Consider the following 47,296-nt stretch of genomic DNA (forward strand, 5'->3'; position numbering starts at 1 on the left):
TGTGACCTCACGCATACGGTCCTGGCGCAGCGGACGGCCGAGCACTGAACGCATCGCCGTGTGCTCGGGCGGATCGCTGCACAGGGTGATGCCTTCGAGCTGGGCGTTCATCGCCGGATCCACGAACACCCCGCGCGCCGAGGAGAATATCTGCCAGTCCATCAGGGCCGCGCGTACCTCAGCGTAACGGGGCAGCGCGTAGAGGTCGTACCGGGACAGGTACACCACCGGCCCGAGAGCCCGGAGTTCGGAGTAGATCGCGTAGGGATCGATGCGCGCCTGCTCCGTGTAGAGGTCGACGTCGCTGACCGGAATGGTGTGCATGGGTTCTCCATAGGGCGATCGAGTGTCTGGGTTGCCCTCTCACCGGGGCAGACCCAGAGCGGAACACAGGTGGAACGGTCGGCTTGGCGGCGGGGCTGCCGACGGATGATGGCCATAACCCGAAGATCAGCCGATGGCTGTTCGTCTATGCGGACCTCACCTCGCGAGCCGTCGGTGCTGGCCGAACTGCCGACCCAGATGGTTTCGTCCGTCTCGTTCTGCACCGTGATGGTGTGCCCGGCATCGCCGGCGGAAGCGACCGGTACCTCGCCCTTGCGCTCGCCGTAGCCGCTGGATACATACCGGATCGCCGGGGTTGTGGCTGTCACACCAGCAATGACCAGTAAGAGAGTTGGGAGAAGTGGTCGTCTGCGCATAGAGGACTCTCAAGTCGGGCTCGTGTGGATCGACGATCGGGGAGTGTGTCGGATCGACGATCAGGCTTCGCCTGCGCCCGCACGACGTATGCGCGCCGCGGACGGTTCACTGGGAGGCTGGTCCTCGGTTCCGGCCCTTCCGTCCTTCAGCCCTCCCGCGCTGCGATCGATGTGCGCAGCGGCCGTGAGCGGGCTGGGTCAGGGGCACGTCGCCGAGGTGCCCCCGAGGACGACATCGGTAGGGGCCGAAGGGCGGCGACCGCCGTCGAGAAGGGCGCATTCCGTACGAGTGCGACGCCGTAGTCCTGGGCGGCCGGGGGCTGGGAGGCGCGGAGCCTGACGTCGGTGCCCGGTAGGCCGGTCATCGACAAAAGACATGCACGTCGCCCGCCGGCCCGTGGCCAGATGCTGCCGTGGCGGTCGTGGTGAATGCCGGCGGTTCTGCTGCTCGAGCTCCCCGCGTACGGATGCGGGGTGGAAGCCCGCGACTTTCGGCTTCGGCGTCGGCTGCGTCGGGCCGCATGCACCGGGCCGGAAACGTTCTGCCGCGACGCGGCATTGAACCCTTTGTCCCGGCAGCCCGTTGTGTCCCGCGTCGACATCGTGGCCTTGAGAAGAGGACAACCCGTGCGAGCGCAGGTTCGCCGCCCGCGCATCGAAACGAAGGCACCGACTCGATTCCGTCAATTCGCCAGTTCCGTCAGCTCTATCAGTTCTGCAGTTCCGTCCATTTACGTCACTTCCATCCGTTTCGCCACTACGCCGCTACGCGAGTTCGCCCATTCGTCCATGTGCCCATTGCTTATGAAGGTTGCTCCTCTCCATGCGCACGAAGCTTGATGCCGTCTCCATCGTCGCCGTACTGGTGACGGTCGGTGCGTTCTCCGCGACCGCGCCGTTGACCGCGTATGCCACCGGCCCCGTGCTCGCGCTGGCCCTGGGGCGCAACGCGCTGGGACTCCTCACGCTGGGACCGGTTTTCCTGCTGATCCGGCGGCGCGAGGTGCGGAGGACTTTCAGCGGAGAGCGTTCCTTGTTCAGGAAAGAGCAGCGACGTGCTGTCTTCTTCGGCGTTCTCGCCGGCACGGCGTTGGCCGCTCACTTCGCCACGTTCATGTCCAGCACACGGCTGACGAGTGTCGCCATGGCAACCGCGCTGGTCGCCACTCAGCCTGTGTGGCAGGCCGTCATCGCGTCCCTGCAGAAAAACCCGCTCCCGCGTGTGACGTGGGTGGGTCTGGCCGTTTCGGTGGTGGGCGCGGTGGTCGCGAGCGGCGTGGACATGCGCGCGGGCACGGAGGCTGTGGTCGGTGACCTTCTCGCCCTCGCGGGCGCGGTCGCGCTCGCCGGCTACACGGCGCTCAGCGAACAGGCCCGTCCTGACGTGAGTACTCCGATGTACTCGGTGCTGTGCTTCGCGGTGTGCACCGTGGAGCTGCTGATCCTCTGCCTGGTCACCGGAACTCCGCTCTTCTCGTTCACCGGTGACACCTGGCTCGCGCTGCTGGGCCTGCTTATCTTCCCTCAGCTGCTGGGCCTGTTCTCGCTCAACTTCGCCCTGGGCCGGGCGCCGGCCACAGCGGTGAGTGTGATGCTGCTGCTGGAGGCACCCGTGGCGGCCGTCATCGCCTGGTTGTGGCTCGATGAGCTTCCCGCCGGGAGTGCGTGGCCGGGACTGCTGCTGATCATGCTGGGCGTGGCCGTGGTCGTGGTGGCGGATGCGCGGCGCGCGGATCCGACGGCGGACGGCCTCGGTGGCCCCATCGGCCCCGGCGGGACGATCGGTTCCCTCATGCTTCCGCAGCATCCTCTGCTCACCCTGGACTCCGCACCCGGTGACGACGCCCACGCCTTTCTGTGGCGCTTGGCGCATGCGGGACGGTTCGAGGAAGTCGAAGCCGCCATACGGAAGTCGGAGAACCACGCCGTCCGCGTCCACGGCCCCAAGTCCACCGAGGCCATGCACTGGATCGAGGTACGAGCCGTCGTCGCCCGTATCGCCGGAGACCCGGGGCTCGCCGCCCGGCTGTGGTTGGCCGCCGCCCGATTCTACTCCTCTTTGCCACGGCCGGACCTCCACGAGAGGCGGGCGTGCCTCGACCGCGCCTTCCACGAGTGGAGCAACGTCAAGGACAACCACGCCATCGGTCAACTGGCCTCGGCGCTCCGCGAGATGTACGAGAACGACCCGGACCATCGCCCTGAAGTCCCGGACGCCATAGACCGACGCCTGCGGCGCAGGGGCATCCATTCCGTCCCGGGTGCAGCCCAGGGTCTGGTGACACGTACCGCAACGACGCGCTCCGTGACGGAACCATGAATGCCACTCAACAGAATGTGAACCAATGACGGAAAACGAGCCCTCCGGTCGCGAGACTAACGACGGCCGCCACACCGACGAGGACAAGGGACGGAACACAACGGATCGCCTTCGTGTCGTGGTCCTTTTCGGGGGACGCAGCGCCGAGCACGACGTCTCCTGCGCCTCCGCGGCGCGGACAGTCAGCGCGTTGGACCGGACCCGCTACCAGGCCCAGCCGGTGCGCATCAGCACCGCCGGCGAGTGGGCGGCCGGTCCCGAGGACCTCATGGCGCAGGCGCTGGGAGTGGCCGAGCTCGAGCAGCTGACGCCGATGACCGGGGCCGGCATGGCGGCGAGCCTCGCCCGGGTCCTGCCGGTGCTGGACGCGGCCGACGTGGTGATACCCGTGCTGCACGGCCCGTACGGCGAGGACGGCACCGTGCAGGGAATGCTGGAGCTGCTGGACGTGCCGTACGTCGGCAATGGGGTGATCGCCGGCGCCGCCGGGATGGACAAGGAGATCACCAAGCAGCTGCTCGCCGCGCGCGGCATACCCCTGGTGCCGGGCATTGTGCTCGGGGCCGGCGAGAAGATGGCGCAGGCGGACCGCGAGGCTCTGGGGCTCCCCCTGTTCGTGAAGCCCGCCCGCGGCGGCTCCAGCATCGGGGCGGGACCGGTGCGCGAGTGGGAGGAACTCGACGCCGCCCTGGCCGTGGCGCGCGCGGTCGACGACAAAGTGCTCGTCGAGCGGTCGGTGACCGCGCGCGAGGTGGAGGTCGGCGTGCTGCAGTTCCCCGACGGCCAGGTGCGGACCGGGCCCCCGCTGGAGATCCGTTTCAACGCCGGTCATGGTTTCTTCGGATACGACGCTAAATACCGTGACAGGGCCACCGTCCTGGAATGCCCCGCGAACCTTCCCCTCGAAGTCGCGGACACAATGCGGGACATAGCCGTCGACGTCTTCCACACGCTCGGCTGCTCGGGCCTCCTGCGGGTGGACTTCTTCCTGTGCGAGGGCGACGAGCTGTTCGTCAACGAGGTGAACACGTTCCCCGGCTTCACCCCCGCCTCGCAGTACCCGGCCATCTGGGAAGCGGCCGGGATGTCCGTGGGCGACCTCATGGACCGGCTCATCCAGACCACTCTGGTCACCCGCCCCCGCGACCGCGCCGGTGAGAGGGAACAGCGATGATCCCGACGTCCGCGCGGCAGATCGCCGAGGTGGTGGGCGGAACCTTGCACGACGCTCCCGACCCGGAGATCGTGGTGGACCGCCCCACGGTGATCGACTCGCGGCTGGCGGAGCCCGGCAGTCTCTTCGCCGCCCTGCCCGGGGAGCACACCGACGGCCACCTGCACGCCGAGGCCGCGGTGGCCCGGGGCGCGGTGGCCGTGCTGGCCGCGCGGCCCGTCGGCGTACCGGCCGTCGTCGTCCCGGACGTACAGCGGGCGCTGGGAGACCTGGCCTTGGCCGTGGTGAACGAACTGAAGGACACCACGGTGATCGGTGTGACGGGCTCGGCCGGCAAGACCGGCACCAAGGACCTGCTGGCGCAGGTCCTGGCCTCCCGAGCCGAGACCGTCGCGAACCCGCTGTCCTTCAACAACGAGATCGGCCTGCCGCTCACCGTGCTGACCGCGGACGAACGGACCAGGTTCCTGGTCACGGAGATGGGCGCCCGAGGGCTCGGTCAGATCGCCTACCTGGCCGGTATCGCACGGCCGTCGGTCGGCGTGGTGACCAATGTGGGCAGCGCCCACCTCGGCGAGTTCGGCAGCCGGGAGGCGACCTGCGTCGGCAAGGGCGAACTCGTCGAGGCCCTGCCCGACGACGGGACGGCCGTGCTCAACGCGGACGATCCGGCCGTGATGACCATGGCGCGGCGCACGGCGGCCACGGTGCTGACATTCGGGCACGGCCGCGGTGACGTCCAGGTGCACGGCATGGAGCTGGACGCCGGGGCCCGGCCGTCGTTCGAGCTGTCCTACGCCGGCGAGCGGGAGCGCGTGAGCCTCGCCCTGCACGGAGCCCACCAGGCGACCAACGCCGCTGCCGCCGCCGCGGCGGCCCTCGCGGCCGGCCTGGAGCTTCAGGACGTCGCGCGTGCCCTGGAGGAGGCACGGCGCCTGACCCCCAGCCGTATGCAGATCACCCGCACCCCCGGCGGCGTGACCATCGTCAACGACGCCTTCAACGCCAACCCCGAGGCGATGGGCGTGGCCCTGGACGCGCTGATGGCCCTCACCGGGCCGGGGCAGCGGTCCATCGCCGTACTGGGGGAGATGCGCGAACTCGGGCCGGACTCCGAGCGGTTCCACCGCCGGCTCGGGGAGCGGGTGGCGGCCGCCGGCGTCACCAACCTCATCGCGGTCGGCGGCAAGGACGCGGCCGCGCTCTACGAGGCAGCGGTCACGGCAGGGATCAACGCGAGCCTCGTACCCGACCGGAACGCGGCCCTCGACCTGTTCCGCGGCTACCTCCTCCCCGGCGACGTCGTCCTGATCAAGGGATCGCACGCCACGCAGGTGGAGCGCATCGCCACGGCACTGCTGGAACTCGGTGACGCGGGGCGGGGAGCACCATGACTGAGATATCGCCCCCTGCCGAGCGGGCTGAACCGACCGCGCCCGCCGACTTCGTCGCGCTCGCCGACATCGACCCCACGATCCGCCAGGAGATGCGCTACGCCACGGCCCACAACTTCGTCGGCACACAGCTCGACGGCTACGACGACCCGTGCTGCGTCCTGACCCGGCCGGCCGCCGGGGCCCTGAGCCGGGCCCAGCAGATCCTCCTGCGCGACGGCTTCGCGCTTAAGGTCTACGACGGATACCGGCCCCAGGCGGCCGTCGACCACATGGTGCACTGGTCCCGGGATCCCGAGGCGCAGCACATGAAGTCCGTCTTCTACCCGTACGTCGACAAAGAGCTGCTGTTCGCGGACGGCTATGTGGCGGCACGGTCGGGGCACAGCCGGGGCAGCACGGTCGATGTCACGCTGACCACGAGCGACGGTGAAGTGCTGGACATGGGGACCGAGTTCGACTTCTTCGACCCCCGCTCCCACACCCTCCACCCGGACACCGAACCCGTGCCACGCGAGAACCGCCGCATGCTCACCGAGGCCATGGCGAGCGCGGGTTTCGTGAACCTTCCCGAGGAGTGGTGGCACTTCACCCTCGCCGAAGAGCCCTTCCCCGACTCCTACTTCGGCTTTCCGGTCCGCCGGAGCGCACTGCACGCTCCGGGACGGCCGTATCAGCTCTCACACCCTATCCGGCGACCGTGGTGAGCCATGTGCTCGTCATGAAGGCCGCGAAGTGCAGAGCGAGCGCCGTAGCCGCGAGAAAGCCGAAGCCCAGGGGTGTCCACTGCTCGCGGCGAAGGAGACGACGCTCACCGCGGGCCACACGTACCACTTCACGGCGGCGCAGAAGCAGCAGGAAGCGGCCCAGGGCGGCAAAGCCCAGGGCGTTTCGCCAGAAAGCCATGGCGAGAGGTGAGGCCGAGGCGGCGGTAAGCGGCGCAGTGGCCGAGGCGGAGACCACGGTGACCACGGTGACCGCCATGGTCAGGGGATCGGACCGCCGCGGGTCTGAACCATCAAGGCCCCACAGCCGTTGTGCCATCACGACCGGCGTCGACGGCCGGTCATCGAGTCTGGGAGGTTCGTCCATGCCCGCGCCACTGTTCACGTCACCGAAGCCGTCCGGCTCGTACATCCCCTCCGGTCCCTCCGTTCCGTCCCGCCCCTCCTGCCGTGCCCGGCTCGGCCCGCACGGGCTGCTGAGCCGGCGCAGGGTCGTGCCGGACGCGAACGGGGCCTCGTCCTGGCCGGCACGGCAGGCACGATCCGGCGGCCGTGCCCCGGAGCTTCCCGGCACCCAACTGCCGTCCGCCCTGCTGCCGTTGCCGCCGGGGTTCGAGCTGAACCGCGCCCCGGTCGCATCCGTCGTGTCTGCGTAGGCGACACCTGTTCTCCCGATCCGGCGCGGGCGCGATCCGAGAGGTGTGTTTCATGTGTTTCATGCGCAGACGCTCACTGCTGCTCGTTCTGTTACTGATCATCGTCGGTGCGACGACCACGACCACCGTGATCCTCAGCCGGCACAGCGACGCCGCAGGCATCAACGGTGCGTTGGCTGCCGACGTGGGCAACGCGGAGCACACCGTCACCCTGCAGAACAGGACCGACAGCCGTATCTGAGTCGGCAACAACGTCAACGCGGCTGGCTCAGCCGCGCTGACCGGGCTTCCGGCCCTCGACCCGGGCCAGTCCGCCACCATCAGCGTCCCCGAGCACGCAGGCGGCGGGCACTGGCGCGGCACGTTCTTCGCGCGGCAGGGCTGCTCCGGCGACGATGACAGCAACTTCCACTGTGCGGTCGGCGACTGCGGACCCTACGCCGACCACTGCTCCACCGGCCAACAACCCACCAGCCTCGCCGAGTTCAACTTCGACTCCGGCGACTCGCTCGAGCCCTGGTACGACGTCTGCTACGTCGACGCCGTATCGACCGCCGTCCCACCCAACGACATGACGCCGCCCGCGTCGGGCGAGTGCGCGGCGGCGGGCTGTGCCCTCGACCACTTTCCGGCACTGTGGCGGCGCCGGAGACCTCCAGGAGATGGAACGCACGCACGAGGACGTGGACCGCCAGCCGTCGCATCTCGCCCCGCATGCGGGCTGCGAGATCCTGCACGTCCGGGACAGGAGCTGCACATTCCCCTGGAGCTGCTGCGTCATGGTGTCCAGTTCCTCGCCGGGTCTCCTGGGATCCGCGCCCCGAGTCGCCGCCAACCCCACCGGGCGGCGCATGGCCCCGCTCCGCCCCGTCAGCACAGGCTTCCCACCGGAGCGGAGCGGGCTCACCATCCCGCTGGACCGGGCCTGGTTCACCATTCCGATGCGGGCAAGTCAATACACGTCTTTCGCGTTCACCGCCCACCTCCTCGGCGCCGGCATCGACGCCTCGATCGGCACCGTCGGCGACGCCCTGGACAACGCGCTCATGGAATCCCAGATCGGCCTCTACAGGACCGAATTGATCAAGCCGCGCAGCCCTGGCACGGACTCGCCGACGTCGAACTCGCCACTGCGGAATGGGTCGGCTGGTTCAACAACCACCGCCTCCACACGGCGATCGGAGACATCCCGCCCCACGAGCACGAGACCAACTACTACGCTCGACACCAGCCCCAACCGGCGGCTGAAGCGAACGCATAGAGCCTCCACCGATCCCGGAGCGCTTCAGGGCGCAGGGCGGACAGGATTCGGAACACCGCTGGGACGGCCTCGGGTTTGGCCGATGTTCCGAAACCATCCTGCAGGTTCAGCGTGCCGCTGTCCCGGAGAGCCGGGACAGCGGCAGCCTCACGTGCGCCGAAGCCGTTCGGCTACTGGAAGTCGCAGCCAGGGTTGGGGGCATCCTCCGACAGCGGTGCACCATGAGGGAGGACATACAGCACGTCCAGGACGACTGGCGTGGTGCCGAGGTTGCGCCCGATGTGAACCTGCTGGGGGCCGGAAGGCTCAGTCACCGAACTGCCTGACTTGTAGACACCGTCGGACTTGCAAGTGGAATCGAAGTGGCTGAGCGTTCCCTTCTCGACGTAGGCGTACAGAGTGCCGTCATGGAAGTGCCAGCCGGTGCTCTGACCGGCAGGGATGGTGATCTGACGCAATATGTAGTCCTTACCGCCCACCGTTGTCTGCGAAATGGTCTCGCCCTTCACACCGGGACCAGCCGGTGTCGCCTCGGCCGTGGCGACGCCCGCCAGTGTTGCCGTGGCGGCTAGAGCCGCGATCATTCCAGCCTGCATGCGCTTGTTCACGTCAATGTCCTTCTTGCCGACGATCCTTGCCAACCGCAGAAGATGCGGCGTCGGCGTACTGTCCGTACGGTGCAGCCCCGGGCATGGCATGCCCAGAGCCCGCCTATCGGCAACACGACGTCAGCGCATGGCTCAGGGTTCAATAGACAACCAGTCAGATGTCAAAACTCAAGCTCACTGCCGGGCTCTGGGTGACCGATCCGGCAGGAACGTGTCGGGCGGGAGTCGGCCGTGCCCGAAGTGGACCTGAACGGGGTGCTGGTGATCGCCCATTCCGAGAAGCAGGATACGGCCGCGGCCTGTCGCCCCAACAGCGGCGGTAGTGCTGCCCTCGGCGCTCGATCGGGTATCAGCGGCGGGTGTCGATCTTCAGGTCGCCCGCAGTCACCTTGCGGATGTGGTCACTGGCGAGCATGTCGTGCGGGAAGCCGAGTCCGATCGCGCTGGCCTCGTGGAGGCGGGCCAGTTGGGCGGCGGTGAAGCCGACTTCCAGGGCACCCAGATTGTCCTCCAGTTGCGCGGGGGTGCGGGCGCCGATGATCGGTGCCGTCACGCCCGGGTTCTGCAGGGTCCAGGCCAGCCCGACCTGGGCGGGTGTGCGGCCCAGGTCCCTGGCGACCTCCTTCACGACATCGGCGATGGCGAGGTTGCGTTCGGTCAGCGTGCCCAAGGCGAGGTTGAAGCTCTTGCGGGTGCCGTCGTCGGATGAGCCGTTCGTCGCGGTCAGGTCGTCGCGTGTGTACTTGCCGGTGAGCACTCCGCCGGCCAGCGGTGAAAACGGGATGACACCCAGCCCCATCTCACGTGCCATGGGGATGAGGTCACGTTCCCCGGAACGTTCGATCAGGTTGTATTCGATCTGCAGCGCGACCAGCGGCGACCAGCCGCGGAGGTCAGCGATCGCCTGCATGCGCGACACCTGCCAGGCCGGGGTATTGGAGATCGCCACGTACAGGACCTTGCCCTGCCGGACCAGATCGTCCATGCCGCGCAGGATCTCCTCGACCGGTGTCGTGAAATCCCAGACGTGCAGGTAGAGCAGATCGATGTAGTCCGTGTTCAGCTGTCGCAGACTGGCTTCCACCGACGCGAACAGGCTCTTGCGGTGAGGGCCCCCGGAGTTCGGGTCGCCGGGCCGGCGCAGTGTTGTGTATTTCGTTGCCAGCACCAGGCTTTCGCGGTTGTCGCGGGTGAATTCGCCCAGCAGGCGCTCGGAGCTGCCGTTGGTGTAAGTGTTGGCGGTGTCGATGAAGTTGCCGCCGCGCTCGACGTAGAGGTCGAAGAGCTTGCGGGCCTCGTCCTGCTCGGCGCCCCAGCCCCATTCGGTGCCGAAGGTCGCCGCGCCCAGCGCCAGCGGTGAGACCCGCAGCCCGGAGCGGCCCAGCAGCCGATAGGTGTCGAGGGTGAGCGACATAAGGGTCCTCCTGCGCTTGTGATCCGTCGTCGAGAGCAAGCCTGTGACCGCCGCGAGCCGGGGGTAAGGGAAAGAGGTTCCTGGGAACACCGATCCCACCCTGACTGTTGTGCAGGCATGACGACCCGCACCGTGGACACGACGCAGGAGCTGGCCGCGTTCCTGAGGACCCGCCGCGAGCGCCTGGCCCCGCACGATGTCGGTCTGCCGCCGCGTCGTCAGGCCCGGCGGACCCCGGGATTGCGCCGCGAAGAGGTCGCCGAACTGGCCGGGGTCAGCGTCGACTACATCGTGCGGCTGGAACAGGCCCGCGGGCTGCGGCCCTCAGCGGCCGTGGTGGAGGCGCTGGCCCGGGCGCTGCGCCTGGCCCCCGACGAACGCGCCTACCTCTTCGGCCTGGCCCAGCAGCGCCCCCGCCACGCCGGCAAGCCCGCCACCATGGCAGCACCGCCACTGGCCCGGCTGGTCACCGATCTGTCTCCACTGCCGGCCATGCTGATGAACCACCGCTACGACATCCTGGCCTGGAACAGCGAAATGGCGAGGCTGCTACTGGACTTCGACGCGCTGCCGCCGTCGCAGCGCAATGCGATGTGGCTGTGCCTGATGCATCCGGAGATGCGTGAGTTCTATGTCGACCGCGAGCACGCCGTGCGGGAGGGGATCGCCCACCTGCGCGCTGCGTGGGCCGCGCATCCGGAAGACCAGGCGTTGACCGACCTCATCACCGAATTCACCACTCATGACGAGGAATTCGCTCGCCTGTGGGCCGAGCGAGACGTCAAGGTCAACGGCCGGGGACGCAAGGTGCTGCGGCATCCTGAAGTCGGTGCGATCGCAGTGCATTTCGAAGTGCTCATGCCACTTCAAGATCCGGACCAGCGGTTGATGATCTACCGCCCCGCGGACGATGAGAGCCAGGCAGCACTGGACCGGTTGTGCACACGGTGATGTCGAACCGTCTCTTCACGTGCTGAGCCGAACCGTCATCCCGGCGTGTTTTCGGAATCCATCGGCGAGATCCGGGCCGACAGCATCCCGGGATGACAGACCGGCCGCGCCGGACAGCGAACACCGTGAGGATTTCCCATGCTCACGCGGTCGGCAGGACTCAATGGCCGGCCCGGGCCTCAGTGGTCCTCGATGATGCTCACGGCCGTGCCGTCCTTGACTCCACCGTCGCGGAGGCGCCCTTCACCAGCGCCCTGGATGTCCATGGTCGTCGAGGTGAAGAACGCCTGCCCCATGCCCTTCATGTCACTGACCACGCACGCGCCCGGAGCCATGTACGAGACCGTACCGGCCCAAGTGCCAGTGACAGCCTTGCCGCTGGTGCCACCCGCCTCGTTGCCGGTCTGCGCCTTCACGTCGCCACCGCTGTCCTGGCCCTCGCTGCCACCGGACGTCTCCTTCAGATCCGCCGAGGACGGTCTTGCGGCTGCGCGTGCGAAGCATGGTGCCCGGTCCCCTGGTCGTATGGGTAGTGCAGTCGGCCGACTCCACCCTGCCGTGCTTGCTTGGTCGATCATCAGCCTGGCCGACGCCACGATCTTGAGGGAAGGACAGTTACGGGGTGATGACACAGCCGTAGTCGGGAGGGACACAGTCAGACGTCATCCCCCTGTACAGGGAGCCGTATGCGGGCGCGCAAACCCACCAACGTCGCGCGCCTCGTACGCGCTCACGCCGGGGTCTCGGGAGTCTTTGGGTGAGCCGAACAGCGTGGCGTGGGCCCACCGCAGCTGTCCCCCTCGTGAGCTACGCGCAAGTGTCCACCGCAGGCTGACGATTCCGGACCGCCGCGTCAATAGCGTGGTGATCAGTCGCAGCGGCCGACGCACCGGCATGTCCACCACGGAGGCCGCGGAAACGCCGGTCCAGCCGCACCGCAGCGCACACAGCGCCCCGTCACCACACCCACCCCACAACCGCATGTAACAGCCTTGTATGAGAGGCCGGGTGAACGGAACGTCCCCCGGCCCGAGCGGATCTTAGTGATCAGAAACGCTCACTCGTGCCCAGCAGACGGCACCGACCGCAAGGGAAAGCAACCATGCGCGCCAGGAATACCGCCATCGCCACCCTCGCCCTCGTCTCGGGTCTCTCACTCACCGCCTGCCAGGGCAACGACGACTCCTCCGCGAGCGGAAACGACTTCGACTCCGCAGCCGGGTCGTCGCCCGCCTCGTCGTCCTCGTCCGCCTCGCCCTCCTCCTCGTCGTCCTCCGAGAACTCCGGCGGCAGCAGCACCTCCGACGGGAACGCCACGACCGCCGGCGGCGGCAGCGGCTCCTCGAACGCCGGTGACTCCACCGACGGCAGCGGCGGCGGCCAGATCAACACCGGCCCCTGCGAGACCGCGAACCTCACCTTCAGCGCCGCCCACGGCATGGCCGAGGGCGACGTCCTGGTCAGCCTCAGCAACACCGCCGACGCCTGCTCCCTCAAGGGCTTCCCGGGCGTCGACCTCAAGACCGACAGCGGCCCCGGTGGCATCAGCGCCGAGCGCACCGAGCTCGCCACCCCGACCGTCGTCCTCCAGAACGGCGAGACGACCCGCTTCACCCTGCACACCCCGCGCAACGACACCGGCGGCTCCGGGCTCAAAATCACCCAGATCGTCGTCACCCCGCCCAACGAGACCCACTCCAAGACCCTGCCGATCACCCTCAACCTCCCTGACGTCACCGAGCCCGGCTACGTGGCGGGCGTCACGGTCGACCCTGTCGGCACCGGCAAGCAGTGACGGAACGACACCCCCGCTTCACAGGCAGGCCGACGCACGGTGGACAACTTCGCCGCTCATTCGACAGGCGTCACGCGTCACTCGGACCCTCCCCACGAGCCCCAACTCCCGCCCTGCGTCCCCCACACGGCCACTCCGTCCACGAGTTCACGCACCGACCCGTTCAGGAGCACACCGAGGTGCTCATCGGAGTCTGCGAAATCCTCGACGTTCCACTGCCCGAGAAACTGACCGTCGAGGTCATCTCACCGGACACCACAGAGCACATACCGCTGCAGCGGCACCTCGACAGCGTGCTGCATCTGGTGAGGAGCAGACGCAGAAGACTTCACGCTCCTCGTCATCTGCACCAACCGCGAGGCCGCCTGCTGAGCGAAGGACCCTTCCACCTGCGGTCGAATACCTCGTCAAGGACAACGAGGGACACAGCTTGGTGAACACGGAGAGCCGGCTCGACTCGTACCACACCGTCAAGCGCTTCCTCGCCCGGCACCTGGGCGGGCGCCGCGACGAGTCGTGGGTCTGCTCGCCGTGGCGCGGATGACGACCCCGGTGACGAGGGCCGCCCCCTACGAAACCCGACAATCCTTGTCCACGATCGCCCTCGACCCCCAACAGGATCACACCCGACGGGCAATCCCCCCTCTCACCGGGGACAAGCACCCCGCCTAACGAGGGACAAAACCTCTTTACTCTACATTTGCCAATGCAATGCGTGTGCGGCCACACTGCCGCATGTATCCGAGTACCAGGAGCCTGGACCATATGGATATATCAGACCGAGCAACCGCTCCACTGCGTTTCGCGGTGCTGGGACGCGTCAGAGCATGGCGCGGCGCCATGGAGCTGAACCTGGGCTCGCCGCAGCAGAGAGTGGTGCTGGCCGCACTGCTGCTGCGGCGCGGGCGTCCGGTCACGGTGGCCGAACTGGTCGACGCCATATGGGGCGACGAGCCGCCGACCGCCGCCGTGTCTGTGCTGCGCACCTATGTGTCGCGGCTGCGCAAGGTGCTGAACCCCGGGCCCGACGCTGCCAGATCCCCTGAGGCCCATGAGTCCCCGCAGCCGGTGGTCTCGGTCACGGACGGATATCTGGTCCGTCTCCCGGACGGCTCCCTGGACCTGGACGTGTTCGAGCAGCGGGTCGCCCGGGCGCAGAAGCTGCGCGCCGAGGGCGAACTCCCGGCGGCTACGAAGCTGCTGCACACCGCGCTAGACGAGTGGGAGGGGGCGCCGCTGGCCGGACTTCCCGGCCCGCTGGCCGAGGTCGAGCGCTCCCGGCTGGCCGAGGAGCGGCTGAGCACGCTGGAGACCTGCCTGGAGATCGACGTCGAACTCGGCCGCCTGAGCGAGGTCATCCCCACACTGATCACGCTGACCAGCGAGCACCCGCTGCGGGAACAGCTGAGCCGGCTCCTGATGCTCGCGCTGTACCGGTCCGGACGGCAGGCCGAGGCGCTGGCGGCGTACCGCAGGACGCGCAGCACCCTGGTGGCCGAGCTGGGCGTCGAACCGGGCAGGTCACTGCGGGAGCTGCACCACCGCATCCTCGCGGCCGACGCCTCGCTGGAACCCCTGGCCCCGGAGCGGGAGGCCGCACCGCAGGAGCCCGAGGCCGTCAGCCACATGGCCACGCCCGCGCAGCTCCCCGCCGACCTCCCGGTCTTCACCGGGCGCCAGGACGAACTCCGGCAGGTCCTCTCCCTCGCGCCGGACAGCGTGACGCCCCCGTCCCTCACGGTGATCAGCGGCATGGCGGGCATCGGCAAGACCACGCTGGCCGTGCACTGGGCCCACCGGGTCGCCCACCACTACCCCGACGGACAGCTTTACATCAATCTGCGCGGATTCGACCCGACCGGTGCGGTCGTCTCGTCGGCGAAGGCCGTCCGGATCTTCCTCAACGCACTCGGCGTCCCCCCGGAGGCCATTCCGGCCTCACTGGACGCCCAGGCCGCCCTGTACCGCAGCCTGCTCGCCGGTCGCCGGATGTTGGTGCTCCTCGACAACGCCCGCGACGCCGAGCAGATCCGGCCCCTGCTGCCCGGCTCACCCGGCTGCCTGACCATCGTGACCAGCCGCAGTCAGCTCACCGGCCTGATCGCGGGCGAGGGGGCGCAACCGCTGACGCTCAGCCCGCTGACTACTGCCGAGTCACACGGCTTCCTGGCACGCCGCGTCGGTGCCGCATGGCTGGCCGCGGAACCCGAGGTCGCCAACGAGATCGTCGAGTTCTGCGGCCGACTGCCCCTGGCCCTCGCCATCGTCGCGGCCCGTGCCGCAACCAACCCCGACTTCGCGCTCGGCACCGTCGCCAGGGAACTGCGCGAGAGCCAGGGCAACCTCGACGCACTCACGGGCGGCGACCGCACCTCGGACGTACGCACCGTCTTCTCCTGGTCCTACGACGCGCTGTCCGCGCCTGCCGCGCGGCTGTTCCGGCTGCTGGGCCTGCACTCCGGACCCGACATCTCCGCGCCCGCGGCGGCAGCTCTCGCCGGGCTGCCCCGACGCGAGACCCGCGGTCTGCTCGCCGAGATCACCAGGCTCAGCCTCCTCAACGAGCACGCACCCGGCCGCTACGCCCTGCACGACCTGCTGCGGGTCTACGCCACGGAACGCGCCGCCGCGGAAGAGCAACAGGAGCGGGACCGGGCCGTGGAGCGGCTCCTGTGCTGGTACCTGCACGCGACGGACGCCGTCTACGCCCAGCTCGCGCCGCGCCGCCGCCCGCTCCCCCTCGAACCCCTTCCCCCGCAGGTCGAGCCCATGACGTTCGCCTCGCACGACCAGGCCCTGCAGTGGTGCGAGCGCGAGCGCTCCAACTTCGTCGCCACAGTGCACCAGGCCGCCGCATCGCACCGGCCCGACCTCGCGTGGCGGCTGACCGTAGCGCTCTGGGGGTTTTACAGCCTGCACGGCACTCTGCAGGACTGGCTCAACACCGCACGGACCTGTCTCGAGTGCGCCCGCGAGTCCGGCAACCGGAGGGGCGAGGCCTGGAGCCTCAATGAAGTGGCCGTCGCACTCATCACATTGCGCCGATCCGACGAGGCCATCGAGTACTTGCGGGAGGCGCAGGAGCTGTACCGGCAGCTCGGCGACACGTACGGCAGCTCCCGGGTCGAGAACAGCCTGGGCGTCGCCCATCTGCACTCGGGTCAGCTCGACGAGGCCGTCGACCACCTCGATCGCGCGCTGGCTCTCTCCCGGGCCTGCGGCGACGAATGGGCCGAGGGCATTGCTCTGTCCCAGCTGGGAGACGCCTTTCGGCAACTGGGCCGGTTCGACGAGGCCATCCACTACCTGCGCAACGGGCTGACGATCGTGCACGCCACCGGCTACCGCTGGATCGAAGCGGTCACGCTCGACAGCCTCGGCGTCGCCCTGCACCGGCGGCAGCGCCATGACGAGGCCATCGAGTGCTACCACGAGGCGCTGGACATACTGCGGGAGGTCGGCAACCGCTGGGGCGAGGGCGACACCCTCGGCCACCTCGGCGACGTCCTCCTGGACGCGGGCCGGCCGGACGCGGCTCGCGCCCGGTGGCGGGAGGCCATGTCGGCCATGGAGGAGTCCGGCCATCCGGACGCCGGGGCGATCCGGGAAAGGCTTCGCCGCCTGGACGCACACGAGCCGGCCCCGGGTCCGGATTCGGGAGCGAGCCGCCTGGACGGCATATCCCGATTGAACCGTCTCGTGCGGTGAGCCGTTGTCACCAGCACGGGAAGGGAAGGTACTGCCGATGTCCGGTCAGCAGGAAGATTCCGGCACGACGCAACAGTTGAGGGCCCTCGAAGCAATGAGAGACGTCAATCGCGCTGCTCGCCCGAACAGGCTGCCGCATGCGCCGAACGAGCGCTATATGCGCAGCCTGTCGGAGGCCGCACGGAAGTATCACATTGACGCCGACCGTGCGTATCTCCAGGCCGTGACGAACGAGGACGGCAGCGTCGCGAGCCGCCGACGGATGGAGGAAGCCGCGCACGACAAGGAGTACGCCGCGGAGCAACGGCTGCTCCACGGATGGGCGTACGAGAGCATGGTGGCCGACTGGCTGTGCGCGGAGTCGCCGCACCACCGCGACCGGATCGCAGCCCGGCTCTCCACGGTGTCCATACATCTCGCACGGCCGATGCGAGAGCTCCACTGAGCCACGCCACCGAGGCGCGGGAGCCGGGCGGGGTCCATGGCGTCACGCCGCGGACGGGTACCGCACCCTGGGCTCCTCGCCAGCCCCGTCGTCAGCGTTCTCAACGACACCCATGACCATGCGCAGCACACGTATGGCGTGGTGCACCCGCGACTTGACGGTGCCCGACGGGACACCGAGCACCTGCCCGGCCTCGCGCATCGACCTGCCGGAGAAGAACGTCTCGTACAGCGCTTCCCGGTGGTTGGTCGACAGGTGGTGGAACGCTTCCTTGAGCACCATCGAGGAGAGCAGCCAGCCCACCTCGTCCGGGCTCGTCAGCCGGCCCTCCAGCCAGGCGCTGCCGTCGACCTCCTGAGGGCGGGCCTTGCGCAGCCGGTAGTCGTCCACGACCAGGTTGCGAGCCACCTGAACAGCCACGGCCCCAGCGGCTGACCAGACGTCAGGTCCTGGGTGCGCCAGCAGCGCAGCAGCGCCTCCTGCACCAGGTCCTCGGCTCTGTAGTGGTCGCCTCCCAGCAGCCGGAGCGTGTAGGTGTACAAAGAGCCCGCCTGCTCTTCGTAGAGCGTGCGCAGCGCGCGTTCCCGGTCATTCATCGCCCCCGAGGAACCCATCACGGTCCAGCTCACGATTCCCTCGTTCCATCTGGCGCGATGATGACGAACCCCGACATGGTCTTCTCGGCGGATCCCCGACATGGGTTGGTGGCGCGGAGCGGCTGGGAACGGGCAGAAGCTCGAACGGTGCTCCGCGATCTCGGCTGGGAGTGGGAAGAGGACGTGCATGCCTTGGTACCGCCGGACGACATGGACCCGGCCGATGCCGGAGTTCAAGCCGTCCTGGAACTCCACCGGCACGGCCACCGAGCCGGCCACCTCTCAGGGCCATACGGGACCTTGCGGCTGCGTCTCGCTGAGGTGGAGCAGGTCTTCAGCCGCATTACGGCGGGGCAGCCGACGTATCCGAATGGGCAGAAGGCGCCCTCCCCCGAATCGACTCGAAGAGCTGTGGAAGCGCCTCCTCGGTCGTACGCGGACAGCTACGGCAGGGAGAGCTTCGCGCACGAGAGAGTGGACCACACCCAACCCGATCATGGTGAGCCAGCCGATCCCACCGACCAGGGAAGCCTCAATGATGTTGAAGGCCAGGCCCACAGATCTGCACTGCGACATGTCCCTGACCGCGGTCGACGAACTGCGGCAGCACGGCGGCGAAGAACACGATGGTCCTGGGATTGGTCACACCGACTGCGACCCCCTCCCAAAACGTCCGCAGACCGCCCTGCGCGGCCCCTGCTCCGGTGATCGCAGCGTGCAACGACCCACGCTCACGCCATGCCTTGATGCCGAGAAACACCAAGCAGGCGGCACCCGCCAGCTTGAGCAGCGTGAAAATGAGAACCGAGCGTTCCACCACCGCCCCGACCCTGAACGCCACGGCCACGATCAGCACATAGGCGCCGACCGCGTTGCCCACAACCGTGGTCAACGCGGCGCGGCGCCCCTGCGCCAGCGCCCGCCCGATCACGAAGTCCTTCCGTCAACGCGTTCCGTGGGCGACCGGCCGACCCTGGGAGTGTGATCAACAGGGTTATCATGTGGTCATGGCTGACAGGTCCCGGAGCAGCACTTCCACGGACGGCGGTCGCCCCCTGAGGCGAGATGCCGCCCTCAACCGGGAACGAATTCTGCACGCCGCTCGTGAGATCTTCGGCCGGCGCGGACTGGGAGTCACGCTCGATGACGTGGCTCGCCATGCCGGAGTCGGCGTCGGTACCGTGTATCGCCGTTTCCCCACCAAAGAGGCTCTCGTACGTGCCCTGTTCGCGCAGGATCTCGAGATGCGGCAGGAGGTGGCCGAGAAGGCCCTTGCCCACCCCGATCCCTGGCAGGGCTTCGTCGACTTCGTCATGGAAATGACGGGCGACCTCGCCGAGAACCGCGGCCTGCACGAAGTGATCATGCTCGGCAGCCACAGCTCAGGGCCCATCGAGACGGCGCGCGGCGGCATGCTCCCCTTCCTCGAAGCCCTGATCCGTCGCGCTCAGGAGAGCGGGCAGCTCCGCGCGGAGGTAACCCCTTCCGACATCCCCGTCATCCAGCACATGCTGAGCGCCGCCACCCAGTTCACGCAGGGCAAGCAGCCGGAGATCTGGCGTCGCTACATCGAGATCGTCCTGAACGGGCTCAGGCAGCGCCCCGACAACCCTCCTCTGACGACCCCAAGTCTGAGCAATGAGACGGTGGAGCAGGTCATGGGACTCGTCAGGCCTGAGCCGGCCGCGGAGTAGCGAGCGGCTCAGCAGTGCCATCTCGCGGCCCGCGGCCGGCATCAGGGAACTCGGCTACGGCAGGTTGACCGGGTTGCCGGCCTTTCCGTCCCCGAGCCAGATCTTCTGCTCCGGCTCGTCGTAGTAGACGATCTCCGCGCAGGGGCCTTCCGGCTCCTTGTCCGCGGTCTGGAAGTGACCTGCCGACCACTCGGTGAGGTCGTGTTCGGCGAGGAGCTTGCTGATCACGTTCCGGAACTCGGTGTAGCCGACGCAGTTCCGGTCGGCGAAACGCTCCCTGATCTCGGTGCGGAAGTGGGCGAGGTTCAGCTGCTCGCGGGTGGGTCCGCGGTAGGGATCCGAGCGGTGGCGCGCACACTCGTCCCGACCGCCCGGATAGACCTCGATCGAGCCCTGCTCGGAGCTGTCGACGCAGGCGGTGAGCGTCTCGGGCGCCGGCTCGCCGAAGGCCTCCTGCCACAGCTGCCGGCACACCTTGATCGGGTCGTCGGCGACGGGATTGAAGTTGATACTGGCGTCGGACTGATCGGATCCCACGCAGTTGAGACCGCTCGAGTCGAGGGTGTGACCCTCACCGTCGCCCGCGACCCACGCATAGGTCGCGGCAGTGCCGCCGGCCAGGGCCACGGCCACCACCGGGACCACGACCATCGTGCGCCTGCGTCGCCGGAGGGTGCGCTGACGCACCTGGGCGAGGATCCGGTCGGCGGCCGGGGAGTTCGGATCGAGGTCCGACGGGTCAGGGTGTGGATCGCCGGTCCGGAGCATCCGGACGAGTTCGTCATCGCTCAGCATGATCCTTCTCCTTGGTCGCAGGCACTTCGGAACTCGATGCGGCGAGCCGTTCCCTCAACCGCTGCTTGGCCCGGTGAAGGCGTGTGTCGACGGCACCGACGGAGATGCCGAGGACCGTCGCGATCTCGTGCCGGGACAGGTCGTCCCAGTAGGCCAGGCGCAGCAGTTCCCGGTCGGCGGCCGACGCCTGCGCCAGCGCGGCCTCAAGTTCGTCGCCGGCGTCATCCCGATGTTGGCGTGGTTGCGGGGGATCCGGCTGCTCCGCCACTCTCAGCAGCAGCCGGGACCAACGTCGTTGACTGCGGGCCTGGTTGGCCAGCACACGTCGGGCGATCCCCAGCAGCCACAGCACCGCCTCCTCGCCGTCGTCGGGCAGATGACGTCGTCGGCGCCAGGCCACCACATAGACCTCGGCCACGGCGTCGTGTGCCGCCGTCTCGCCGGTCCGGCGCAGGCAGTACGCCATCACCCGGCGGAACGTCTGCCGGAACAGCTGCTCCAGCCGCTCATTGCGTTCATCCGCATCCATAGCCCAGCAATGTCCACCACCGCCCGATCGCTTACCAGCCGACAGCGACACTCTTTCGCGCGCAACTCACCGCTGCGACAGGGCGATCAGCCGGGAGCCGTGCGGAGGAACCGCCTTTGCGGTCCAGGAGTTGTCGGACTTGCCGATGTCCCGTTGGCTCACCAGGTCGCGGACCTGGTGCTTGCCGTTGATGCCGAGTCGGTCCCAGGTCGTGGTGATGTCGGCGGGCGCGTCGCCGAGGTTGTACACGGCGACGGCGAGGCGGCCGTCGGGCAGGCGCTTCTTCCACACCTGAAGTGATCCGTCGGTGACCTGGGTGGGGAGGACACCCGCCTGGTCGACGGCGATCACCTCACGGTTGGTGAGGATCGAGGTGGCCTTGGCGTCGAGCTTGGCGAGGTCTCCGCCGACGTACAGCGGGGACGAGGCCATGGACCAGAACGTCATGACGCTCTGGCGTTCGGTGTCGTTGATGCCGTCCTGGATGCCGTTGCCCGTGTTGTTGGAGATGGGCATGGAGTCAAGGTCCGGCCAGTAGTTCGGCTCGACGACGTCGAGCCACTTCGGCAGGTCCTCCCACCTGTTGTCGACCGATGCCTGCCAGCTGGAGACGGTGTTGCAGTAGCACTCGACGTCGGTGTCGACGCGGACGCTGTTCGCCCACGGGCGCAGACCCTCGCCCGCCTCGCGGGGGATGGGCCAGGCGCTGGCGGTCAGCCACATCTTGCGGCCGCTCTGGTCGATCGCCTGCGACCACGCCTTGATGTCCGGGACGTTGTCGGTCGTGACGCCGTCGATCTTCACGAAGTCGACGCCCCAGGAGGCGAATTGGTCGGCGATGGAGTCGATGTACGCCTGAGCGCAGGGTTCGGTGTAGTCGATCTTCCAGTCGCCGCCCCACATGTTCGTCGGCGTCAGCGGCTGCACCGCGATGTCCTGGGTCGTGCAGTCCGTGCCGCGGATCGGGGCGTTCTGGTCGTACACGGCACGGGGAAGACCGGCGGCTCCGTAGAGGCCCATTCTGAGCCCCTTGCCGTGGACGTAGTCGGCCAGGTTCGCGATGCCGTTCGGGAAGCGCTCGGGGTCGGCCTCGGGAATGCCGTTGGCGTCGAAGCGGAACTGCCAGTCCCAGTTGGCGTTCCAGCCGGCGTCCAGGTTGATGTTGGTGTAGCCGGAACGCTTCAGCTTCGACGCCATGGCGTCGGTGGTCTGCTTGATGTGTTCCTCGGTGAGCCACTTCGTCCCGTAGTCCGGATGGCTGGAGGACTGGACGCTCCAGCTGCTCCAGCCCATGAACGGCTTGACGCTGAAGTCGCTCTTGGCCTGGGCGGGGACGGTGGTGCACATCAGGGTCGTGGTGATCACGGCCGCCACGGAGAGTCCGCGGCGGAGGCGACGAGCTGTGGGCATGACGGGGTCACCTTTCATAGTGAGGTTTGCCGATTTCGCCGATGCGAAGCGAGGTCCGGCTGGCGTGCGCGCGCCGCTACCAGCGGAGCGTGACGGACTCGCCGCGTGCGAGCCGAACGGTGCGTGCCTTGCCGCCGGCGACGACGTCGGTGCTGCGACCGCCGACGCTGCGGATCACCGCCTTCTCCACCACGCCGTCGCGCCAGGACAGGTCCACCGTGAAACCGCCCCGGGCGCCGACTCCGGTGATCCGGCCCCGCTCCGACCAGGCCGTGGGGAGCGCGGGCAGCAGTTCGATGCGGCCGGGGCGTGAGTGGACGAGCATCTCGACCATCGCCGACGGTGTGCCGAAGTTCGCGTCGATCTGGCAGATGCTGCTGGTGGCGTCGAGGGGCCAGGTGTCGAAGAGGTTGACGGCGGCGCCTCCGGTCTCCCCGTTGAACGGCACCAGATTCTTCATGATCTTCTCGTAGGCGGTGTCGCCTTCCCCGAACCTGGCCCAGCACAGGGCGCGCCAGGCATTGGCCCAGCCGTACATGTTGGTGCCCCGGGCTTTCAGGAGCTTGCGCACTCCGGCGACGAGGGCCGCCGGTGAGGTGTCGGGGTCGATGCGGTCGCCGGGGAACAAGCCCATCAGCGGCGAGAGGTGACGGTGCTCGACTTCCCCGAGGTTGTCCGGGGTCATCCACTCCTCCAGCCAGCCGGTGGTGGGGCTGACCTGCGGGAGGTACAGGCGTTGGCGCAGACCGTCGATGGTCTTGCGGTAGCGGGAGTCCCGGCCGAGTACCTGGGTCGCCGTGCGGTAGTTCGTGAAGAGCGTCCACACGAGCTCTTGGGCGTAGGTGATGCCGAGGGCGTCCTGGGGACCGTGTTCGGGTGACCAGTCCTTGTCCGCGACCAGCGCTTCGCGCGTCTCACCGGTCACGTGGTCGGTGACCTGGTACGGAATCAGCCGTGCTTCCCAGAATTCGCAGGCACCCTTGATCAGGGGGTAGATGCGTGCGAGCAATTCGGGGTCGTTACGGTATTCGTAGTGCTCGAAAAGGGTGTTGGCGAGCCAGGCACTTCCGGCCGGGTGCCATTGCCAGCCGGAGCCGCCGTCGATGTTCGTGGAGATTCCGACGGTCCAGCCGGCCACCTTTTCCGAGGAATTACGGAATCGATTGCGTGGGTCGTTGAAGAGGCGCCGGGTGTTCTCCGTCCAGGACGGGAGTTGGGCAAGGCAGTAGTCGGTGAGGGCGTCGAAGCAGCCCGGCAGGCCGGTGCGGTCGGCCATCCAGTAGTTCATCTGGATGTTGATGTCGGTGTGGTAGTCGCCCATCCAGCCGGGCTCGTTGGTGTCGATCCAGGAGCCCTGCAGCCCCATGGGGAGTCCGCCGCGGGAGCCGCAGATCATCAGATAGCGGCCGTACTGAAGGTAGGACGCCTCGAGTTCGGGGTCGGGGGCGGCTCCGGGCAGGGCGCGGGTGTGCAGCCGGGTCCAGGTGTCGGGCTGCCGCTGGGCCTCGGTCGAGGTTCCCAGCGAGATCTCCATCGTGGAGAAGAGCTCGCGGTAGTCGGCGACGTGGGTGTTGCGCAGGACGCCGGGGGCGACGGCGCCCGCGGCGACGGCCTTGGACCGGGCGAGGGGCTGTGGATCGATCGAGGGGTCGCGGTAGTTCCGTGCGAAGTCGGGTGCGTAGTCGGTGCCGCCGCTGAAGGTGACGGTCAGGTCGGCGCAGTCGGTGAACTCCAGGGACCCTTCGCTGATCCGGACCGTCCCGGTGCGGCTGACGGCGGTGACGGCGGCGCCGTAACGTCGGCCGTTGGCCAGGGCGGCACCGAAGGAAGCGATCGCTTCGCCGGTGTCCGTCGTGACGGTCTCGCCGTGCGTACCCGCGAGGAGAATCCGCCCGGTGTACGCGCCGCCGCCGCTCTGCGTGAAGGAGACGATCACGGCGTCGTCCGGCCGGCTCGCGTAGATCTCGCGTCGGTAAGCGACGTCCTCGTACACGTAAGTGGTCGTCTGTAGACCGTTGCTGAGGTCGAGAGCGCGCCGGTAGCCGGTGACGGCTGCAAGCCCGTGGTCGGGTAGGTCGACGGTGAGGTGGGCGAGTTGGGTCAGGGAGCCGAAACTCGTGCGGTCGTAGGGGAACTGACCGTCGTCGCTGAGGCTGGTGTTGGGGCCGCCCGACCACATGGAGGCGTCGGTGATGTAGAGCGTCTCCCTGGCGGGATCGCCGCCGACCAGGGCGCCGAGCCGGCCGTTCCCCACGGGCAGGGCCTGCTGGATCATCGACCGCTCGGAGGCGGGGGACGCGTACCAGAGCCGTACCGCCTCGTCGGTGGGCACCCGGGGGTCGGCGACGGGCCGCTTCGGCTCCGCCGCGGCTGCGCGGAACGGCGGAATTCCGCCGAGGGCGGCGAGAGTTCCGGCGACCGCGCCGCCGGTCAGCGTGAGAAAGTTCCGACGGCTCGGCGACGCGGAATCGGTGGAGCTGGGTGCCTGCATGGTGTGTTGTCTCCTGGATTTCCCGGCGGGCGGCATACGACACAACTAGGAAACGCAGGAGGAACCTAAGTCCGGGAAACTAAAGGCTCAAGAGCCCGGACATCCGGAAAGGGAATGTCGCGCATTCGAAATTCGCCGGGACGTCCCCGGGCAGACAGACGGGGTGCGGCACATATGCGCACCACACCCCGCAGGCCCCGCAACGGGCTTGCCCTACAGGCCCGGCAGCCGGTAGCACCGCTGTGCGTTGCGGCCGAAGACCTGCTCGGTCTCCGTGGTGCTCAGGTCGCTGACGACGGTGGCGAGAGCGTCGGCGACGTCGCCGTAGCGGTCGGCAGCGAGCAGACAGACGGGCCAGTCCGAGCCGAACATCACGCGCTGGACGGTGAAGACACCGAGGACGTGGTCGACGAACGGCCGCAGCGTTTCCGACGACCAGTCCTTCCAGTCGGCCTCGGTGACCATGCCGGAGAGCTTGGCGTCGACGTTGGGCAGGTCCGCGAAACGGGCCAGGGCCGTCGCCCACGGGCCGTCCCAGCCATCGGCGATGCGCGGTTTGGCGATGTGGTCGAGGACGAAACGCAGGTCGGGAAGGGCGGCCACGGTGGAGATGGCCGCCGGCAGTTCGCGGGTGCGCACGAGCAGGTCGTAGACGAGGTTGCGGGCCGCGATCTCGCCGAGTCCGCGCCGCACGTCCGGCCGCTCCAGCCAGTGCGCGTCGTCCTCGTCGTGGACCTGGTGGCGGATGCCGACGAGCAGCGGGCCGTATTCGTCGCGCAGTTCGTCGAGTACGTCGCCGACGTCCGGGGCGGTGAGGTCGACCCAGCCCACGACGCCGTGGACGAACGGGGTCTCGTAGGCGATGTCCAGGAACATCCGGGTCTCGGCGAGGTCGGACACGGTCTGCACGAGGACCGTGCCGTCGATGCCGTTGGCGGCGAGCTCCGGAGCGAGGTCGTCGGGCGCGAAGGGACGGCGCACCGGGTCGAGTGCCGTGCTGTCCATCCAGGGGTAGTGGAACCGCCGGGGGTCCCAGAAGTGCTGGTGCGCGTCGATGCGCACGGCGTGCCGGGCGGTCACCGGACACTCCTCTCCAGGCCCGTGATCACCGGGCCGGACGGGACGGGAACGTCGTCGGGCAGCAACCCACTCGTCCGCAGGTCGTGCCAGAGCGCGTCCGGGACGACGACTTCCAGCAGGTCGAGGTCCATGTCCAGCTCGGCGACGGACCTGGCGCCGACCAGGACGGCGGCGATCTGCGGATGGGCGAGCGGGAACTGGAGGGCTGCGGCCGCGAGCGGGACGTCGTACCGGTCGCAGACCGTCCGGATCCGCTGTGCCTTCTCCACGACCTCGGCGGCGGCGGGGGCGTAGTCGTACCGGGCGCGTGGCGACGGATCCAGCAGGATGCCGCTGTTGAACACGCCGCCGACGACGACCTTGGTGCCACGCTCACGGCACGCGGGGAGAAGGTCCGTCAGGGAGCTCTGGTCGAGCAGGGTGTACCGGCCGGCGAGCAGGACGACATCGAGGTCGCAGTTCTCCACCAGCCTGGTCAGCACGGGTGTGCGGTTCATGCCGGCGCCGATCGCCTTGACCGTTCCCTCGGCGCGGAGGTCGCGCAGCGCCGCGTAGGCGGTCGAGGCGGCCTGCTCGTAGTGGTCGTCGGGGTCGTGCAGATGCAGGATGTCGAGGCTGTCCAGGCCGAGCCGGTCGAGGCTCTCCGTCAGGGAGGTGCGCACCCCGTCGTAGGAGAAGTCCCAGACGGGGCCGGTGGCGGGTACGTCGGTGTAGAAGGGCTCTCCGTCGACGTACTGGCTCTCGTCCCGGGGCGCGTCGGCCCGCAGCAGCCGGCCGGCCTTGGAGGAGATGACGAGGTCCCCGCGGGGCTTGCCCCTCAGGGCGCTGCCCACGCGCTGTTCGGCCAGGCCGTGCCCGTACAGCGGCGCCGTGTCGACGTAGCGGACGCCGGCGTCGTACGCGCGGCGGATCGTGTCGACGGCCTGTTCGTCGGTGATGGCACCGAGGAAGTTCCCGAGGGACGCGGTCCCCAGTCCGATGCGCGGCAGCCGCAGGCCGCGGTCGCCGATCTCGACACACGGAGTGCCGTTCGCAGGGACCTCGCGGGGTGTGTTCGGCACGCTGTCTCCCGAACTTCAGTGGGCGGACGGTACGGACAGGATTCAGCCACTCCCGGCCGTTCCCGACAACACCGAAATTCGGATGGACGACATTCGCGAAAGGAATCGACGCGCGGGTTCAATGATCCGGCCTCACCTCGCAGAATCGCTCCGGGAGGAGGTACAGGTCGAGGCTGTCTTCGCGATAGCGGACCCGGACCTGTCGCGGCAAGGCGGTGCGGAGGCCGGCCCGCCGCAACCGGCCGCCGGACCAGGCGATGTCGACCTCGACGCCGCCCCGGGCACGCAGCCCGCGCACCTGCCCGTCGGGCCAGTCGGCCGGCAGGGCCGGGAGCAGCTCGATCTCCTCGCCGTCGGACTGGAGCAGCATCTCGGCGATGCCCGCGGTGCCGCCCGCATTGCCGTCGAAGGAGTAGATGTTCTGGACCGCGCCCGCCACTCCCCCGCGCGAGAAGGACATCAGGTTGGCCTCGCTCGCGTCCGCGATGAGGTTGCGGACGTGACGGAGTGCCACGTCGCCGTCCAGGAGCCGCGCGTAGTAGGCGATGAAGTTCGCCTCGGCCCACTCGGTCTGCTCCCAGCCGGGTGCGGACTCGCGCCGGTCGATGGTCACGCGTGCCGCTTCGGCCAGCTCCGGGGTGGCGCGCGGGGAGATCTGCCGCTCGGGGTAGAGCGCCATGAGGTGCGAGGTATGGCGGTGACTCGGTACGGCTTCCTCGAAGTCGTCGAGCCATTCCCGCAGTTGCCCGTGGCGTCCGATCCGGAACGGGACGAGTTCGCGGCGGGCGTCGGCTACGCGGTCACGGAACTCGGCGTCGACGTCCAGCCGCTCGGCCGCCTCCTCGCACATCCGGAAGACCGCCTCGACGAAGACGCGGTCGGCGGTCGGCCCCATGGAGACGGAGCATTCGGCGCCGGACGGCGCGATGTACCAGTTCTCCGGTGAGTCGGACGGTCCGGTGACCAGCCGGCCGTGCTCGGGCTCGGGCTCGGGAACGAGGTAGTCGAGGAAGAACTCGGCGGCCTCCTTGAGGACGGGGTAGGCCCGCTCCCGGAGGAAGTCCTCGTCCTGCCCGTACTCCCACCGCTCCCAGTGCTGCCGGGCGATCCAGGCGCCGCCGGTCACGTTGAGGCCCCAGCCCATGCCCCAGCCGGGGGCGGTGTAGCCCCAGGCGTTGGTGACCGTGTGGGCGACCCAGCCGCGAGCGCCGTAGAGCCGCGACGCCGTTGCCCGACCCGAAGGGCGCAGGTTCTCCACGAGACGCAGCAGCGGCTCCTGGCATTCGGGGAGTGCGGTCGGCTCGGCCGCCCAGTAGTTCTGCTGGGTGTTCATGTCGAGGTGGAAGTCGTTGGTCCACGATGCGCTGCTGGCCAGGCCGTCGTTCCACAGCCCCTGGAGCGCGAGCGGCAGCGGCGAGTCGTGCCGGGAACCGGCGACGGTGAGATACCGGCCGTACTGGAAGTACAGCGCGACCAGTTCGGGGTCCTCGCCGCCGCGGGCCAGCAGGTCACGGCGTACGTCGGTGGGCAGTGCGCGGACGGCGGGGTCCGTGCGGCCCAAGTCGATGGCCACGCGTCCCATCAGCGCGGACACGTCGGCGACGTGTCCGGCGCACAGCTCCGGCCATCCCTGTCGCTCCGCGGCGTCCAGCGCCGCGGCCGCGTCGGCCTCCGGGTCGCCGCCTCGCCAGCCGGTCCCTACGGCGACGAGGACGGTCGCGGCGTCCGCACCGACGATGCGCACCGTGTCGCCGTCGGCGTGCCGGCTTCCTGCGTCGGGCAGTAGGCGGATCCGGACGGTGAGGTCGACTCCGTCCCGGCCGTTGCTGTGCAGCGTCTCGACGGCCCGGCCCGAGAGCACCAGATCACCGTCGTCGATCCGCCGGGCGAGCGGGAAGACGGCTTCGCCCACACCGACTTGGAGAGTGACGGCTCCCGGTGCGGAGGCCGTGATCCGGTAGGCGATGACGCGGGCGGGATGCGAGGAGAGCACCGCGGTGGCGTATTCGACGCCGGAGCGGGTGAACGCGGACCGGACGATGCCGTCGCCGAGGTCGAGGCTGCGCCGGTAGTCCTGGACGGGGCCGGTGGCGCGGTGCTCGATCAGTACCTCGGGGAGCGGCAGGTTGGTGCCGAAGGATGCCGGGCGGCCCAGCAGGTGTTCCTCGGCCAGTTCCTGCGCCTTGGCGTGGTCGCCGGCGAACAGCAGAGCGCGGATGTGGGCGAGTTGCTCACGGCCGCTCTCGCTGACGTCCGTCTCGGAGGGTGCGCCGGACCAGGCGGTGGATTCCGACAGCTGAATGCGGTCGACGTCGGTGCCGCCGTAGACCATGCCACCGAGCCTGCCGTTGCCGATGGGAAGGGCCTCGAACCACCTGGTGGCCGGCGCGCTGAACCGGAGTGAGCCGACTGGTACGGACGCGGTGGTGGCGTTCTGGTCGGTGCTGTGGAGAGGCATGTGCCTGCCTTCGGTGCGGGCCGGTCAGACGGCGTCGAGCTGGAGGAGCAGCGCTTGCTGGGGCTGGAGGGTCGGCATGGGCAGTCCGAGCCCGGACAGGGTTCGGCCGCCGAGGCTCAGCGAGCCCTCCTCTGCCGCGGCCAGCCAGCCGGGCGGGTGTTCGTTCAGCTCGGGCCGGCCGATCTCGGCACGCAGGCGGAGCCGGTAGCGGCGGTCCGGGTCGAGGCCGGGCAGCGGGACCCGGCCGGAGGTGATCGCCGGGGAGGTGCCGAGCCGCGCCCAGGAGAAGAGCGCGGATGTCCGGTCGGCGGCGACGATGCCGTGCAGCAGGGTCTGCTCGTCCGTGAGGTCGGCCCGGACGACCCGCCCGCTGTGCAGGAGCGGTCGCAGCTCCTTGTAGAGCCCGGCCCAGGCACGGATCGTGCTCAGCTCGTCGCTGTCGCAGGCGTTCAGGTTCAACTCGATTCCGGCGTGCCCGAACAGCGCGGTGGCGAGCCGGAACGGCAGTGAGGTGACACGGCGCGTCGAGTGCGCCTCGGCCGCGCCGACGTGGGTGCCCACCAGCTCGGGCGGGAGGAGCTGACCGGTCCACCGCTGGATCTGCTGGCGCTCGACGGGGTCGTTGCAGTCGGAGGCCCACACCCGGTCGGTGCGCTGGAGGATCCCCAGATCGATGCGGCCGCCGCCACTCGCGCAGGATTCGATCTCCAGCCCGCGGTGCCTGCTGCGGAGGGCGTCGAGCAGCCGGTAGATCGCCTCGGTCTGGGCCCGGACGCCGGCCCGGCCGCCGTCGTCGCGGCGGCTCGCCTCGTGGAGCTCACGGTTGTGGTCCCACTTGATGTAGTCGATCCGGTACTCCGACACGAGGGCGTCGATGCGGTCGTACACGAACTTCCAGGCGTCCTCGTGGGCGATGTTGAGCACGTGCTGATGACGGACCGAAGGTCCCTCGCCGGTCGCGGGGGCCAGGATCCAGTCGGGGTGGTCCTCGGCCAGCCGGGAGCTGAGGTTGATCATCTCGGGTTCGAACCAGAGGCCGAACTCCATGCCGTGCGAGCGGACCCGCTCGACCAGCGGGGACAGGCCGTCCGGCCAGACGTCGGGGTCGACAAGCCAGTCGCCGAGGCCGGTGCGGGCGCTGCGGCGGCCGAGGAACCAGCCGTCGTCGAGGACGACACGTTCCACACCGACCGAGGCCGCCCGGTCGACGAGTTCCGACAGGGTCTCCAGGTCGTGGTCGAAGTAGACCGCTTCCCAGGTGTTGAGCACCAGCGGCCGGGGGCTCGCGGGGTGGTGCGGCCGGGACCGGAGCAGCTCGTGGAATCGGTCGGCGACGCCGTCCATGCCGTCGTCGGACCAGGCGAAGCAGAGCGTCGGACTGTCGTACGTGTCGCCGTCACCGAGGGCGACTTCGCCCGGCAGCAGAAGCTCTCCCCCGCCGACGACCGAGCGGTGTACGCCGGCTCCCTCGGGGAGCTGCTCGACGAAGTAGCGCTGGTTGCCGCTCCAGGCGACGTGCAGGGCCCAGACCTCGCCGGTGCGGAAACCGAACCCTCCGGTGCCCGCCATGAGCAGGTACGGGGAGTCGAGCGACGGCCGACCGCGCCGGATCTCGCGCAGGTGGGTGCCGAACGGGACGGGGACACGCTGCGGGCTGCGTTCGCGCGACCACTTTCCGGTGAAGTCGACTATCTCCGTGGCGCGTTCGGGCAGGGGCAGCATGAGGGTGAGGGCGCTGAGGTCGAAGACGTCGCCCCCGTCAGGAGTGCCGCCGGTGCGCTCGTCAGAAGTGCCGCCGGTGCGGCGGAGCCGGCCGTCGACGGCGAGGATGCCGTGCTCGTCGAGTCGGTAGCGCAGCGACAGCTCCAGGCCGAGATCGCAGTGGAGCCGGAGGGTGAGCGTCGATTCCGGCTCGTCATGCGTGTGGCCGTTGAGGCGGAAGCGCGGGTACGGCATTCCGGTCGAGCGCATCCGGCCCTCGATGCCGGGCGTGCCCGACCAGGCGTCCGCCTCGGTGGGCAGCACCGTCAACAGGCGGGGGGTGTCTGTGGAGTTGTGGGTCACGCTCGGTTTCGCGGTGATGCGGATGGTGTCGAGCTCGGCCGCCGAAAGCTCGCCGAGGTCGGCGCCCCAGTGCAGGACACGCGGCAGCGGGGCGCCGAGCTCGACGATGAAGCTGGTGGATCCTCCCCGCAGTTGGATCACGGGTGCGGAGTGGTCGGTGTCGAACAAGGTTCCTCGCGTTGGTCGTGAAGTGACGCCGGCCGGACGGGAGCGGTGCCCGCCGGCCGGCCGTCGGGACGGTGCCGGAATCACTCGGCGATGATCGTCTTCGTCTGCTTCTGTAGCGTCGGCCAGAGGCTGTCGTTCTTCTGGTGCAGGAAGAACGCCTCGAACTGCGGCCTGATCTCGGCCTCCATCGCGGAGCCGTTGTTGTAGGCCGGGGCCGGGAAGAGTTCGCCGTCGGTCTGGTATTTGCCGAAGACGGACAGGTCGGGGCCGTCCTTGGCAGTTGAGTCGACGAGCTTCTTCATCGATGCGCCGATGGACGGGAAGAAGGAGCCGTTGGAGACCGCGGCCGTCGTCTGGCACTCCTCCGAGCCCATGTAGGAGACCCACTTCCAGGTCTGCTCGGGGTTGTCGGTGCCGGCCCAGATGTTGTTGCCGTTCATGTTGCTGAGCAGGGAGCGCGTGCCGTCGGGCGAGGACACCACGGGGGCGGTGCCGACCTTCACACCGGGCAGCTTCGCCAGTGGGGGCGAGTCCCAGGATCCGCCCATGACCATGGCCACCGAGCCGGAGCCGATCTGGTCCGCGTTGCCGGTGGTGAACTGGTCGAGCTTGGGGGCGTAGCCGTCGTCGACCAGGCCGCGCATGAAGTCCATCGTGTCGACGAACCGCTGGTCGCCGTAGTTGAACTGGGTGGGCCAGTTGGGCTTGTCGGTGAGTTTGAGGCCCGTGCTGGCGGCGAAGGGGCCCCAGGTCGTCTGGCCGAGGTTGTCGTCCGAGGCCACGGAACCGATGCCGTAGACCTTGACCTTCGTCTTGTCGAAGCCCGGCTCGTCGCCGCGTACACCGTTACTGTCGACGGTGAGCCGCTTGACGACTTTCAGGAAGGTGCCGCCGTCCTCCGGGTCCCAGGTGAGGTTCTGGAGGTCCTCTTCCTTCAGCCCGGCCGCCTTCAGCATGTCCTGGTTGTAGTAGAAGGCGCTGGCGGCCCAGTCCAGCGGCAGTGCGTACTGCTTGCCGTCGGTGAACTTCCACAGGTCGACTCCGTCGGCGAAGACGCCGAGGTCGTAGTCGCTCTCCTTGATCAGGTCGTCCAGGGCGAGGATCTGGCCCTGGCTCGCATAGGACTGGAAGTACGTCACGCTGTTCTGGAAGGCGTCGGGCGCGTCCTTGGCGACGAAGCCGGCGGTCAGTTTCGTGAAGTAGTCGTTCACGTTGTAGTTCGTGATCTTGACCTTGACGCCGGGGTTCGCCTTCTCGAAGCCCGGTATGCACTTGCTGTACGCGGCGGCCTGGTCGGGGGACCAGGTCCACCAGTCGACAGTGGCCCCCGCACCCTCGGTGCTGCCGTTTCCTCCGCCGCAGGCGGTGAGGGTGAGCAGGGCGGCGACGCCGACGGCGGTGGCGGCGATCTTCCTGGTTTGCATGGGTTGCCCCTTGTGGGTGTCGGACGGGGTCACTTGATCCCGCTGAAGCCGATGGAGTTGACGATCCGCTTTCCGAAGGCGACGAAGAGCAGCAGCATGGGCACCGCCGCGACGAGCGTCGCGGCCATCAGGCCGGCGAAGTCGGGATGCTCCTCCGGGTTCGCCTGCTGGAAGACACCGAGCGCCAGCGTGAGGGGCCTGACCTGCGGGTCGTTGGCGACGAGCAGGGGCCAGAAGTAGTCGTTCCAGGCCCCGATGAACGTCAGGATGGACAGCGTGACGAGCGGGCCCGACGTCATCGGGAAGGTGATCCGGAACATGATCTTCAGCGGACCGGCGCCGTCGATGAGTGCGGCCTCCTCCACCTCGGTGCTCAGCCCGAGCATGAACTGGCGGAGGAAGAAGATGTTGAAGGCGGAGAACAGCGCGCCGGGCAGGACGAGTCCGGCGAAGGTGTTGATCAGACCGAGGTCGTTGATCAGTACGAAGTTGGGCAGCAGCATCAGAATGCCCGGCACCATCAGCCCGGAGAGCAGGAGGGAGAACACGACGTTGCGGCCACGCCACTGAAGTCGCGCGAAGGCGTAGGCGGCAAACGCCGAGCAGGTGACGACGGTGACCGTGAGCAGTCCCGCGTAGATCACCGAGTTGCGCAGGAAGAGCGGGATGTCGAGGGAGGCACCCGATCCGCCCTGGGCGATCGCCTCGGTCTGACTGGTCAGGCCGAAGACGCGCTCGAAGGCGTTGAACGAGAAGCCGGGCGGCAGCATGGACGTCGGATCGGTACTCAGCGCGTAGTTGTCCGACAGTGCGGTGCGCAGGATCCAGTAGAACGGAAAGATCGTGACCAGCAGGAATCCGATGATGTAGGCCCAGGCGACGGCCCGGCCCACCGGCAGGCGCCGACTGCGTCGGGGCACGACGGCGCCCTTCGAGGTCCGGCCTTCCGGAGCGATGACGGCAGTGGTGGTCATGGCCGGCCTCACTTCGTGTCGGATTCGTTGGCGCGCAGCAGGCGCATCTGGAGGAAGGTGATGGTGATGAGCATCGCGAAGAGGGCGAGCGACATCGTGGCCGCGTAGCCGAAGTCGAACTGGCTGAACGCCTTGTCGTAGATGTACATCTGAAGCACGTTCGTCGCGTCCGCCGGTCCGCCCTTGGTGGTGACCTGGACGATGTCGAACACCTGGAACGAGCTGATGACGCTGAGGACGACGACCATCGCCATGATCGGTCGCAGCAGTGGCAGGGTCAGCCGCCAGAACATCTGGATCTCACTGGCGCCGTCGAGGCGGCCCGCTTCGTAGACGTCGTCCGGGATGGTCTGGAGGCCCGCGACGATGAGGATGGTGCTGTAGCCCATCGACTTCCAGACGCTGATCAGCGCGAGCGACGGGATCGCCCACCCCGGCGAGCCGAGGAACTGGATCGGTTCGCCCCCGAACTTCTCGATGAGGACGTTGACGATCCCGAGCTGCGGGTCGAGCATCCACTGCCACACCAGCCCCGCGACCACTCCGGAGATGAGGAACGGCAGGATGACCAGGCCGCGGATCACCGTCGACCTGGTCAGCCGGTGCAGCACGACCGCGGTGACCAGCGAGACCGAGAGGCCGATCCCGACGGAGAGGACGACGAAGTACAGGGTCACTCGCAGCGAGTGCCAGAACTTCTCGTCGTCGATCAGCGTCCTGATGTTGTCAAGGCCGGTCCAGACCGGCGGGGTCAGGATCTTGAAGTCCGTGAAGCTGAGGTAGACGCCCCGCAGCGTCGGATAGACCGCGAACACCGCGAAGCCCAGTACGGCCGGCGCTATCAGCAGCAGGGCCAGCCGCCAGTCGTTGCGGTGCGTCGGGTTGCGCAACTGTCCCCGACGGACGGCACGTTCACGCCCTCCCGGCCGGGTTCTCAGCGTCGTCGCCATGAACTCTCCCTTGAGCAGCCGCCCTTCGGCAGCACGTCGGCGGCTCACCGACGTGTGGCGACCATAGGGTCAATACATTCCTCTGTCCAGTAATTGTGTCGCTCGATGCTGTAAGTAATCCGTTGTATTACTTGGCAAGCAAAACTAAGGTGTTCGGGCAGAACGTTGCCGTAGCGGACACCGGGGATGAACCATGAGCGATGTGCCAACAGCCCGCGACAACGACTCGACGACCGGCGACGACGCCACCGTCCCAGCGGCCCCCAAGTGGGGCCGGCTGCCCACGGCACCCGCCGTGACGACGGTCCTGACCGAGATCCTCAAGCACGGCCCGATCCCGCGCATCGAGGTCGCCCGGCGCACCGGACTGTCCCAGACCGCCGTGACCAAGGCGGTCGCCCGCCTCGCCGAGCATGGCCTCATCTCCGCCCACGACCACCGCCGTTCGTCGGCACCCGGCCGTCCGGTGCAGCCGCTCAGCGTGCACGCAGAGGCGGCCCTGGCGATCGGGATCACGGTCCGCGTCGACGCGATCTTCGGCGTGGTCACCACACTCCGCGCCGACGTACGGCACTCGATCCACCGTCCGCTCGCCAGCACGGTGCCGGCGGCCGTCGCCGACAGCGTCGCCACCGTGATCGACCTGCTCCTCGCCGACCTCGGCCCCGACGCCGAGCGGGTGCTCGGCGCCGGTGTCGCGGTCTCCGGCGAGGTCGACAGCGACCTGGGGATCGTCCGCAACTCACCGAGGCTCAACTGGACGGACGTACCTCTGCGCGACCTCGTCCGCGAACGCCGGGAGCTGCCCGTTCTGGTCGACAACGACGTCCGGGCGCTGTCCGTCGCCGAGGAGTGGTTCGGCATCGGCGTCGACGCGAACTCGTTCGCCATCCTGACCATCGGCGCCGGAATCGGCTGCGGACTGTATGTCAACGGCGACATCGTCACGGGTGATCACGGGGTGGCCGGCGAGATCGGCCATCTGCCCCTCGGCCCGAGTGAGCTGCTGTGCACCTGCGGACGGTACGGCTGCGTCGAGACGGTCGCCTCAACGAGCGCCATCGTCCACGCCATCCGCACCACCAGGCAGGATCCACTGCTCACCATGCGGGAGGCCGTCGCACTGGCGCGCGGCGGCGACGCTGTGGCCCGTGGCGCATTCGAGCGCGCCGGATCCGTGCTGGGACTCGCACTGGCCACCGTGGCGAACCTGGTCGGGCCGAGCAGCATCCTGGTGGCCGGCGAATCCGTCGCCAACTACGACCTCTTCGACCTCCGGCTGCGCGAGGCCTTCGAGGCGCACGTCTTCGGCTCGGCCGGCGCCTGCACCATCGTCGCGAAATCCCACACCTTCGAGGACTGGGCGCGCGGCTCCGCGGCCTCGGCGATCCAGGCGTTGGTGAAGGGGAAGCTGGCCGCACAGTCCTGATTCGGAGATCACCATGGGGATAGAGCTGGTCTGGCTGAAGACCTGGCTCGACGTAGTCGACACCGGCAGCTTCGCCAGAGCGGCCGAAGCCATACCCCTCTCGCAGCCGCGTGTCTCCGCGCATGTGGCCAACCTGGAGCGGGCGCTCGGCTGCACACTGATCGAGCGCCGGGTCCGGCCGCTCGCCCTCACCGAGGACGGACGCGCCCTGCTGCCCAAGGCGCGGGCGGTGCTGGCCGCGGTGGACGACCTCACCGGCCACCGTCACGGTCAGGACCGGCTGACCGGTCTGCTCAAGGTCGCCAGCTTCGCCAGCGCGAGCGACGCCTTCCTGCCGGCCGTCGTGCGGCGACTGCGAACGGACCATCCCGGGTTGGAGGTCGGCATCTTCGACGGTGACGTCCAGTCCATCGAGACCGCGCTGAGCGACCGCCGCGTCACCGTCGCGCTGCGGCCGCTGCGCCCCGAACCGGTCGACCGCGCCCTCACCCATCTCCCGCTGTGGCGCGAGCCGTTCGTCGTCCTCCTCCCCACCGGCCATCCCCTGCTGGCCGAGAAGACGGTCGCGCTGGAACAGCTCACCGGCTCCCGGGTCATCACCATCGGAAACCCTCTGCTCGACTCCTATCTCGGTTACGAGGCCGAGGCCGCACTGCACGCCAGCTACGTGGAGGTGCCGATGGGGCAGGTCTCCCAACAGCCCACCACGCTCGCGGCCATGGTCCGCGCCGGACTCGGTGTCGGCGTCGTCAACCTGCTCGCCGCGTCGATGGTCCGACAGGACGGGCTCGAACACCGTCCCATCCGCGACCTGCACCGTTACCGCGACGTCGGTGTCTGGTGGCACAGCGAACGACCGCTTCCCCGCGCCTCCAAGGCCTTCATCGACCTGGTCGCGGCGGCACCCCTGCCGGCGGGCACGACGTCGGTCCCGCCGAGCGCATAGCCGGCGTCCCTCGGATCACGGATGGCCACCATCCGCGATCCACTATTGCCCGGCGACACGGGTGCTGGCTGCAATGAACTCGCCGCCGGCCGGTTCCGCCCACGTAGCGAAGGAGAAGAACAGCCCATGCCCGACGATGCTCCGCAGATACTCGGTGTGCTGTCGCCCGGTCTCAGCGACCTGATCCACGGCGACGCAGGCGCCGACATCGTCTCGGTGGAGACGTACGCGCTCGCCGTGCCACTCGCCCGAACCATCGCGGATGCCACCGTGGCCATGGATCACTGGACGGTGCCCGTCGTCGAGATCCGCACCCGTGACGGCCGGGTCGGCACCGGCATCTCCGGTGTCCACACCGGTTCGGAGCTGCTGTGTTCCGTCATCGACGACTACTACGCCCCCACCCTGCTCGACGCCTCCTCCGAGGACATCCTCGGCACCTGGAACCGCCTGTACTGGCTGCCCACCCACTGGATAGGCCGGGCCGGCCCGGTGCACATGGCGCTCGGCATGGTCGACATCGCGCTCTGGGACCTCGCCGCGCAGCGCGCCGGCGTCCCCCTGTGGCGGCTCCTCGGCGGCACCGCCGACCCCATCGAGGCGTACAACACCGACGGCGGGTGGCTGAACGCCCCCGTCGACGAGCTCATCCGCGGTCTGACCGGTCTCCTCGACCAGGGCTGGCGCCGAGTGAAGGTCAAGGTCGGCAAGCCGGACTGGCGGGAGGACGCCGCCCGGCTCCGGGCGGTGCGCTCGGCACTCGGCGACGACGTGACCCTGATGTGCGACGCCAACCAGCGCTGGGACCTGTCGACCGCGAACCGGATCATGCCCGTGCTCGAGGAGACGGGGATGGACTGGGTCGAGGAACCGCTGCACGCCGACGATCTCGACGGCCATGCCGCCCTCCAGCGGTCGACCGGCCTCGACATCGCCGCCGGTGAAAGCATCTACAGCTACCAGCAGTTCAACGGTTTCATCACGCACGACGCCATCCGTGTCGTCCAGCCCGACGCCACCCGGCTCGGCGGCGTGACCGAATGGCTCCAGGTGACCGGGCTCGCCACCGCCCGTGGCCTGCGCGTCGCACCGCATGCCGGCGACATGATGCAGCTCCACCAGCACCTCGTCGGCGTCGGCCTGTCGGCGGCGCCGCCCCTCGTCGAGTTCATCCCGTGGACCCAGGACGCCTACACCGAACGCAGCGTCGTCCGCGAGGGATACCTCCAGCGCCCACAGGCCCCGGGCGCCGCCACCGCCGTAGACCCCAAGGCCCGTCACAACTGGCAACTCCGCGGCGTCGGCGCCCTGCGCACCGCATAGCAGGATCGGAACCGATCCATTTGAATGCAGCTCGGAGCAGGCCCGCTCGCGTACGGCAGGCAGGCGCGTCGGTTCAGGTGAGGAGTTTCGCGAGCTGGGCCACCTCGGTGGGCGGGTCGATCACCGGCTGGATGAGGAGTTCGTCGACGCCGGCCTGTTCCAGGGTGCTGATGCGGGCGAGGAGGTCGTCGCGGGTGCCGACCAGGGCCAGGGTGTTCATCAGCGAGGGCAGAACCAGGTCGCGGTCCTGCGGTGCGATGCGTCCGAGGTAGTTGGGGTAGAGCTTGGTGTGCCGGTCCGGCGCGGTGGCGGTGGTGCCGCGCCGGTCGAGGAGCCGCCGCACCGCCTCGCGTTCCTCGGGGCCGAGTTGCTCGGCGAGGGCGGGTGTGTCGGCGGCCGTGTCGGCGGCGAAGGCCAGCAGCGACAGGACGAGGTGGCCTGTGGCGTCCCGGGCCGCAGCGCCGTGGGGGTCCTCGTCCTCGTCGAGCAGGTGGAGCGAGGTGACCACGTAGGAGTCCGTGTGGGAGTCGGGGTCGCCGGGTGTGCCCGGGGCGGCGTGGCGGCGGGTGTCGTGCAGCGCCTGCCAGGCGGTGGGGTCCAGCAGGCCGAAGGAGATGAGGCCGGTGCCGCGGCGGCCGGCGACGGCGGCGGCCTTCGGTCCGAGCAGCGCGGCCACGACGAACTCGATCGGGTCGGCGGTGTTCACGTGCGCCCCGGCGTGCAGGAACCGGATGTCGCGGACCCGGTCACCGTCGCGGTACTCGGTCGAACGTCCGGCGCACAGGTCCTGGAGTGCGACGGTGAAGTTCTCCAGCCTGGCCGCCGTGGTCGGCCGCATGCCCAGGGTGCGCCGGGCGGTGTTCCCGGTGCCGACTCCGCAGATGATCCGGCCCGGTGCCAGGGCGTTGAGGCTGGCGAGCCCGCTCGCGGCGGCCGGGGCCGAGCGCAGCGCCGGTGAGGTCACGCCGATGCCGAGCCTGATGCGGCTGGTGGCCTTCGCACACAGGCTCAGGGCGACGAAGGGGTCGCCGTGGACCATCGGGGTGTCGTTGACCCAGAAGCTGTGCAAGCCCAACTCCTCGGCCCGCACGGCGAGATCCTCCACACCGGGCTGCGCGGCGACAACGACGCCTGCACGCATCAAAACCTCCATGGTGTGAGGATCCCATCGAGCCTGTTCAGCATGGCAGGTCCCGGCGCAGGGCCGTTGCGGAGCCGCGTGATCTCGTAGCGTCGCAGGGCGGGAATACGTCATCCGTTCGTGAGTGTGGCGTGGGCCCGCACGCCCAGGCGGCGTCCGGGCCCACGGCCGTCACGTCGACCGCGGCAGAGGCAGGTCCGGCAGGGCCGCCTCGCAGATCCACGGTGAACTCCCCGCCGAGCAGGCTGACCCGCTCCCCGCCGAGCAGGCTGACCCGCTCCCCGGTGAGCAGGTCGACGAGCTGTTGCAGCGCGGGCAGCGCGACCTTCAGCTTCGCCATCACGGGAACGCGGTGGCCGCACCGCAGGCCCACGCGCCAGACGAGGCTCGGCTCCCAGTCGAGCAGCGTGTTGTTGACCGCCCAGATGTACGTGGTGTTCCCGGCTGTCCACTCGCTGAGCAGCACCTCGGGGTTGCCGCACTCGGCGACCGGGGTGACGACGTCCTTCAGGGCGGCGGAGGCGCTGGTAGGACGCGTCGTCGCTCTGTGGCGTCTCGTCGTTCTCGACGTGGGTGAAGGCGGTGCCGAGGGGGCGGTAGGCGTCCCGGTAGCGCTGGACGCAGCTCTCGTCGGCGTAGACGGGGACGGCGTTCGGTTCCTGGCTCACCTCGGTCAGGGCCGCGTCGAGGCGCGGGTCCAGGTCGGTGCGCCCGCCGATCAGCAGGACGGCGGCGTAGCCGCGGAGGACGCCGGCGCTGACGTCCTCGGTGAAGACGAAGGTGGCGGGGCGGTGGGCGTACAGGCAGGCGGTGTACGCGTCGAAGAGGCGCAAGAAGTACTTGCTGCTGAGGCCCTGCCAGGTCTCCGGGCGCTGCATGCGGGTGGAGACGACGATCGCGACGCGGTCGGCACTGTGGGCGCCCGCGGTCGTGGGACCGAGGCGGGTGCTCAGGTCGAACGCGGCGCGCAGCATCGAGGTGCGGCCCGCGCCGCCGGAGCGTGGGTCGCCGGACCTGCCGCCGCTGCCGGGCCGCGTTCGTCGAGGGCGGTGATGCCCTCCAGGTGGTAGGCGCCCTGGTCGCCGGCCATGCCGGTGCCGTTCGCGCCCCGCATCACCTGTTGCGGCGGCGTCGGCAGGATCATGCCGCCGGTGCCGTCGTCGTTGAACAGTTCCGGGTGGCCCCGGGCGGGATTGCCCGGGCGCCGTAGTAGTCGGCCATGTGGGCGGTCGCGCCGAGGAGTTGGATCTGTTCGCCCTGGTAGTGCAGGTCGACCTCGTCGGCCGGGGCGAACATGACCCGGGGGCAGGGTCTGCGGTGCCCGGTAGGGGCCGGTCACCGCGCCGACCTTGCCCGGGAACTGCTCGTTCATGACCTCGCGGAACCGGGCCGCGTCCTTGGTCCTGAGGCCGATCGAGCGGTCGGTGACGGTGTCGAGGATCGGCACCCGGCCTCCGGGCTCCTCTACGGTCTTCAGCGCGTCGGCGTACTCGTCGCGCTCGGCCTGGTTCTCCGCGGCGCCCGCGCCGATGGCGCCCTCCCACCAGTTCGCGCCCGGCCGAGCAGCTGACCCCGGCGGGCGGGCGACAACCTCGCCTACACCATGGCTGCCGGATCTCCTTCAACGCGTACGCCCAAGATCGGGCGTACGCAGGGAGCGGGCCCGCCCGCTGCGCACCCGCGGCCACTGGGCGGGCCACCTGGCACTCGGGAACGAATCTGCGCCTCACGGGCGATACGCCCACGCCCCCACTCGGCCCGCCGAGGTCTCAGGGCGGAGGCGCCTCAGACCTTCGACGTAGTTCTATTTTCAACTTCTGCATGTGCAATTACTTTGCTAGCGTCCCTTCCCGGCGATCGCCCACGGCGGTTGAACGACCCCGCACCGTCCGCCATCGCCCATCACGTCCCACGCCGGCGCGCCAAGCGGCCGGTACAGACTTGGAGTTCGTATGCACCGCGACGAGCCGTCGCTTTTGGACCAGCAGAACCCGCAGGACCACTCTCGATCTCGACTGAAGCGCAGATCCTTCCTGGTCGGAGCCGGCACGGGCCTCGGCGCCGCCACCGTCGGGCTGGGCGCCACCGCCGTGGCCCGACCGCAGGCGCCCGCCCGGACGCCTTCCTTCACGCCCAGTCGGCCGATCGTCTTCCGCGGGGCCACCGTGGTGACCGGCGACCCCGAGCTCGGTGTCCTGCAGAACGCCGACGTACTGGTCACCGGCTCCACCATCAAGGCGGTCGGACCGAATCTGCATACGCCCTCGAACGCCGCTGTCGTCGACGGGCGTGACCGGATCCTCATGCCCGGCATGATCGACACCCACCGGCACATGTGGCAGACCGTGCTGCGAGGGGTCGGGGCGGAATGGAGCATCCAGAACTACTTCCAGTTCATGTACCTGGGGTGGGCCAAGTACTGGCGCCCCGAGGACGTGTACGCCGGTAACTACCTGTCCATGGTCGAAGCCATCAACAGCGGCGTGACCACCAGCCTGGACTGGTCACATGCGCTGTACACCCTCGATCACGCAGAAGCCGCCGCCGACGCCCTCTTCGACTCTCATGGCCGGGCCCGACTGGCCTACAGCGACCTGTCCGCCGCGCCGCAGGAGTGGGTCACCGCCGGCGATGTCGACCGGCTGCTGCGCACCCGGTTCTCGTCCAAGAACCAGCTCGTCACCATGCAACTGGCCTGGGACACCCCCACCGACTCGGCGTTTCCGGAGCGTCCGGCCTGGGAGTTCGCCCGGGACCGAGACCTGATGGTCACTCAGCACGCCGGCATCTGGGAGTACTCCCCCGACAACGCACTCCAGATCCTGCGGGACAACGGCTTCCTGCTGCCCACGAACACTTATGTGCACGGCGGATCCTTCCCGGACAGCGCCTACGGCCTGATCGCCGACTCGGGCGGCAATGTGTCGGTCTCCGCCGAGAGCGAGCTCAACGCGGGCCAGGGATACCCTCCGACCGGCAAGGTCAGGGAACACGGGATCCCGATCTCCCTGTCCATGGACACCAGCGTCTGGTGGAGCTCGGACATGTTCTCCGCGATGCGGGCCACCCTCAACGCGGACCGCGGCCTCGACCACCAGACCGCGCAAGCCGACGGCAAGACGGTCGTCAACAACGACCTGCGCACCGAGGACGTCATCCACTTCGCGACGCAGGGCGGGGCCGACGCCCTGGGGCTGGGCTCCTCGCTGGGGTCGATCACCCCGGGCAAGCTGGCGGATCTGGTGATGCTGCGGGCCGACACACCGTCCATGGTTCCGCTCACCAACGCCTCCCACCAGATCGTTTTCCAGGCCACGCGCGCGGAGGTCGACACGGTTCTGGTCAATGGACGCGTGCTCAAGTACGGCGGGGAACTCATCTCCCCGGACCTGAAGCGGGCCCGACGCCTGGCGGAGGCCTCACGCGACCACATCCGGGAGAAGGCCGGCGAGAAGCAGTGGGCCGAGGGGCAGGAACCGCCGCCGTTCAAGGTCGCCTGAGCCACGTACGGCAGGCAGCCGGATCGCCGACGCCGCGGCCGGGGAACCCCCGGTCGCGGCGGCAAGCCCCCGGAACTGACGGCGGCGCGCTTCACCCGCTCGCGGCGCCCGTCTGGAACACGTCCGGGTGGTGGGAGAGTTCAACCCGCGTACGACGGATGTGGAGTTCGAGGATGCGCTCGGCGGACCGGTGGTCGCCATCGCGCAGGGCCTCGATGAGGAGGCGGTGCTCGGCGTTGATGATCCAGCTGCGCTGGTCGCCGGTCAGCCGGGTGAAGGCACGGCGGTAGTGCTGGGTGGTGTCCCACAACCGGGCGACGATGTTCGCCAGTTCGTCGGCACGATGGTGCCGGTAGGTCGCCCAGTGCAGTTGCCGGTCGAGCACCAGGAACTCTTCGACGTCGCGGGTCTGCTCGATGTGCCCCTGCAGTTCGGCCAGCTCGGCGATGTCCGTGTCCGTCAGGTGCGGCGCGGACTCGGCGAGAAGGAGTGGTTCGAGCCGCTCACGCATCTTGTAGCTGAGCTCGCACTCCCGCATGTCCATCTGCGTCACCCATGCGCCCTGGTTGGCGCGCAGGGTGACCAGACCCCTCGACTGCAGGATGCGCAGTGCCTCACGGACCGGCAGCCTGCTGGTCTGCAGTTCTTCCGCGAGTTCGTCCTGGATGATCCGCGTGCCTGGTGCCAGTCGGCCCGACAGGATGCGCTCGCGCAGCTGGTCGGCGATCCGCTGGCTGGCCACACCGGCCCGCAGGGTGCCGTTGCCCTCGGACACTTGCCTCACTCCTGTCCACGCTTCTGCCCGGGCTACTGCTCAGGCGAAGGCCTGCGGATCGTGATCGAAGGCCTTGCCGCCAGGATAGGAAACCAGCTCGAACTGCATGCCCCAGGGAGACAGGAAGTAGACCCAGCGCTGCCCTGCGCTGGCGCCCCGGCTGGTGGTCGGCTCTCCCAGCACGCGCAGGCCGCGTCGGCGCAGGTCCTCCACCGCAGCATCGAGGTCCTCGACGTAGAGCGCCACATGATGGCCACCGACGTCGCTGTTGCGCGGGACGTGCGTGCGCTGGTCCGGGGCCTCGTACTGGAAGACCTCGAACAGCGCCTGCCCGCCGAGCCGGTAGAAGTGCAGCCGACGCATCACGGCTCGGTCGTCCACTCCCAGGTGCTCGCTCATCCAGCGACCACCGTCCCGGTAGGGGCCCAGCGCGTACATGTACTCGCACCCGAGCGCCTCCACGAAGAACTCGTGGGCCTGCGCGAGGTCCGGCACGGTAAGCCCGATGTGGTCGAGGCGGGTCAGTCCGGGTATCGTCATGATCTCTCCAATGGATCCATTCACTCTTGCGATCACATCCCTTGAGGCGCATAGTCTAGGTCAAACGGCCCCGCGAGTGGTGCGGTCGCCTTCAAATGGATCCAATCAAGCTGCTCAGTCACTCTTCAGGGAGAGCCCATGCCCAGCCGTGATCCTCTGTCCCCCAGCTCGCCCTGGGTGGAGCTGAGCGCCTCAGCCGAAGACTGGGACGCCGCCGACCCCGCCCTGCTGCTGGGCATGCTGGGCCAGGGCCTGTGGATCCGGGCCTTCGAGGAGTACGCGCTCGAACTCGCCGGTCAAGGGCTCATCCACGGCCCCGTGCACTCGTCCATCGGGCAGGAGGGCGGCGCCGTCGGATCGGTGCTGCCGCTGCGCAGCGACGACTTCGTCAACGGCTCGCACCGCGGGCATCACCAGTTCCTCGCCAAGGCCTTCGGTCACGTCCTGCCCGGCAAGGCCGACGGGCTGCCCGAGCTGAACGACGACGTACGCATGGTGCTGCGCCGCACCCTCGCCGAGATCTGCGGCCTGGCCGACGGCTTCTGCCGCGGCCGGGGCGGTTCGATGCATCTGCAGTGGCGGGAGGCCGGGGCCATGGGCACGAACGCCATCGTGGGCGGCGGCGTCCCGCAGGCCGCAGGTTTCGCCTGGAACCAGCTGCACGCCGGGACGGACGCCGTCACCGTGACCTACTTCGGGGACGGCGCCGTCAACATCGGCTCGGTCCTCGAGACCTTCAACCTCGCGGCGGCCTGGCGGCTGCCCATCTGTTTCTTCATCGAGAACAACCTGTACGCCGTCTCGACCCCGATCGGCGAAGTGACCGCCGAGGCCAGGCTGTCGGCTCGGGGAGCGGGCTTCAACATACCCAGCTGGCGCGTGGACGGCATGGACGCCCTCGCCGTCAACCTGGCGATGAACGAAGCCCTCGGTCACATGCGCGCCGGCCACGGTCCGACCATCATCGAGGCCGAGGTGTACCGCTACTTCCACCAGAACGGCGCCTATCCGGGCAGCGCATTCGGCTACCGGGACAAGGCCGAGGAGAAGGCCTGGCGCGACCGCGACGCCCTGGATCAGCTGCGGGCCCACGTCGTCCGCCGCAAGCTCGCGACCGCGAGAGAAGTGACGGCCGCGCAGAAGAAGGTCGCGGCCGTGATGCGGGAGATCGGTGACTCGCTCCTGGAACCGGATCCCGAGGGCAAGCCCGGGACGCGTCGAATCAGGCCCACGGCCTGGCCGGACACCGCCTTCGTCGATGTGGGCGTCCGCGGCGACCTGAGCGAACTGGACGGCAGCCGCTACGAGGAGGCCGCGAGCTTCTCCGGAAAGCTGACGGACCGGCGGTTCATCGACGTGGTCAGTGACGTGATCGGCCGCCGGATGGAGACCGACGAACGCGTCGTCGTGCTCGGCGAGGACGTCAACCGGCTCAGGGGCGGAACCAACGGCGCGACCAAGCGGGCGCTGGAGTTGTTCCCCGACCGTGTGCTGGGAACGCCCATCAGCGAGAACGCGTTTGCCGGTCTCGGCGGCGGTATGGCCATCGACGGACGGTTCCGCCCGATCGTCGAGTTCATGTACGCCGACTTCATGTGGGTGGCTGCCGACCAGCTGTTCAACCAGGTGGCCAAGGCACGCCACATGTTCGGCGGCGAGAGCGCCGTGCCGTTCGTCCTGCGGTCCAAGCTCGCGGCCGGAACCGGGTACGGGTCGCAGCACACCATGGATCCGGCCGGTGTCCTCACCACAGCGGCGGGACTGCGCGTGATCGCCCCGTCGAACCCCTTCGACTACGTGGGCCTGATGAACACCGCGCTCGCCTGCGAGGACCCGGTGGTCGTACTTGAGCACGTCGATCTCTACACGACGACCGGGAGCGGACCGGTCGACGACCTCGACTACCGCATTCCGGTGGGCAGGGCGGCGCTGCGCCGGGAAGGCGGCGACCTGACGGTGATCTCGTACCTGTCGATGGTCAACCACTGTGCGGCAGCGCTCGACCAGGTGCCGGAGATCCAGGCCGACCTCATCGACCTGCGCTGGCTCGACCGCGCCAGCCTCGACTGGGACACCGTCGAAGCGAGCATCAGGAAGACCAACCGGGTCCTCATCGTCGAGCAGGGGGCGAGGGGCACCTCGTACGGCGGGTGGCTCGCGGACGAGATCCAGCGCCGCTTCTTCGACTGGCTCGACGCCCCGATCGAGCGCGTCACCGGTGGCGAGGCATCGCCCAGCATCAGCAAGGTCCTGGAGCGGGCGGCGATCGCTCGTACCGAAGAAGTCGTCAGCGCCCTGCGCGACATCGCCTCCAACTGAGCCCACGGCCCGAGACCCAGGTAGGAGTAGACCCATGGCAACGCTGCTGCGCGTGCCCGAAGTCGCCGCCGGAGCGACGGAAGCCGTCCTGTCCGAATGGCTGGTGAAGGAGAACACCCCGTACAAGACCGGAGACCCGATCGTGGTCCTGGAAACCGACAAGGCACTGGTCGAGGTGGCGGCCGAGTCGGACGCGGTGATTCTTCGCGCACTCGTGCCGAACGGCGCCACGGTCGAGGTCGGTGCGCCGATGGCACTGGTCGGCGATACGTCCGAGACCGGGGCCGACCTTGAACAGCTCCTCGCGGAGCTCGGTGTCTCCACCGGGGCCGGCGAGGGGGAACAGACACCGGCGGGGCGGGGGGGGGGGGCCGGCGGGCGGGCGCGCGCGCCGGCGCGCCCCGGGGCGGGGGGGGGCGGGGGGGGGCGGGGGGGCGGGCGGGGGGGGGCGGGGGGTGGGCGGGGGGGGGGGGGGGC

At 69.0% G+C, this 47,296-nt stretch carries 39 protein-coding genes and 4 pseudogenes; 19 read left to right on the forward strand and 24 right to left on the reverse strand.

Annotation, left to right across the window (positions count from 1 at the left end):
- Positions 1-324: pseudogene (locus KCH87_RS46240) on the reverse strand (cytochrome P450); the annotation flags it as partial.
- Positions 325-1,524: 1,200 nt separating this feature from the next.
- Between KCH87_RS46240 and KCH87_RS46245 the strand changes: the two are divergent.
- The 4 genes from KCH87_RS46245 to KCH87_RS46260 are packed head-to-tail and all read left to right on the forward strand — an operon-like array spanning position 1,525 to position 6,296.
- The gene (locus KCH87_RS46245; RefSeq protein ID WP_210593995.1) at positions 1,525-3,021 is read left to right on the forward strand and encodes a DMT family transporter; all 1,497 of its coding nucleotides are present in this window, start codon (positions 1,525-1,527) and stop codon (positions 3,019-3,021) included.
- Positions 3,022-3,046: 25 nt separating this feature from the next.
- Positions 3,047-4,195, forward strand: a complete 1,149-nt coding sequence (locus tag KCH87_RS46250; protein WP_247197848.1) for a D-alanine--D-alanine ligase family protein — start codon at positions 3,047-3,049, stop codon at positions 4,193-4,195.
- Positions 4,192-5,589, forward strand: a complete 1,398-nt coding sequence (gene murF, locus KCH87_RS46255) for a UDP-N-acetylmuramoyl-tripeptide--D-alanyl-D-alanine ligase (protein WP_210593997.1) — start codon at positions 4,192-4,194, stop codon at positions 5,587-5,589. Before KCH87_RS46250 ends, murF begins: the two co-directional genes overlap by 4 nt.
- Positions 5,586-6,296 carry a M15 family metallopeptidase gene (locus tag KCH87_RS46260; protein ID WP_210593998.1) on the forward strand — a complete coding sequence of 237 codons (711 nt, stop codon included), beginning with the start codon at positions 5,586-5,588 and terminating at the stop codon, positions 6,294-6,296. The genes murF and KCH87_RS46260 overlap by 4 nt, the downstream gene beginning before the upstream one ends.
- Here KCH87_RS46260 and KCH87_RS46265 read toward each other — a convergent pair.
- The gene (locus KCH87_RS46265) at positions 6,277-6,495 is read right to left on the reverse strand and encodes a hypothetical protein (protein WP_210593999.1); all 219 of its coding nucleotides are present in this window, start codon (positions 6,493-6,495) and stop codon (positions 6,277-6,279) included. The two genes, KCH87_RS46260 and KCH87_RS46265, sit on opposite strands and share 20 nt — an antisense overlap.
- A 184-nt stretch (positions 6,496-6,679) precedes the next feature.
- Between KCH87_RS46265 and KCH87_RS46270 the strand changes: the two genes are divergently transcribed.
- The 4 genes and pseudogenes from KCH87_RS46270 to KCH87_RS49795 form a co-directional block, all read left to right on the forward strand.
- Complete coding sequence (locus tag KCH87_RS46270) at positions 6,680-6,970, forward strand: hypothetical protein (RefSeq protein ID WP_210594000.1); 291 nt, start codon at positions 6,680-6,682, stop codon at positions 6,968-6,970.
- A gap of 61 nt (positions 6,971-7,031) precedes the next feature.
- Positions 7,032-7,211 (forward strand): hypothetical protein, encoded by a 180-nt coding sequence (locus KCH87_RS46275; protein ID WP_210594001.1) that lies wholly within the window; start codon positions 7,032-7,034, stop codon positions 7,209-7,211.
- A 36-nt stretch (positions 7,212-7,247) separates the two neighbouring features.
- Positions 7,248-7,580, forward strand: a pseudogene (locus tag KCH87_RS46280) (thaumatin family protein); the annotation flags it as partial.
- 312 nt (positions 7,581-7,892) lie between these two features.
- Positions 7,893-8,231: pseudogene (locus KCH87_RS49795) on the forward strand (integrase core domain-containing protein); the annotation flags it as partial.
- 170 nt (positions 8,232-8,401) lie between these two features.
- Here KCH87_RS49795 and KCH87_RS46285 read toward each other — a convergent pair.
- Together KCH87_RS46285 and KCH87_RS46290 are read right to left on the reverse strand one after the other, a co-directional pair.
- On the reverse strand, positions 8,402-8,827 hold the full coding sequence (locus KCH87_RS46285) for a cupin domain-containing protein (RefSeq protein ID WP_247197851.1): 426 nt from the start codon (positions 8,825-8,827) through the stop codon (positions 8,402-8,404).
- Between the two features lie 361 nt (positions 8,828-9,188).
- On the reverse strand, positions 9,189-10,253 hold the full coding sequence (locus KCH87_RS46290) for an aldo/keto reductase (protein WP_210594002.1): 1,065 nt from the start codon (positions 10,251-10,253) through the stop codon (positions 9,189-9,191).
- Positions 10,254-10,370: 117 nt separating this feature from the next.
- Here KCH87_RS46290 and KCH87_RS46295 point away from each other — a divergent pair, with 117 nt between their 5' ends.
- Entirely contained in the window at positions 10,371-11,204 is an 834-nt protein-coding gene (locus KCH87_RS46295; protein ID WP_210594003.1) for a helix-turn-helix transcriptional regulator, read from the forward strand.
- Between the two features lie 179 nt (positions 11,205-11,383).
- Here the strand turns inward: KCH87_RS46295 and KCH87_RS46300 are convergent, their stop codons facing one another.
- Positions 11,384-11,620 (reverse strand): hypothetical protein, encoded by a 237-nt coding sequence (locus tag KCH87_RS46300; protein WP_210594004.1) that lies wholly within the window; start codon positions 11,618-11,620, stop codon positions 11,384-11,386.
- A 686-nt stretch (positions 11,621-12,306) separates the two neighbouring features.
- Here KCH87_RS46300 and KCH87_RS46305 point away from each other — a divergent pair.
- From KCH87_RS46305 to KCH87_RS46315, 3 genes are all read left to right on the forward strand, one after another.
- Positions 12,307-12,999: a DUF4232 domain-containing protein gene (locus KCH87_RS46305; RefSeq protein WP_210594005.1), complete on the forward strand. Its 693-nt coding sequence runs from the start codon at positions 12,307-12,309 to the stop codon at positions 12,997-12,999.
- Positions 13,000-13,839: 840 nt separating this feature from the next.
- Complete coding sequence (locus tag KCH87_RS46310) at positions 13,840-16,707, forward strand: BTAD domain-containing putative transcriptional regulator (RefSeq protein WP_247197849.1); 2,868 nt, start codon at positions 13,840-13,842, stop codon at positions 16,705-16,707.
- Positions 16,708-16,801: 94 nt separating this feature from the next.
- Positions 16,802-17,152 carry a hypothetical protein gene (locus KCH87_RS46315; RefSeq protein WP_210594007.1) on the forward strand — a complete coding sequence of 117 codons (351 nt, stop codon included), beginning with the start codon at positions 16,802-16,804 and terminating at the stop codon, positions 17,150-17,152.
- A 42-nt stretch (positions 17,153-17,194) separates the two neighbouring features.
- Here the strand turns inward: KCH87_RS46315 and KCH87_RS50625 are convergent, their stop codons facing one another.
- The 3 genes and pseudogenes from KCH87_RS50625 to KCH87_RS46325 form a co-directional block, all read right to left on the reverse strand.
- Entirely contained in the window at positions 17,195-17,572 is a 378-nt protein-coding gene (locus KCH87_RS50625; protein WP_308299082.1) for a sigma factor-like helix-turn-helix DNA-binding protein, read from the reverse strand.
- On the reverse strand, positions 17,470-17,937 hold the full coding sequence (locus KCH87_RS50630) for a sigma factor (protein ID WP_308299085.1): 468 nt from the start codon (positions 17,935-17,937) through the stop codon (positions 17,470-17,472). Before KCH87_RS50630 ends, KCH87_RS50625 begins: the two co-directional genes overlap by 103 nt.
- A gap of 345 nt (positions 17,938-18,282) precedes the next feature.
- Positions 18,283-18,682: pseudogene (locus KCH87_RS46325) on the reverse strand (LysE family translocator); the annotation flags it as partial.
- A gap of 73 nt (positions 18,683-18,755) precedes the next feature.
- On the opposite strand from KCH87_RS46325, the gene KCH87_RS46330 reads away from it, so the two are divergent.
- The gene (locus KCH87_RS46330; protein WP_210594008.1) at positions 18,756-19,442 is read left to right on the forward strand and encodes a TetR/AcrR family transcriptional regulator; all 687 of its coding nucleotides are present in this window, start codon (positions 18,756-18,758) and stop codon (positions 19,440-19,442) included.
- Positions 19,443-19,496: 54 nt separating this feature from the next.
- Here KCH87_RS46330 and KCH87_RS46335 read toward each other — a convergent pair whose 3' ends face one another.
- From KCH87_RS46335 to KCH87_RS46385, 11 genes are all read right to left on the reverse strand, one after another.
- On the reverse strand, positions 19,497-20,237 hold the full coding sequence (locus KCH87_RS46335) for a hypothetical protein (protein ID WP_210594009.1): 741 nt from the start codon (positions 20,235-20,237) through the stop codon (positions 19,497-19,499).
- Entirely contained in the window at positions 20,224-20,766 is a 543-nt protein-coding gene (locus tag KCH87_RS46340; RefSeq protein ID WP_210594010.1) for an RNA polymerase sigma factor, read from the reverse strand. The genes KCH87_RS46335 and KCH87_RS46340 overlap by 14 nt, the downstream gene beginning before the upstream one ends.
- Before the next feature lie 66 nt (positions 20,767-20,832).
- Complete coding sequence (locus KCH87_RS46345; RefSeq protein ID WP_210594011.1) at positions 20,833-22,176, reverse strand: glycoside hydrolase family 27 protein; 1,344 nt, start codon at positions 22,174-22,176, stop codon at positions 20,833-20,835.
- Positions 22,177-22,252: 76 nt separating this feature from the next.
- Entirely contained in the window at positions 22,253-24,667 is a 2,415-nt protein-coding gene (locus KCH87_RS46350; RefSeq protein ID WP_210594012.1) for a glycoside hydrolase N-terminal domain-containing protein, read from the reverse strand.
- A 213-nt stretch (positions 24,668-24,880) separates the two neighbouring features.
- Complete coding sequence (locus KCH87_RS46355; RefSeq protein WP_210594013.1) at positions 24,881-25,747, reverse strand: amidohydrolase; 867 nt, start codon at positions 25,745-25,747, stop codon at positions 24,881-24,883.
- Positions 25,744-26,808, reverse strand: coding sequence for an aldo/keto reductase (locus tag KCH87_RS46360; RefSeq protein ID WP_308299083.1), 1,065 nt, complete (start codon positions 26,806-26,808; stop codon positions 25,744-25,746). The genes KCH87_RS46355 and KCH87_RS46360 overlap by 4 nt, the downstream gene beginning before the upstream one ends.
- A 118-nt stretch (positions 26,809-26,926) precedes the next feature.
- On the reverse strand, positions 26,927-29,266 hold the full coding sequence (locus KCH87_RS46365; protein WP_210594014.1) for a glycoside hydrolase N-terminal domain-containing protein: 2,340 nt from the start codon (positions 29,264-29,266) through the stop codon (positions 26,927-26,929).
- A gap of 24 nt (positions 29,267-29,290) precedes the next feature.
- Positions 29,291-31,498, reverse strand: a complete 2,208-nt coding sequence (locus KCH87_RS46370) for an alpha-galactosidase (RefSeq protein ID WP_247197850.1) — start codon at positions 31,496-31,498, stop codon at positions 29,291-29,293.
- An 80-nt stretch (positions 31,499-31,578) separates the two neighbouring features.
- Complete coding sequence (locus KCH87_RS46375) at positions 31,579-32,922, reverse strand: sugar ABC transporter substrate-binding protein (RefSeq protein WP_210594015.1); 1,344 nt, start codon at positions 32,920-32,922, stop codon at positions 31,579-31,581.
- 29 nt (positions 32,923-32,951) lie between these two features.
- The gene (locus tag KCH87_RS46380; RefSeq protein WP_210594016.1) at positions 32,952-33,896 is read right to left on the reverse strand and encodes a carbohydrate ABC transporter permease; all 945 of its coding nucleotides are present in this window, start codon (positions 33,894-33,896) and stop codon (positions 32,952-32,954) included.
- Positions 33,897-33,904: 8 nt separating this feature from the next.
- Positions 33,905-34,846, reverse strand: a complete 942-nt coding sequence (locus KCH87_RS46385; RefSeq protein WP_210594017.1) for a carbohydrate ABC transporter permease — start codon at positions 34,844-34,846, stop codon at positions 33,905-33,907.
- Positions 34,847-35,039: 193 nt separating this feature from the next.
- Between KCH87_RS46385 and KCH87_RS46390 the strand changes: the two genes are divergently transcribed.
- From KCH87_RS46390 to KCH87_RS46400, 3 genes are all read left to right on the forward strand, one after another.
- Entirely contained in the window at positions 35,040-36,275 is a 1,236-nt protein-coding gene (locus KCH87_RS46390; protein WP_210594018.1) for an ROK family transcriptional regulator, read from the forward strand.
- Positions 36,276-36,288: 13 nt separating this feature from the next.
- Positions 36,289-37,221, forward strand: a complete 933-nt coding sequence (locus KCH87_RS46395; RefSeq protein WP_210594019.1) for a LysR family transcriptional regulator — start codon at positions 36,289-36,291, stop codon at positions 37,219-37,221.
- Positions 37,222-37,347: 126 nt separating this feature from the next.
- Positions 37,348-38,544 carry a mandelate racemase/muconate lactonizing enzyme family protein gene (locus KCH87_RS46400; protein WP_210594020.1) on the forward strand — a complete coding sequence of 399 codons (1,197 nt, stop codon included), beginning with the start codon at positions 37,348-37,350 and terminating at the stop codon, positions 38,542-38,544.
- Between the two features lie 73 nt (positions 38,545-38,617).
- On the opposite strand, the gene KCH87_RS46405 is transcribed toward KCH87_RS46400, so the two are convergent.
- The 3 genes from KCH87_RS46405 to KCH87_RS46415 form a co-directional block, all read right to left on the reverse strand.
- Positions 38,618-39,685, reverse strand: a complete 1,068-nt coding sequence (locus KCH87_RS46405) for an LLM class flavin-dependent oxidoreductase (protein ID WP_210594021.1) — start codon at positions 39,683-39,685, stop codon at positions 38,618-38,620.
- Between the two features lie 37 nt (positions 39,686-39,722).
- Positions 39,723-40,151 carry a hypothetical protein gene (locus tag KCH87_RS46410; RefSeq protein ID WP_210594022.1) on the reverse strand — a complete coding sequence of 143 codons (429 nt, stop codon included), beginning with the start codon at positions 40,149-40,151 and terminating at the stop codon, positions 39,723-39,725.
- Positions 40,152-40,634: 483 nt separating this feature from the next.
- Positions 40,635-41,132, reverse strand: a complete 498-nt coding sequence (locus KCH87_RS46415) for a hypothetical protein (protein WP_210594023.1) — start codon at positions 41,130-41,132, stop codon at positions 40,635-40,637.
- Positions 41,133-41,637: 505 nt separating this feature from the next.
- Between KCH87_RS46415 and KCH87_RS46420 the strand changes: the two genes are divergently transcribed.
- The gene (locus KCH87_RS46420; RefSeq protein WP_210594024.1) at positions 41,638-43,185 is read left to right on the forward strand and encodes an amidohydrolase family protein; all 1,548 of its coding nucleotides are present in this window, start codon (positions 41,638-41,640) and stop codon (positions 43,183-43,185) included.
- A gap of 91 nt (positions 43,186-43,276) precedes the next feature.
- Here the strand turns inward: KCH87_RS46420 and KCH87_RS46425 are convergent, their stop codons facing one another.
- Positions 43,277-43,960, reverse strand: coding sequence for a GntR family transcriptional regulator (locus KCH87_RS46425; RefSeq protein ID WP_308299084.1), 684 nt, complete (start codon positions 43,958-43,960; stop codon positions 43,277-43,279).
- A 39-nt stretch (positions 43,961-43,999) separates the two neighbouring features.
- On the reverse strand, positions 44,000-44,500 hold the full coding sequence (locus KCH87_RS46430; RefSeq protein ID WP_210594026.1) for a VOC family protein: 501 nt from the start codon (positions 44,498-44,500) through the stop codon (positions 44,000-44,002).
- 138 nt (positions 44,501-44,638) lie between these two features.
- Here KCH87_RS46430 and KCH87_RS46435 point away from each other — a divergent pair, with 138 nt between their 5' ends.
- Positions 44,639-46,819, forward strand: coding sequence for a thiamine pyrophosphate-dependent enzyme (locus tag KCH87_RS46435; protein ID WP_210594027.1), 2,181 nt, complete (start codon positions 44,639-44,641; stop codon positions 46,817-46,819).
- A 34-nt stretch (positions 46,820-46,853) separates the two neighbouring features.
- The coding region (locus KCH87_RS50345) for a biotin/lipoyl-containing protein (RefSeq protein WP_210594028.1) at positions 46,854-47,296 on the forward strand (443 nt) is incomplete at its 3' end.

The organism is Streptomyces sp. GESEQ-35, from assembly GCF_017948485.1.
Classification (GTDB): domain Bacteria; phylum Actinomycetota; class Actinomycetes; order Streptomycetales; family Streptomycetaceae; genus Streptomyces.

Coding starts and splice junctions, on each gene's coding strand:
- KCH87_RS46285 (WP_247197851.1), bottom strand. CDS start 8,827: ATGCAGGCTGGAATGATCGCGGCTCTAGCCGCCACGGCAACACTGGCG.
- KCH87_RS46390 (WP_210594018.1), top strand. CDS start 35,040: ATGAGCGATGTGCCAACAGCCCGCGACAACGACTCGACGACCGGCGAC.
- KCH87_RS46395 (WP_210594019.1), top strand. CDS start 36,289: ATGGGGATAGAGCTGGTCTGGCTGAAGACCTGGCTCGACGTAGTCGAC.
- KCH87_RS46310 (WP_247197849.1), top strand. CDS start 13,840: ATGGAGCTGAACCTGGGCTCGCCGCAGCAGAGAGTGGTGCTGGCCGCA.
- KCH87_RS50630 (WP_308299085.1), bottom strand. CDS start 17,937: ATGCACGTCCTCTTCCCACTCCCAGCCGAGATCGCGGAGCACCGTTCG.
- KCH87_RS46315 (WP_210594007.1), top strand. CDS start 16,802: ATGAGAGACGTCAATCGCGCTGCTCGCCCGAACAGGCTGCCGCATGCG.
- KCH87_RS46375 (WP_210594015.1), bottom strand. CDS start 32,922: ATGCAAACCAGGAAGATCGCCGCCACCGCCGTCGGCGTCGCCGCCCTG.
- KCH87_RS46260 (WP_210593998.1), top strand. CDS start 5,586: ATGACTGAGATATCGCCCCCTGCCGAGCGGGCTGAACCGACCGCGCCC.
- KCH87_RS46405 (WP_210594021.1), bottom strand. CDS start 39,685: ATGCGTGCAGGCGTCGTTGTCGCCGCGCAGCCCGGTGTGGAGGATCTC.
- KCH87_RS46400 (WP_210594020.1), top strand. CDS start 37,348: ATGCCCGACGATGCTCCGCAGATACTCGGTGTGCTGTCGCCCGGTCTC.
- KCH87_RS46330 (WP_210594008.1), top strand. CDS start 18,756: ATGGCTGACAGGTCCCGGAGCAGCACTTCCACGGACGGCGGTCGCCCC.
- KCH87_RS46265 (WP_210593999.1), bottom strand. CDS start 6,495: ATGGCTTTCTGGCGAAACGCCCTGGGCTTTGCCGCCCTGGGCCGCTTC.
- KCH87_RS46305 (WP_210594005.1), top strand. CDS start 12,307: ATGCGCGCCAGGAATACCGCCATCGCCACCCTCGCCCTCGTCTCGGGT.
- KCH87_RS46430 (WP_210594026.1), bottom strand. CDS start 44,500: ATGACGATACCCGGACTGACCCGCCTCGACCACATCGGGCTTACCGTG.
- KCH87_RS46385 (WP_210594017.1), bottom strand. CDS start 34,846: ATGGCGACGACGCTGAGAACCCGGCCGGGAGGGCGTGAACGTGCCGTC.
- KCH87_RS46340 (WP_210594010.1), bottom strand. CDS start 20,766: ATGGATGCGGATGAACGCAATGAGCGGCTGGAGCAGCTGTTCCGGCAG.
- KCH87_RS46365 (WP_210594014.1), bottom strand. CDS start 29,266: ATGCCTCTCCACAGCACCGACCAGAACGCCACCACCGCGTCCGTACCA.
- KCH87_RS46250 (WP_247197848.1), top strand. CDS start 3,047: ATGACGGAAAACGAGCCCTCCGGTCGCGAGACTAACGACGGCCGCCAC.
- KCH87_RS46380 (WP_210594016.1), bottom strand. CDS start 33,896: ATGACCACCACTGCCGTCATCGCTCCGGAAGGCCGGACCTCGAAGGGC.
- KCH87_RS46270 (WP_210594000.1), top strand. CDS start 6,680: ATGCCCGCGCCACTGTTCACGTCACCGAAGCCGTCCGGCTCGTACATC.
- murF (WP_210593997.1), top strand. CDS start 4,192: ATGATCCCGACGTCCGCGCGGCAGATCGCCGAGGTGGTGGGCGGAACC.
- KCH87_RS46435 (WP_210594027.1), top strand. CDS start 44,639: ATGCCCAGCCGTGATCCTCTGTCCCCCAGCTCGCCCTGGGTGGAGCTG.
- KCH87_RS46295 (WP_210594003.1), top strand. CDS start 10,371: ATGACGACCCGCACCGTGGACACGACGCAGGAGCTGGCCGCGTTCCTG.
- KCH87_RS46245 (WP_210593995.1), top strand. CDS start 1,525: ATGCGCACGAAGCTTGATGCCGTCTCCATCGTCGCCGTACTGGTGACG.
- KCH87_RS46420 (WP_210594024.1), top strand. CDS start 41,638: ATGCACCGCGACGAGCCGTCGCTTTTGGACCAGCAGAACCCGCAGGAC.
- KCH87_RS46345 (WP_210594011.1), bottom strand. CDS start 22,176: ATGCCCACAGCTCGTCGCCTCCGCCGCGGACTCTCCGTGGCGGCCGTG.
- KCH87_RS46290 (WP_210594002.1), bottom strand. CDS start 10,253: ATGTCGCTCACCCTCGACACCTATCGGCTGCTGGGCCGCTCCGGGCTG.
- KCH87_RS46350 (WP_210594012.1), bottom strand. CDS start 24,667: ATGCAGGCACCCAGCTCCACCGATTCCGCGTCGCCGAGCCGTCGGAAC.
- KCH87_RS46335 (WP_210594009.1), bottom strand. CDS start 20,237: ATGCTGAGCGATGACGAACTCGTCCGGATGCTCCGGACCGGCGATCCA.
- KCH87_RS46275 (WP_210594001.1), top strand. CDS start 7,032: ATGCGCAGACGCTCACTGCTGCTCGTTCTGTTACTGATCATCGTCGGT.